Below are 41,396 nucleotides of genomic sequence, written 5' to 3' on the forward strand. Positions count from 1 at the left end.
AGGGGTTCTATTTTGAAAAACAACCATTTCAAGGCGGAAACTCAATGAAATGGTCCAATTTTCTATGTTGATTTTTTATTTAGGACAGGATTGATCTTTAATATAAATAATCAGGGTTAAAGTATAAAGTACTAAAACCACACTAAAAAAATAATTTTGACTAAAAGTGATGTAACCTATTATTGAAATGAAAAAAATTGATGATAACAAATCATAATAATTCCAACTATCCAAAGGTAAAAAATACCGCTCGCCAAACTTCTTTAAAATAGGTTTCTGATTTTCGGTTTGTAGTTCTTTTGTTTTCAATTTTGTAAGATTTAATCTTAAAAATACAATTTATTCCCTATTTTTCAGTCAGTTTAATTAATTTAACAATTTTCTTAAATTGATAAATAACAGTAAAATTATTATAATAAGAAATTTTTATTACAATAATCGTCAGTTCAAATGATTTTTGTAATTTTGCACTCTTAAAATTAAGTAACAAATACAAATCAATAAAATGGCAAACATTACATTTACAATGATTAAGCCTGATGCAGTAGCAAAAGGACATATCGGAGATATCTTAAAAGACATTACTGACGCTGGTTTCAAAATCAAAGCGACTAAAATGACACAATTAGCAAAGCAAGATGCTGAAGCTTTTTACGCTGTTCACAGTGAGCGTCCTTTTTTCAACGATTTAGTTGAATTTATGACTTCTGGACCTATCGTTGCTGCAGTTTTAGAAAAAGACAATGCTGTTGCTGATTTCCGTACTTTAATTGGTGCTACAAATCCTGCTGAAGCTGCTGAAGGAACAATTCGTGCTAAATATGCTGAGTCTATCGACGCTAATGCAGTTCACGGATCTGATTCTGACGAAAATGCTGCTATCGAAGCTGCTTTCCACTTTGCTGCGAAAGAAATTTTCTAGTCAAAAAAGAGTAAAAAACTATAGAAAAAATCCTTCTGAAAATATTCGGAAGGATTTTTTTTGGCTTAAAAAATCATTATCTTTAATAAAATTCTAAAAAATGAAGAACGTAATTTTAGCCACATTTGCAGTTGCCGCATTGTTGATTACAAGTTGTAAAAGTGAAAGTGAGCAAGTTAAAAATGAAGTAGAAAATCAGGTAGATTCTGTTACAACGGAAGTAAAAACAGCTGAAAAATCAATCAAATACGAAGGAACTTACAAAGGAACTTTGCCTTGTTTTGAGAAAGATTGTAAAGAGGTTGAAATGGAAATAAAATTGCTTCCGAACAATGGTTACGTATATTCTACGAAAAGATTGGGTGTAGATAAAGATGCTATGTTGACAACAGGAACTTTTACGTTTGAGAAAGATGGTAACACGATTATTTTACCAGAAATAGCAAATGTGCCAAATGCTTTTTTGGTTGAAGAAGGAAAAATTATACAATTAGATAAAAATCAAAAAAAGATTGAAACTGCAGATTCTGCAAAGTTTGTTTTGACAAAATAATAAAAGGTTTCTGCAAAGAAACCTTTTATTATTTTGATGTGATCCTGAATCAAGTTCAGGATGACGTGTGATGAAATAAGATTATATATTTTAAAGAATTATTTCAACTCCAATTCGCAAACAAAATTAATTTGTTCGTTGTGTAAAATTTTGAACTGAATAAAATTTTCTTGTTCTAATTTCTGAATTTCGATTGTATCGTTTAAACTTAATTCTTTCAAGAAATTCATTTCAATTGCTTTGATGCGATTTTCTAAAATTAATTTCGGCTCAATAAAATCCAAACACCATTCTAAATATTTGATATTATTCGCATGTTTTACAATGTCTAAATCCGAAAATTTAACTTGATAAATTTTAGTTTCAGTTGGTTCAAAATCAACCGATAATTTCGAATTATCTTTTTCTGTTGGTTTCAAATCCGGAAATCGTTCAATATGCGAAGAATCGATTTGTAATATATCTGGTCGACGCGTTTTTGTGTTAAAAACAGCCCAAAGACTTGATGCACCAACCATTTTTTTACCATTGTGTTCTAATGTAAAATCACGAATAGATTTTGCACCTTTCAAGATTTCAATCCATGTAATAACTTCAATAAAATCTGACCAAGTTGGCAATTCTTCAATTTCAATTCGGATACGATTCATCACCCAAGATTGATCAAATTGTTGCAAATCTGGAAATCCTAAACCTCCTTTTGTCGCATGTTCTGATGCTGTTAACTGAAAAAGATTGGCTAATTCGGTTAATTTCATTTTTCCATTAGGCGAACATTGAGAAAAGTAGATTTCCCACTCTTTTGCATATTTTGATTGAAAATCTGAGGAAATTGCCATTAATTTTATTCTATTATTTCGCTAATTTATCTTTAAAATCTGCCATCATTACGGCTGCAACTCCAGCTTCTATTCCTTTGTTACCATGTTTTCCTCCAGAACGATCAATTGATTGTTGTTCGTTTTCGTCTGTTAATACACAAAAAATAATTGGCATATCGTGTTTAATGTTCAAATCTTTTATTCCTTGCGTTACGCCTTCGCAAACGTAATCAAAATGTGCTGTAGCGCCACGAATAACGCAACCAATAACAATAATTCCGTCTAAATTAGGATTTGCTTTCGCAATTTTATCTGCGCCGTAAATCAACTCAAAACTACCAGGAACGTGATATAAATTTACATCTTCTGCATTAGCTCCTAAATCAATCAAAGTGTCTTTAGCGCCATCTCGTAGATTAAATGTGATATGATTATTCCATTCTGAAGTTACAATTGCAAATTTTTTACCTGCTACATTTGGTAATTCTGCTTTGTTATAGTGTGATAAGTTTTTATTTTCTGTTGCCATTTTGTTTTATTGAATGGTAAAATTACAAAAATGATTTAGTTTATACTTTGACTTATATCAATAAAAAAAGCCGAACAAATGTTCGGCTTTTTGATTTTATTACGATTATCTTATTTCGTAGTTTCTGAAGCATATTTTAAACGCTCGATAAACTTAGAAGTTTCACCGTTGTTTGCGTTTGGATATTTATCTTCTAAAGCTTGAAAATATTTTAAGGCATCAGCATTTTTTCCTAATTCCATTGCAATTTCTCCAGCTTTTGTATAATAAGTAGACTGTAAAGTCTCTACTTCTGTAGCTTCTGCAGCTTTTGCGTAATATTGTAGACCTTCGTCCATTTTATTAGATGCAACTAAAGCATTACCCATCATACCGTATTTTTGAGCTAACATTACGTTATCATCTGTGTCAAAATCTTCTAATAATTTTACAGCAGATGCGTAATCTCCTAATTTATAGTAAGAACTAGCCGCTTTGAAACGTGCTAAATTTCCTGCATCAGTATTTCCGTATTCATCAACAATTTGTTGTAATCCTTGAAAACTACCTGCACTACCATTAAGCGCTACGTTAATAGAATCTTGATCAAATAAACGCTCGGCTTGTACCATTTCTTTAAATGCGTCTTCTGATTTTGGTTCTACGACTAATTTTAAGTAAGCAAAATAACCTAAAACAGCTACAATAATTACTCCTAAACCAATCCCAATTGCTTTAGCATATTTTTCAACAAAAAACTCTACGTTGAAAGCTGTTCTATCTAATTTTTCTACGAATTGCTCTGTAGCGAATTCTTCTTTTTTATTATTTTTTGCCATTTTAATAATTTACGAGGTTGCAAAAATACATTATAGGTTAAATATATCCAATAAAATTATTTACAAACAACTCTTTAGAATAAATATGCGACTGTTAAGTTTAACATTTGTGGACGATTTTCTGTTTTGTAATCGTAGCTATCATGAATAAATTCTGAAGCAACTTTTCCAAATCCGAACTCGTAACGTAAGTCAAATAATAATTTTGATACTTCTACACCTGCACCAATTTGCATCCCAACATTAAAGTTATCTTGTTTTGCATCTTTAATGTCTTTGTACGAAATTTTATCATCAAAATAATAAGAGAATACTGGACCAGCCTGAACATGCGCTAAACCTAAGAATTTTTTCCCTACGTTAACTGGAATATCCATACGTTTTTTTGTTACGTTAAAGTTATCTCCGTTAACATCATATTCATTTTTGTATTGAGAATATAATAATTCGGGTTGTATGTAAATTCCTGCTAAAGAAATACGAGCTAATGCACCAGCTTGGAAACCTGCTGAAGCTTTACCATCTTTTTTGAAGATATTTCCTGCGTCTTTAAAAACTTCTCCTTTATCTGTATTAAAAATTGCTCCACCTTTTAGACCAAAATTGATGTTTTGTGCTACTGCAAAATTTGATAATAAGCCTACAAAAGCAGCTAAAATTAATTTTTTCATTGTATTATTTTTTATTGTTTTTCTTTAAGTAATGCTTCTCTCAATTTCTTGAAAAGATTTGACGAATATACAAAATCTATAACATTTGGATTATCAGCCACCAAAATCTCTTCTTTTGTACCTTCCCACTCTAAAAAACCATTCTTAAGAAACACAATATGATCACCAATTTCCATCACCGAATTCATGTCGTGTGTATTTACAACCGTTGTTGTATTGTACTCTTTTGTAATATCATAGATTAACTGATCGATAACCAAAGCTGTTTTTGGATCTAGTCCAGAGTTTGGTTCATCAGCAAATAAATATTTCGGATTATTTACAATTGCTCTTGCAATGGCCACACGTTTTTGCATACCTCCTGATATTTCTGAAGGATATTTTTTTAATGCAGTTCGTGCTATTTCTACACGATCTAAAACTGCGCGCGCACGTTTTTCTATTTCTGCGTTTGATGAATCTGAGAACATTTCTAAAGGAAACTTTACATTCTCTAAAATATTCATTGTATCATACAAAGCAGAACCTTGGAAAACTACACCAATCTCAGAACGTAGACGTTGTTTTTCGGCATAATCAAACTCAACCATATTTTCGCCTTCATAAAGAATTTGACCAGATGTTGGGCTTAATAAACCGATTAAGTTTTTAAGGAAAACTGTTTTTCCTGATCCACTTTGTCCAATAATTAAACTAACTTTTCCTTTTTCGAATGTTACTGAAAAGCTTTTTAAAACTTCTACTTCATCAAAAGATTTGCGTATATCTTTAACCTCAATCATTAGCTTAAAATTGTTTGTGTTAAAATTAAGTTGATTACAATAATTGTTACAGATGTCCAAACTACAGCTGTTGTAGAAGAACGACCAACTTCTAATGATCCTCCTTTTACATTATAACCATAATAAGCTGGTATTGTTGCGATTACAAAAGCAAAAACCATTGTTTTAACAAATGTGTAAACAAATAATTTTGTTGCCATATTCATCTGTAAACCAGTTATAAAATCGGCTGCAGACCATAATTGCGTAAATACACCAATGTAATATCCTCCTAATAATCCGAATCCGATACTTACCATTACCAATAGTGGATTAAAAAATACACAGGCAATAATTTTTGGTAGAATTAAGAAGTTTGCAGAGTTAATTCCCATTACATCTAAAGCATCAATTTGCTCGGTAACCCGCATTGTTCCTATACTCGAAGCAATGTACGAACCTACTTTACCTACTAAAATTAGCGACATAATTGTAGGCGCAAACTCTAATACCAATACCACTTTTGTTGCATAACCAATGTATGCATCTGGTACGGGAATAGCTGAACCTTGAAAGTTCTGCGCCATTTGAATTGCAACTACAGCTCCCATAAATGTAGAAATGAAAGTTACAATACCTAACGAGTTAACTCCTAAATCGTATATTTCTCTTACAGTCAATTTCCAGAAAACACTCCATTTTTGAGGTTTACTAAATACTTTACCCATAAGCATAAAGTATGACCCTATATTTTCGATTAATTTCATTACGACAAAATTAATATTTTTATTGGAAAGGCTTTTTATTTATCTTGCACAATGTGAATTTAGAACATTTAATTTCTTATCTGCCCATAAATGCCGACTTGTTTGTAAGAAATTGGTTAGAAAATCATTTCGTAACCCTTAAAATTACACAAAGACGTGAAACAAAGTTAGGTGATTATCGTAAACTTTTGGCGTCAAATCGTCATCAAATTACAGTAAATGGTGATTTAAATCCTTATGCTTTCTTTTTTGTTTTTACACACGAAGTGGCACATCTCAAAACTTTTGTACAATTTGATTCGAGAACAATCAATCCACATGGCAAAGAATGGAAAACTATTTTTGGTCATTTACTTATAGAATCGATCAATATTTATCCAGAAGAATTAAAACCTTACATTTTATATCATGCAAAACATCCGAAAGCTAGTTTGGGTGCAGATATTAATGTGTCTAAATTTATAATTGCTGATAAAAATCCTACTCAAACCTACCTCGAAGATTTAGAAGATGGCACGGTCTTTTCTATCGGAAAAAGAGTTTTTCAAAAAGAATCCAAACGCAAATTAAGATATCTTTGTTTAGAACTTAAATCCAAAAAAAAATATTTGATTAGTGCAACTGCTACAGTTAATAAACTTTAAAAAAATATCATGAATAATAAAGATAACTATGCTGTTATTCTTGCAAGTGGTACAGGAGTGAGATTATGGCCATTGAGTACAATAAAAAAACCAAAACAATTTCATGATTTACTTGGAATTGGAAAAACATTTATCCAATTAACTTACGAAAGATTAAAAAAAATAATTCCGGTAGAAAACATATTTATTGTTACAGTAACCGATTATAAGGAAATTGTAAAAGAACAAATTCCCGAATTTTTAGACGCTAATTTTATTTTTGAGCCGCGTGTTATGAATACCGCTGCATGTAATTTATTAGCTGCAATGACAATTCAACAAATTAATCCGAATGCAAAATTAATTATTTCGCCATCCGATCATTTTGTTTTACATGAAGACGAATTTATAGAAAAAGCGACAATTGCTTTTGAAAATGCGGACGATGATAAACTAATTACTTTAGGCGTTGCGCCAACTAGACCAGATGTAAATTACAGTTACATCCAGTTTATAGAGCAGCCAAAAGCCATAAAAAAAGTAAAATCGTATGTTGATAAACCTGATTTAGAATTTGCAGAATCGTTTATTTTAAGTGGCGAATTTATTTGGAATACAGGTATCTTAATATGGTCGGTAAAAAGTGTAATAACTGCTTTTAAAGCGCATTTACCGGTTATGTTTGAAACGTTAGAAAAATATTTTGTACTACCACAAGAAATTCAGAACATAAAAACGCTAAAACCAATTTACACAACATTAGATGTAACGTCTATAAATAAAGGTATTTTAGAAAAAGCAGACAATGTATATGTTATTCCGACAACGTTTGGTTGGAGTGATATTGGAACGTGGTCGGCGATTTACGAAAAATATAAATACACAGGCGAAGATCAAGACGAAAATCAAAATACATTGTTGTGTAATCACTTTTCGGGCTATAATGCAACCAATAATTTTATTTATTCGACAGAAGACAAAGCCATTATTTTAGACGGTTTAGAGAATTATGTTGTGATTAATTCCGACAAAGGTTTATTAATTTGTCCGCGCAGTAATGTGCAACAAATAAAATCGTATGTAAGCGATTTAAAATTACAGAAAAAAGGAGAAAAATATTGCTAAGCATATCTTTTAAACAAAAAAAATCTACTCAAATTTGAGTAGATTTTTTTGTTTTATATAAGTCTGATTATTTTAAAGTAATCACATTTTGACCAACTTTATAACCATTTTGATAAATATCTATTCGATATTCTCCTTTCGGAAAATCATAATCAACCCAATCAAATGAAACACGAGAACCAGACATGTTGTTGTAATTTACATTTACACGATCCGAATATTCAATTGTTGCACCCGAACGTAAATTTGTTTGCCCAGAATTAGCGCCTTTAAACTTTCCTATTTCGCCATTTGGTTTAAAAATAGTTACAAATAATTCTTTGTTTTCAGATTCTGCATTCAAGTTTTTATCCAAATCAAACGAAACACGAACTTTATCAATTCTTCTTGCTCTAGTCGTTTCTACTTCTTTTCCACTCGATTTTACACGTAAACCTGTAATTTTATAATTAGAAATAGATAAAGTAGAATTTGTTTCTTTTATTAAGTTTTGACGATTCTCTTTTTCTTCGCTCAAATTTGACTCAACATTTTTCTTTTGTTCAGATAAATTTGAATTTTCAGAAGTAAGCACCGTATTTTTATTCGTCAATTTTACGTTTTCTTCTTTCAAACGATCAATCTCTTTTTTGTATTGTTTGATATCAGTTTGTAACGAAACAATCAAACGTTTTGCGCGTTGCAATTCGTCACTTGTAATTCCTTCTTTATTTAAAATAGATTGAATTTCTTTTTGCTTGTCTAATATTAAACGATCTTGGTAACTTAACGAAGAATCTTTTTTAACAACACGCGTTTTTGCATCTTCAAAATCTGCACGTACAATACGCAATTCTTGTTTCAAAATCTCTCTTGATCGTTCCAAATCATTAATATTCCCCTGCATTTGCGAAGAATTTTTGTTATTTGTCTCTTTCTGATAAACAATATAACCAACAGCAAATAACAATAAAATTGCTAATGCGGCGATTGTAATGTTTTTGACAAAATCTTTGTTGTGTTTAGAATTTTTAGAAGGTTCTAAATCTTTGTATTCGGTCATTGTTTTATTGAATTTCGGAGAGAGTATCTTTTTATAACAAAAACTAAACCATTTACATTTTTTATACAGAAAAGTTAAAAATTTAACATTTATATGCTTTCTAAAAGAAAAGTCTTGCATAAATATGCAAGACTTTATTTAATTTTCTTCTTTTTTTATTGTTGTAGCAGCATCATCTAATTTATCTTCTGCTTCTTGTTTCAGATCAGCTGCTTTTTCCTCAAGCTCCGATTTTTCATCTTTCAAAGCATCTTGTATATCCGACACTTTTTCTTTTACATACGTACTCGTTTCGTGCATTTGCTTTTCTGCAACATCTTTTACATCATTATACTCTTCTTTTGTACGCTCTTTAAAATCTTGTGCCGCTTCTTTGGTTTTTTCTTTTAATTCGCCTGTAGCTTCTTTTAGATTATCGAATGTTTTTTTAGCAAATTCAGACGCATCGTCAGCAATCAATGTTCCTGTTTTTTTTACTGTAGACGAAACGTCGTCAAATCTATCACCTGCAACGTCAATTGCAGTTTCAGTTTTTCCTAATAAACTCTTCAAAAAAGTTCTAAGTCCCATAATAATTATTTTTAGTTGATTATTTCAGTTTAAATTTACATCTCTTTAAATTTAAAGACACTATTTTTTATATTTATTTTAGACAAGTTTATGAACATCAAATACATTAAACGATTATTATTTGGATTAACACTTCTAAATTTTACGCTTTTTTACAGTTGTAATCCTCAAAATAATCAAACAAAAGATGCATCAATTAATTCATCTGACGAAATAACCTTCAAATATTCGACCAAAAATAAAAATTACGTTAGTGCGCATCGTGGCGGAAGTGGAATTAAAAATTATCCTGAAAATTGTATCGAAACATTTGATTATTTACACCAAAAAGGAATACAAATTTTTGAAATAGATGTTGCGGTAACCAAAGATCAAAATTTAATTTTGATGCACGATAATTCGTTACAACGAACAAGTACGGGGCGACAAGATGTCAATCAAATTAACCTAAATCAGATTAAGGAATACTTTTTGGTAGATGATTTTGGACAACAAACGTCATACAAAATTCCGACTTTTGCAGAAGCACTAAATTGGGGAAAAGACAAGCCAATTTACTTTATGGTTGACATAAAAAAAGGTGTTGATTATGCCGCAATTGTTTCGACAATTAACCAAGCAAATATGCAAAACAAAGTGGTTTTAGTAACGTATAGCGTTGGACAAGCGAAGAAATTAAACCGAATTGCACCAAATATGCTTTTATCAGTTTCGATGAGAAATGAGCGCGAATTTAATGAAATGATGAACAGTGGTATTCCGACTGACAAAATGGTTGCTTTTACAGGAACACGACGTAATGACAAATCATTGTTTGATAAAATTCATCAAAAAGATATTTTAGTCATTTTTGGCACATTAGGTAACTTGGATAAAAGTGCTGCGGCAAAAGGAAATCAGCTTTACAAAGATTTAGAAAAAGATGGAGTTGATATTTTTGCAACCGATCGCGCACTTGATGTTCAACAAACAATAAATAAAAATTAAATGGAAAAAATATCATTAAAGGATTCAAATTATTTTTCAAAATTGATGTTGAATTATATCAATCAAGATGAAAGTTTATCCGAATTCTACAATCTATTTCCAACCAAAGAAAACTATATAAAACAAGCGCAAACTAAGCTTGAAAATTATAAAAATAGAGAAATTCTTGTTGAACAAATTAAGCAACAATTAAGCGGTTTAGATTTATCTAAAAAGCAACAAAAGAATTTAAAAAAGCTTGCCGAAAAAAATACAGTAACTATAACAACTGGGCATCAATTAAATTTATTTACGGGTCCGATTTTCTTTTTCTATAAAATTCTTCAGGTCATCAAAGCATGTAAAGAATTGAATAATGAGCAAGACGAAATAAATTATGTTCCTGTTTTTTGGATGGCAACGGAAGATCATGATTTTGATGAAATAAACCATTTTAAGCATGGTGACAGAATTATACATTGGTCAAAAAAACACGGTGGTCCAGTTGGTCGTTTATCAACCGAAGGTTTAAAAGAAGTTTTTGAATCTTTTTTATTGATTTTACCAAACGGAAAAAAGAAAACTCAACTACAAGAATTAATCAACCAATCTTATTTATCGCACGATAAATTAACAGATGCTACTAGAAAATTAGTTCATCTATTATTTAAAGATTATGGTTTATTATTTGTTGATGGAGATGATAAAGAATTAAAAAAATTAATGATTTCTACTTTTGAGAAAGAATTAATTCAGCAAAAATCTTATCAACATGTTATTCCACAAAACGCTAAATTAGAAGCTTTAGGCTATCCAATTCAAGTTAATCCACGCGAAATAAACTTGTTTTATATGAAGGACGATAATTCGCGCGAACGAATTATTGAAGAAAATGGAACGTATTTTGTCAATAACACTTCTATCACGTTTACACAAGAAGAAATTTTAAACGATTTACGTCAAAATCCAGCTAAATTTAGTCCAAATGTAATTTTACGTCCGCTTTATCAAGAAACAATTTTACCAAATGTCGCGTACATTGGCGGCGGTGGCGAAATGGCGTATTGGTTACAATTAAAGGAAATGTTTGCTCAATTTGAGGTAGATTTTCCGCTTTTAGTTTTAAGAAATTCAATGTTAATTCGTACACAAAAACAGCACGAAAAACAATTGAAATTAGAATTGAGTAACGAAGATTTATTTTCGAATAGTTTAACTATTACAAAAGAACGCGTTATAAATTCGTCTAAAATTGCACCAAAAATTCCTGCTTTGGAAGACGAATTGAAAAGCATTTTTGACCGATTAGAAAATTTAAGCGATTTAACTGATTCTTCTTTTGCAGACATGATACAAGCGCAGCGTACAAAACAATTGAAAGGTTTTGAGCGAATCAAAAAAAGATTAATACATGCAGAAGTTAAACAAAACGAAGCAATTTTGAATAGAATTGAACAACTTTTGAAAGAGCTTTCTCAACAAAATAGTTTACAAGAACGTGTCAAAAACTTTGCAGATTTTGACTATTTAGATGTTCACTATTTTATTGATTTTATTGCAGATAGTCTTCAACCTTTCGAGTTTGAGTTTATAATAAATACGCTTGACGAAGAATTTTAAACGAAACATAATTCGTATATTTGACAACGAAAATTCATCTAAATGAAAAAAATATTAGCTTTATTGTTATTTGTTGGTGCAACAGCACTTTATGCTCAACAAAAAACGCATACAGTTCAACCAAAAGAGACCGTTTACGGAATTTCTAAACAGTACGGAATTTCGCAGGAAGAATTATATAAAGCAAATCCTAAAATTGAGAAAAATGGTATACATCCTGGTGATTTAATCATTCTTCCAACAAAAGGAACTACGGCTGTAACGCCTACAGATACAAAACCAACAACCGAAGATTCGACAACATCAGACGTTTTTTCGGACCCAAATTATATGTACATAACTGTTCAACCAAAAGAAACAGTTTATAATTTAACGAAAAAATACAATGTTAGCGAAGCAACATTAACATCGTTAAATCCGCAAATAAAAGAAAGAGGTTTAGAAATTGGTGATGTGATAAAATTACCAAAAGCAATTACAAATAAAGATAATTTTGCGGTGCCAAAAGGTTCTCATTTAATCAAAAAAGGAGAAACACTTTACACGCTTTCTAAAGATTACAAAGTAAGTGTTGATGATATTTATGCAGAAAATCCGACTTTGCAAACTTCAGGTTTAAAAGAAGGAATGGTAATTTCTATTCCTAAAAAATCTGGCGCTGTTGTTATCGAGGAAAACACCATTAATTATACCGTACAAAATGGTGATACTGCGTATAATATTTTAGAACGTTATAATACCAATTTAGATGAATTATTACGTTTAAATCCAGAAGTTATCAATGGTTTAAAAGCTGGAATGATACTGAAATTACCTTTGCAAAAAAATGCTAAAATCATAAAATACGGAAAAGCTGGAAAGCTGAAACGTGCAAATGATAACGAAATAAATATTGCAATTATGTTGCCTTTTGATGTGGCAAATAATCCGCAATTAAAAAATTCGCAAGCAACACAATTTTTTATGGGTGCTAAATTGGCGTTAACACGTTTAGCAAAAAAAGGTAAAAATGTAAATGTAAAAGTTATCGATACCAAAAATGGATCGATTCAAGATATTTTATCGACAACAGATTTTAGTAAAACAGATGCTGTTATCGGACCTTTAAATACTTCGGATGTAACAGAAGTTGCTCACTTTTTTGACAATTCTGGTATCGCGGTAATTTCGCCTTATGCAAATGATGATTCGTTAAATTCTTTCAATGATTTATTAATTTCTAATCCAAAAGATGAAGTAATTGCAGATCAAATTATCGAAGAAATAACGAAAAATTTTGCTGGAGAACAAGTTTATTTATTGACAAATAGAGATGACCAAGAATTAGCAAATTACACAAAAAAGGAATTAGAAAAACAACTAAAAGCCAATGTTGTAATTGTTGATAATGCTTCAAAAATTGTGCAACCACATGATAAAGTGGATGGTGTAGATTATTACACGCCAATTATTACGGTGATGGTTGGAGATGATGATAATCTTGGAAAACAATATTTAGAGAAATTAAAGACATTTAACAAAGATAATATCAAGGCTTACGGAATAAAATCTGTTTCGGTTTATGATGTTTATAGTCCCGAAAATGCGAAGAATATTGATGCTTTCCGCGAATTTGGTTTTGTGTATAGTACAGCTCGTTTAATCAATACACGTGATACAGAAGTGCAAAGTGTTCTGAAAGATTTTAAAGAAATTTATTGTGAATTTCCTACTCGTTACGAGCAATTAGGCTACGATGTAACCTACGATATTGTAGATCGTATGAATAACAAAGGCGATGTAACAAACAATATTACAACAGAAAACACAAGAGTTTCTTCAAAATTTGCATACAAAAAAGTAAGTGGAAGTAAAGCTTATACAAACGATGCAAGTCGTGTGGTAAGATTACCAAAAAAATAATTTAATTAAAATAATATATAAAAGCGATGTCAAAATTTGGTGTCGCTTTTTTTGATTTTTAATATCTTGTTAATAAAGAAAAAAGAGAGCAAAGCAAGTTTAAAAAATTGTTATTAAATTCGCTTATGCACAAACTCAAAGACAATTTACTCGTAAAAGTCATTCTCGCCATTGTATTAGGAATTGCATTGGGCGGAATAATACCAGAAATTATTGGTCGTATTTTTATCACGTTCAATGATTTTTTTAGCGAATTATTAAACTTCTTAATTCCATTAATTATTGTTGGATTAATTGTTCCATCAATCGGACGATTAGGACAAACCGCCGGAAAATTACTATTAACAACCGTTTTAATTGCTTACGGATCTACCATTTTTGCAGGATTATTAGGTTATTCGGCAAGTATGTCAATTTTTCCTAGTTTATTAGAAAGTCAAGCAGGACAAATTAATTTGGCTGAAAAAGCGAAAGAATTTACACCTTATTTTTCGATAGAATTTCCACCATTATTTGGAGTAATGCCAGGATTGGTTTTTTCTTTTTTATTCGGTATTGGATTATCTCGTTTAAAAGATTCTACTTTCGGAAAATTTGCAGATAATTTTGAAGAAATAATTACTTATTTAATTCAAAATCTGATTATTCCATTATTACCAATCTTCATTTTCGGAATATTCTTAAACATGTCTTATTCAGGACAAGTTGTAACTATTTTACATGTTTTTCTAAAAATAATTGGTGTTATTTTCGTTTTGCATGTTTTCTTATTGCTTCTTCAATTTACAATTGCAGGAATCGTTGCAAAGAAAAATCCAATCAAAATGTTGAAACTAATGTTACCTGCATATTTCACAGCTTTAGGAACACAATCTTCTGCGGCTACAATTCCAGTAACTTTAGCACAAGTTAAAAAAATTGGTGTACGAGATGAAATCGCAAGTTTTGCAGTGCCTTTATGTGCGACAATTCATTTATCTGGAAGCATGTTAAAAATTGTATGTTGTTGTATTGCCTTGATGTTAATACAAGGTATTCCAATTGATTTTGTACAGTTTTTAGGCTTTATGTTGATGTTAGGAATTGCGATGGTTGCAGCGCCTGGAGTTCCTGGTGGAGCAATTATGGCTGCAATTGGTATTATAGCTTCTATGTTAGGCTTTAGTCCAGAAAATCAAGCATTGATGATTGCGTTATACATTGCTATGGATAGTTTTGGTACTGCTGGAAATGTAACTGGAGATGGCGCAATTGCTGTTACGGTTGATAAAATTTTTCAGAAAAAGATAGCTTAGTTTTTTTTTAAAAATATCTTATAAATAAGAAAGAGTTCCAAAATTATTTGGAACTCTTTTTAGTTTTAAAAATATGTAAATAGTAGAATGTACTTTTTTAGAAACCTACTCCACCACCATTGCTTTCAGTTTTGTTTTGCTGAGCATCTGCACGGTTACGAACTTTTCCTCCGAAATTATATGTAAATCCGATGTTCATTGTTTGTGCTTCCCAACGGAATTTTCCTGAACCTCTATCTGGTGTGTACATTTCTAAACGTCCATAAAATGTTCTGAAAATATCACTTACACGAGCGCTTAAACTTGCTTTTCCACCCATAAATGTATAACGAGCGCCTAAATCCATTCGCCACATGTCCTGCATTTCTCCTTGGATAAATCTATATTTACCTTGGTACATAAAGAAATGTTGTAAACTAATTACTTTCGTTAATTTGAATGTATTGTTCATACGTGCAGTTAATCGATTAGCATCCATTTCTATTAATTCTGTTTCTTGTTGCACAACCATTGTGTTGTGTGTGTAATCTCCACTAATATTAGTTGACCACCATTTTGTAGGCACAAGGTTAAAACTTAATTCAAATCCGTATGCATTTACTTTATCGTAGTTTTCATAATTCTGAATGTATGCACCGATTACTTCTTCATTTCTTAAAACATTTCTGAAGATATTATCTTTTATTTGTCTGTAAAATACATTAGCTGAGATAGAGTTCTTGTCAAAACGCTGTAAATAACCTACTTCGTAATTATCTGTATATTCAGGTTTTAAATTAGGATTACCTACACTCGACATCAATGGAGTTGACCATTCTGGCACAGGAGATAATTGATTAATTCCTGGACGATCAATTCGGCGGCTATAGTTTAACGAGACTTGTCCTTTCTCTGTTACATCATACGTCAAGAAAGCAGATGGGAAGAAATCTAATTTTTCATTATCTAATTTTCTTTTTACAGTTACATTGACAGTATAATCTCCCGAATCTTTAAATTGTTCTGCACGTAAACCTAATTGCATTCCAAATTTTCCGAATTTTTGACCATAGTTTACATACGCTGAAAAGAAATCTCGTGTGAAATTAAAATCTGTACTCGGATCATATAATTGCCCTTCTACAGTAATTCTTCTGTCTGTTAACATATCACTGTCCGAATTCTCTCTTCTAAATTGCAAACCAGCTTCTATTTTTCCACCATCCTTTATTTGATTCGTATAATCTAAATTTACACGTGTATTATCAGTTATTGGCAATCTATCCTCATAATATTTTTCCTTCTTAGGATAAAAGTTTAACATATCTCTATCATCAGGATCTTTAGATTTTGAGAAAAAAACATCTAAAACTAAATTATGATCGGCATGATCAAATTCTCGTTTTAAGTTTAAACTATAATCTTGACTTTTCCAATCTCCAGAAAATTCAGAACTATTTGGATATAATATATTCGTATTATTATCTCTCACATCAGAATTAATACTTCCTGATCCTTTTCCAAACCATTGATTCGTATAAAGGGTTAATGCGGTTTTATCATCAATAAACCAATCAAAACCAAGTTTAGCTGATTGGTTTTCATTTTTGTTTAAAATATCAATTCCTGACCAAAGATTTGTATTGTAATTGTCTAAACCTCCATGAAATTCATTTGGACGTTTATTATAACTATATGTCCCAAAAATATTAAAAGAACCTGTGTTAACGTTTGCCGTTAATGAATTATTGAAACGACTTCTTTTTCCTTGTTCGTAACCTGTACTTAATGCAATATTATAACCTTTCTTTTGACCTTTTACCATTACAATATTGATAATACCAGATTTACCGTCTGCTTCGTATTTTGCAGATGGATTCGTTATAATTTCAACACTTTTTATTTGGTTAGATGGAATTTGTTTTAACACTTGCGAAGCTGATAAAGAAGATGGCTTACCATCAATATAAATCTTTACATTTTCGTTTCCTCTCAACGATAATTCCCCTGTTTGTTGATCTACGTTTACAGACGGAATATTATTTAGTACCGCAGCTGCATCAGCACCAGCACTTACCAAATCATTTCCGATTTCTACAACACGTTTATCAATTTCATTACGATATTGTGAAACTTCTGCACGCACAAAAGCACCTTTTAATTCGACAACATCAGTTGGTGCAACTTCTAAAACAATATTTCCAAGGTCTAATTCGCCTCCTTTTACTTCTGCAACTGTTTCCGATTGTTTGTACCCAAATTCTGTAATTACCAAACGATATTTACCGTCTTCTAAATCTAGAATTTCAAACGTTCCGTTTTCATTTGCATAAATTTCATCAAATAATTCTTTTGAATCTGCTTTATAAATTTGAATTGCAGCCATACCAACTGCTTCATTTTTTGCATTCTCAATCTTTCCTTTCACAGGATGATGTTCCTGTGCAAATCCGTAAATAGAGCAAACGGAGAAAAGAATAGCTAGTGTAATTTTGTTCAATTTCATGTTTTATATTTTTAAAAGGTACTATGCTTTACATAATACACATTCACAATAATCTTTATTTTACCTATAAGACGACAAAAAATATATTTTGTTACAAGAAATTTAAAAAAAGTTTAAAATTTTATTTACTCGACTGAAAAACCTATTTTTATGACTCAAAAATTATTAACAATAAAACCTCTAAAATTTGAATTCAATTGTCATATTAGGAGCGGGAAATGTTGCATTTCATTTAACTCGTGCATTGATTGAAAACACATTAAATGTTCGACAAATATTCAATAGAACATTAGAAAAAGCTAGGGAAATTGGAGAAGCAAATCGTATATCTTATACCGATAAAATCTCTGAAATAGAGAAAGCCGATCTTTATATTATTGCTTGCGCGGATAGTGGTATCGAAGAATTTTCACATTACATTCCTTTTGATGATGTTTTGGTTGTACACACTTCGGGTTCGTCGCCAATGTCTGTTTTAAAAGGAGATTATCGCAAAGGAGTTTTGTATCCGTTACAAACTTTTTCAAAAGAAAGAACGCTTCGTTACGATAATATTCCGTTTTTTCTCGAAGCAGAAGATCCAAATGATTTAAAAAGATTAAATGATCTTGCAAATCGTATTTCAAACGAAGTACATCAATTAGATTTTGCGGGTCGTATGCAAGTTCACATGACGGGTGTTTGGGCAAATAATTTTGTCAATCATTTATATTATATCGCAGGAGATATTTGCGAAAAAAATAATCTTCCGTTTGATGTTTTATTGCCTTTGATACAAGAAACAGCAAATAAAGTGATTGAAATGAGTCCTAAAGACGCACAAACAGGACCAGCAAAACGCGGAGATCAAGTAATTATAAATCGTCATTTAGAGGCATTAGAAGACGATTCGAGATTATTACAGATTTACCAAATTTTGACCGATTCAATAAAAAGAGTTTACGAAAAATGATGAGTTATAAAGAAAAACTGAATAACATAAAAACGGTTATTCTTGATGTAGATGGAGTTTTAACAGACGGAAATTTAATTTTATTACCGACTGGAGAAATGGTGAGAACTATGAATACGCGCGATGGTTATGCAATGCAATTAGCCATTAAGCAAGGAATTAAAATTGCAGTAATTACGGGCGGACGAGACGAAGCAGTTGTTAATCGTCTAAAATATTTGGGATTAACAGATATCTATGTTAATAAAAGTGATAAAGTAGATGCTTTTCAAGATTTACTTTTTTCGTACGGATTAGATCCCGACGAAATTGCTTATATGGGCGATGATTATCCTGATTTAGCGGTAATGAGCTTGGTTGGTTTGGCATGTTGTCCAAATGATGCTTGCATGGATGTTCGTAAAGCGTCCGAATATATTTCGCCAGAAAATGGTGGAAAAGGTTGCGTTCGCGATTTATTAGAACAAATCTTAAAAGTGCAAAATAAATGGTATAATACAGAAGAAGAAATTGCTTCTGTTTAAAAAGAATTGAAATGTTATTAACAGAAAAATTTAGAGATACCAATATTATTTTGGCGTCACAATCGCCTCGTAGAAAAGAATTATTAGCTGGTTTAGGATTATCATTTTCGACAATTTCATTAGATATTGATGAAACTTTTGACCGTGATATTTATAAAGCAGAAAAAATTACCGAATTACTTTCTGCCAAAAAAGCACAAGCTTATACTGCAATTCAACCAAATGATTTAATCATCACATCAGATACAACAGTTTGGGTTGATGGCGAATCGTTAGAAAAAGCAGAAAATAGAGAAGAAGCGTACGAAATGATTAAAAAATTGAGTGGAAAAACGCATTCAGTTTATACTTCTGTAACAATTAGAACAATTGATAAAGAGAAAACATTTTCGGATGAAACTTTGGTTACTTTTTCTGATTTAAGCGACGAAGAAATTTATTTTTATATCGATAATTATAAACCTTATGACAAAGCTGGCGCTTATGGCGTACAAGAATGGATTGGTTACATTGGTGTCGAAAATATGAATGGTAGCTATTTTAACGTGATGGGATTACCAACGCATAAGCTTTACCAAGAATTAAAAAATTTATAATATTTAATCCAGCTTCGGCTGGATTTTTTGTTTTTATTAAACTTTAGAGATAATGCGATTCTGAAACAAGTTCTGAATGATGTACGAATTGTCAAGCTGAATTTAGTTCAGCTTCTCATAAAGTTTTAAGATTCCTTGATAAACTCCGAATGACATTTAACTTATTGTCATTCTGAATGAAATGAAGAATCTAAAAGCAATAAATAATTCCGATTGATAAAACTTTATTAATTATTGTATTTTTGTTGTTCATAAAAATCAATTCTATGAAGATCGGTTTATATTTTGGATCTTTTAATCCTATTCATGTCGGGCATTTAATTATTGCAAATCATTTTCAACAATTCACAGATTTGGACCAAGTTTGGTTGGTCGTTTCGCCTCAAAATCCGTTAAAGAAAAAGAGTTCTTTGGCTAATGAATATGATCGATTAGAAATGGTTGAATTAGCGATAAAAGATTACCCAAATCTTAGAGTTTCTAATATAGAATTTACGCTTCCAAAACCGTCTTATACCATTGATACCTTAGTTTATTTGAAAGAAAAATATACCGAACACAATTTTTCTTTGATAATGGGTTCTGATAATTTAGATGGAATTTCGAAATGGAAAAATGCTGATATTTTGATGCGCGATTATAAATTATATGTTTATCCGCGACCTGGTTATTCTCAAAATGAAAACTTGGATAATGTAGAAATGGTAGAAGCACCTTTGATGGAAATTTCTTCAACTTTTATCAGAAATTCAATCAAAGAAGGTAAAAATATCAAACCAATGTTGCCTCCTAAAGTTTGGGAATATTTGGACGGAAGTAATTTGTATAAATAAGCTAAAATCTATAAAATGATAAAACAAGCAACTTTACACGATATCGATAAATTGACACCTCTTTTTGATGCATATCGTCAATTTTATCATAAACAATCTGACCTTGATGCAGCGAAAGATTTTTTAGAAGCACGAATAGAAAATAATGAATCGGTTATTTATATTGCAACAAATGAGCTGGATCATTTTGTAGGATTTGTACAATTGTTTCCTTCATTTTCATCAACGCGATTAAAACGTTTTTGGGTTCTGAATGATTTATTTGTTTGCAAAGAATTTAGAGGAAATGGCTATTCGAGAGAGTTAATTGAGCATGCAAAACAATTGTGTTATGCAACAGATGCGTGCGGAATGTTATTAGAAACTAGCGTGATGAACGAAATTGGAAATAATTTATATCCTTCTTCTGGTTTTCAATTACGTGATGATGCTAATTTTTATGAATGGGAAACTCAACCAAATTGACGTTTTAATTCATAAATAATTTCCTCTAAACCGTTTAATTTTATTTCATAAACAGTAGAAAGTTGTACGCCTAATTTACCTGTCGGAAATCCACCTTTTCCTACAAACCATTCAAGATAAGAAACAGGTAAATCGCACAACAAACGCCCTTCGTATTTTCCGAAAGGCATTTTTGTTGTGACAATTTCTTTTAATATTTCGGGACGAAATCCTTCCATTATTTTGTTACAGTTCCTTTGTAAGTCGACATTCCGTCTTTAAAATTCTTCGCATTTTTGAAGCCTTTTTCTTGCATTTTTTCTGTTGCAAGTTTTGCTCTAACGCCAGATTTACAATAGATATAATAATTTTTCTTCGTATCTAATTTAGAAATCTCCTCAGTAAAATTAGGATTCTTAACATCTATATTTGTTGCTCCAGCCACGTGTCCTTCCGCAAATTCTTCTGGTGTGCGAACGTCTAACAAAACGTTTTTCTTGTTCTTAAAATTTATTTCAGATACATTATCCAAAGTAGACATTGTTTCTTCTACACGTGCGTGTTTACCTTCAGTATTTGCAACTTGTTGCGCACAAGAACCTAAAAATAAAGTTCCTGTTAACATGATGATACCTGCTATTTTATTTCCCATTATATTGATTCATTGTATTAATTAATCCCTGAAAAACAAACGATAAAGCTGCATCTGCTGCTAAATTTAATCGTTCATTCATAGTTGCCATTTCATTTTCTGACCATTCGCCTAAAACATAATCCACTTGTTTTCCTTCAGAAAACTCATTTCCTACACCAAAACGAAGACGCGCATAATTTTGACCACCAACTTTATTCTGTATATCCTTTAAACCATTATGTCCGCCATCACTTCCTTTTCCTCGCATACGAATTGTTCCGAATGGTAGATTTAAATCATCTGTAATGACAAAAATATTTTCTAGTGCAATATTTTCTTTTTTCATCCAAAAACGTACTGCATCACCACTCAAATTCATGTAAGTATTCGGTTTTAAAAGTGTTACCGGACGTGCTTTGTATTTAAATTGTGCAATTTCACCAAAATTTGAAGGTCCAAATTTTGCATCAACTTTTTTAGCGATTTCTTCAACCACTTTAAAACCAATATTATGACGTGTATTTTCGTATTGAGTACCTATATTTCCTAGCCCAATAATAAGATATTTTTGCATGTAACAAAATTACATTTTTTTGTAATGATTAGAAATAAATCTTTAAATTCGTTTTAAAATCTACTAAATTGGTATAGATTTTGAAAAGTAAGAATTCGATAGATTAAAAATGAAAAGAATAATTAGCGTTTTAATATTATTTTTAGGATTAAATGTTTTTGCACAAAATATTCCTAAAATAATGAAGACTGAATTTCCTGAAGTTGCTTTGCAAGATACTTTAATTACTTCGGATGGAGATTCGGTTACAATAAAAGAAGTTTTTTCTAACTATAAAGGAAAAATTGTTTTGGTTGATTTGTGGGCAACATGGTGTGGAGATTGTATAAAAAATATACCTGCTCTGAAAACTTTACACGAAAAAAACCCAGATGTAGAATTTGTTTATCTTTCGATGGATAAAACACCCGAAGCGTGGAAAAACGGGATTGAAAAATATAACATTGTAGGTCAACACTTTTACATGGGAAATAACTGGAAAGGCGCTTTTGGCACAAGTATTGATTTAAATTGGATACCAAGATATCTCGTGCTTAACCAAGAAGGAAAAATTGCAGATTATTATAGTGTAAAGGCTGATGATCCGAAAGTGCAAGAGACAATTAATAGTTTAAGAAAGAAATAGTTTATAGTTTACCAACTAAAAGGTGATTGAAATTGAAAAATCAATCACCTTTTTATTTTTTTATTCATTATAAATCAATACTTTTAATAGAATCAATACAAATATTTTATAATTTAATGTAGACCATTTTTTGTATTAAACTTTTAATTATTATTGCAAAGATTTTAATACCCTTTTTATATTTATGAAAATATGCTTCGTTATGTACCCTTGGGACAAAGTAGAACCAGTTAAAGATTCTACTTTACGTATGATTAAAGAATGTGTTAACCGTGGATTTGAAGTGTCCTATTTAACAAAAAACGATATCTCTATTGCCAAAGGTAAAGTTTTAGGAAAGTGCAAAAAATTAATCACTAAAGACACTGAAGATTGTGTAGATTTTTATCACTCAATGCAATTTGAAAGTTCTATAAAAGATTTTACCGAATTTGATATGGTTTTTATGAGAGCTGATCCACCAATTGATCCGCTTTTATTAAACATGTTAGAGTTGATTGAAGACAAAGTATTTTTTGTCAATAAAATTTCGGGATTACGTAAGGCAAACAATAAAATATATGCTGCATCTTTTGATGATGGCCAAGAAACTATTGTTCCACAAACGTTAATCACAAAAGATATTGACTTGATTAGATCATTTGTAGAAGAAAATAATTTTGATAAATTTATTGTAAAACCATTAGATGGTATGGGCGGAAAAGGTGTTATCCTTTTTGAACGTAACAACATGGGTAATTTATCATCTATTTGCGATTTTTACATCAATCATACAGGTGCTTCACAACCTATTATTTGTCAAAATTATATAGAAGGTGCAGAAAAAGGTGATGTAAGAGCAATGGTTGTAAATGGCGAGCCAATTGGTGCTATTATGCGCGTACCGGCAGCTGGCGATCATCGTTCTAATATTTCGGCAGGTGGTTCTGCAATCAAACATGAAATGTCTGAATATGAGTTAGAACTTTGTCGTAAGATTGGGAAAAAACTAAATGAAGACGGTATTTATTTTTGCGGTGTAGACTTGATTAATGGTAAAATGGTCGAACTAAATGTAGTAAGTCCTGGAGGAATCGTTCCTCACAATGAAGTAAATAATAACAAAGAAATGCAAGTTCAAGTAATTGACATGTTATTAGAAAAATATAAAGAATTTAGAGCATGAAATCATTAAGTATTCAACAAATCCTTGATAATATTGAAAATGAAGTTGTATTTGAAGCATACTCAGAAGACGAATCTTTTAAAATAAAAATTGACGAGTACATTCCTTACGTTTGTGCTGCAATACACGATGGTAGCCACATGCGCGATGATGTTCGCGACAAATGTCTATTGTCTAATTATGAACGTTGGTACGAAGAAGATCCACATACAGCTGAGTTTGTAGAGACATTTCCTGTCTTGATACAAGGTTGTGATTCGCGTTTTGAGTACGATTTAAATCGTGCTCCAGCAACTGCAGTTTACGAAGAAGCTTGGGGAAAACAAGTTTGGAAAGACCCATTAACATCTTCTCAAAAACAAGTAAGTTTAGCAAAACACACGGCATTTTATGAGGTGGTTGAAGCCTTAATCAAAAAATTAGAAACAAAATTTAAATCGTGTTTAGTTTACGATATACATTCGTATAACTGGAAACGTTGGGATCGTCCTGTGCCTGTTTTTAACATTGGTGCAGAAAAAGTAGACAAAGAACGTTATGGAAGTTATGTTGAATCTTGGCGTGATGAATTAGCGCAGATTGAACTAGAAAATATTCATAATTATTCGGCGATAAATGATGTTTTTTACGGACGTGGTTATTTGTTAGAATTTGTAACAAATCGTTTCAAAAATACATTGGTTTTAGCGACAGAAGTTTCTAAAATTTATTGTGATGAGTTAACGGGCGAATCTTTCCCAGAAATTATCAACCAAATAAAAGAAGGTTTTAAAACAGCGATTTTAAACCATGCTTTTCAATTTGTAAAAACTGAAACGACATACAAAGTAGGTTCTAAACAAGTTAATATTTTACACAACGAGTTAGAATCTGATTTAATAAAAATTGATAAACAATTGTTTCAATTAGTAAACGATTTTGAGTTATTAAGTGTTATTAATCCAATCAATTTAGAGTTCGAAAAAAAGAAATTTTTAGCGTCTAAATATACTTACGAACCGCAGTTTAAATACAATCCGCTTAATATAAATCCGTTCGAATTTAAACGAAAGTTATCTAATATTAAAGTCGAAAAGATAAACGATATCTCAATACAAAATATGTATGTTGATACGATAAATTCTTACTTTGATAAAGTTGATTTATTGGCAAATTTAGGTACAAATAAGTTTTTGTATAATTCGCTTCGTTATTTTGGAGAACCATCTAAAAAAGACATCGAAAACGCCAACTTTATTTTGTATTGCCCTGAATTTAGAATAGATAATCATGGTGATTATACCGAAGAAGAAGTAATCAATTTATTTCAAAAAGCAACCGATGATTATGGTTTTCAGTTTGATATAGAGGTTTCTGACGATATTGCATCAAAAGCACTTGTTATTAATAGCAAGCGTAAAGTTGTGATAAAGAAAGGTGTAAAGTTTGATAAACGTTTTACAAATGGATTAATTGAGCACGAAATTGGTGTACACATGGTGACAACAATGAATGCTTTGGATCAACCCTTAAAAATATTTAGCGTTGGTTTACCAGTTAATACTTTAACGCAAGAAGGTTTAGCGATTTTAAGCGAATATTACACTGATTCTATTAATCATAACCGTTTAAGAGAATTAGGTTTACGAGTAATGGCTGTGCATATGCTTACAAGTGGAAAATCATTTAATGAAACATTTATGCTCTTGATGGAAGAATATAAAATGTTGCCAGAAGATGCTTTTTATCTAACAACACGTGTTTATCGTGGAGGTGGATTTACAAAAGATGCATTGTATCTAAAAGGATTCAAAACAATTCTGAATTATGTAGATCAAGGTCGTTCATTAGATAATTTATTGATTGGAAAAACATCAGTAGAATACATTGATACAATTGATGAATTGGTTGAGCGTAAAATGATTAACAAACCAAAATATTACACAAAAATTTTCAAGAAACATCTTGAAAATCCAGAAATAAATCCAATTTTACATTATATATTTAATGGAATAAAAGATTAAAGAAAAAGCTCCATTTTGGAGCTTTTATTTTTTTATATCGATTCGTTTATCAAAGTAAAACAGAATAATTCCTAATCCAATAATAGATAAACCAATCAAACTTTCTTTTGGTTTCTGCGTTAAAACAAAGTAACAGATATATAAACTAAAGGCTAAAAATATAGTTGGAAGTAAATAAAAAAGTCTACTTTTTATAATGGTTAATTCATCGCGTTTTATAAAAAATGCCGTACAAATTGCCAACGTTGCCAATACTTGTAAAACAAAAGATGTGTAAGTAAAAATTACTTCAAAATCTCCCGAAAAAATCAATAGAATACTAATTGTTGTATGCACCCAAATGGCACGAACTGGAATTCTATTTTTGTTTTCTTTCGCCATAAAACTCCATAACTTATTTTCTCGCGCTGTGGCTTGTGTTAAGCGAGAACCAATCCACAAATAACCACTAATTGTAGCAATTAATTGCAAGGCGATAAAACAACTTACCCATTTTACATTAGTGCCTAATAAATTTCGAAAAGAAATATTTGCAACATCCTCTTTTCCTACCAAAGATGGTGCTGAAGCGTGTTTAAGAAAAACATAATTAAGAAACACATAGGCTATTGTCACAAAAATAACTCCTATAAAAAGAGCTTTTGGTAAGTTTTTCTTTGGTTGATCAATTTCCTCAATTATATACGATGCAGAATTCCAACCCGTATATGCAAACGTCACATAAACCAACGAAGTTGCAAAAGCAGGCAACAACAATTCTTGCTTCCAAGTATCGTCTAAAACTATTGCATTTGGTTCTACAGCTGGTATAAAGTAAAATCCGATAGCAATTAAAACCAAAATAAAAACAACTTTTAGAATTGTAAATACATTCTGAAATTTACTACTCAAGCTTAAGCTAAAAGATTGAAAAACGGCAACAATTAAAATCATTACAATCGCAAACTCTTTTCCAAAATTGAATCCGAGAATATTCAAATATTTACTCATTGCCAATGCCGCAAGCGAAATGGGTGCGGAAAAACCAACAAACAAAGAAATCCAACTCGACAAATAACCCATAACTGGATGAAATGTGCGCGATAGATAAATATAATCGCCACCAGATTGTTTAAATTTCGAGGCTAATTCCGAATAAATAAACGCACCTATCAATGCTAAAAAACCACCAATTATCCACAATGATAAAATAGCATACGTATTTTTTAGATCATAAATCTGATAACCTAAACTTGTAAAAACACCAGTTCCGATCATATTCGAAATAACTAATGCTGCTGCGGTTTTCCAACCAATTTTCAAACTTGCCATACACAAAAAAGTGTCAATTTTAGATGTTCAAATTACATCAAAACTGACACTATATTTTATTTATTTTTAATTAAAATTTAAAACTTGCTCTTGCAAAATAATAAGCTCCCGTCATTCCCATTTGTACTGGCGCATGTGGAAAAACACCGTAATACGAATTTTCGTACGCTTGGTCATCAGGAAAAACATCAAACAAATTATTTGCCCCAATTGTTAGATTAAAATTCTTTGTAATATCATATCCAATCGAAGCATCAGTAACTACTTTACCCGAATTTTCTTGCACAACTCCCCACGGATAACCATCTTTTGTTACTTTTCCGAAATAGGTATTTCTAACCATAAAATTAAAGCCAGAAATTGCATAATTCAATCCTAAAGTTGCTTTAGTTTTTGGGCTCAAAGATTCGATAATATTAACTTGATCTGGTCCAAAAAATTCTTTTTGATCAATTGTTAAAGCAGATGGAAAATGATAATCAACAATTTTTGTTTCGTTGATATTTCCAGATAAATTAACATTCAATTTTCCTCGTCCCAAACGTGTATCGTACGAAACAACTAAATCAATTCCGCGTGTTTCGGTATCAATTGCATTGGTAAAAATACGCGCCGTTGCAACATTATATTTTTCTAATGCAGGATCTGTAATGTCAGATGTTAACACAATTCTGTCATCAACACGAATAAAATAACCATCTAAAGTGATGAATAATTTTGACGTCGGACGAAATGTAAGACCTAAACTTGCATTGATTGATTTTTCTTCTTTCAACTTATCTAAACCAATTTCTCTTGATAATTCTGACTCATTTCTAATCACTCCTTTTGTGACTAAAACCTGATCGCCATTGTCATTTAAAAATAAATCGGTGTACGAATTACTAAAATATTTTTGTTGTAAAGATGGCGCTCTAAATCCTGTAGAAATTGCTCCACGAACCGAAAATCCTTTTGCATATTCGTAACGCATTGTTAATTTTCCGTTGATTGTACTTCCAAAATCTGAATAATTTTCGAAACGACCAGCTGCATTTGCAGTAAAATCACCAAATTTTAATTCTCCATCTACATAAACTGCAACAGAATTACGGTCTCCTTTTACTGCATTTAAAGGTGAAAAACCAACAAAAGATTCAGATCCAGAACCTGAATAAGATGCTTCGTCACCAGCTTCTATTTCATATTTTTCGTAACGATATTCTCCTCCAAAAGCTAAACTAAAGTTTTGATTGATACGTTTTGAAAAATCTAAATTGACTGTATTTTGTAAAAATGAATGTCTACCTGCATAAAAACTTGTTGGCGAATCTGCACCTAACGAATAATTTATAGAGTTATCAACATCGTATTTGAAAGAATTTAAACCAAATGTATTACTCAAATCAATTTTCCAACCATCATACGAATATCGCAATCCTGTTGAATTTGAATAATCATTGATATTTGATTTTAAAGTTGCTTGAAAGCCATTTGGATAAACACTTAAAGCGTCTGATGGTAATTCGCTTGGTAAACGTCTAAAACCAAAACCTTCTCCTTGACGTAAACTAACTCCTCCAAACGAATAAAAATCTAAACGATCTGTCAAAGCAGTTTCTGCATTTACAAAAAACTGTTGATTTTTGATTGCCGCATCACCAATTTGAAATCTAAAATCTTTACGTGTTAATCCTAATTCAGCTAATTTTGCATCGTCTGCAGCGCGTGCAGCATCAGGATCATCTGCAAAATCATACGCGAAATTATCTCCAAAAATATCTAAATTATTATCTTTAGAACGGTTAGTTTTTTTACGATCTGTAATCACAGCAGAAAAAACAATAGACCCCGTTTTACCTAATTTTGTACCGTAACTTCCATTAAAATTATACGTTTCACCATCATTTCTAGAAGTTTGTCCATAAGTTAAAGACGCATCGCCTCCTGGTTTAGTTTTTAGAACAATATTTACAACACCTGCAATGGCGTCAGAACCATATTGTGCCGCAGCACCATCGCGTAAAACCTCAACTTTATCAATTGCAGAAATAGGAATCGCACCCAAATCTGTACCAACAGAACCGTTACCAACCGTATTTTGATAATTTACCAAAGACGTTGTATGACGACGTTTACCGTTAATTAAAACCAAAACTTGATCTGGTCCCATTCCTCTTAAAGTTACTGGATCGATATGTTCTGTACCATCCGAAGATGATTGACGAACGGAATTGAATGAAGGAATTACGTAATTTAAAATATCGTTAACAGATAGTTGTGGTGATGATTTCTTGAATTGCTCAATATCGATGATATCAACAGGAACAGATGAATTTACAACTGTTCTTTCTGATGTACGACCACCAACCAAAATAACTTCGTTAAGACTTGTTGTTTCTTCTTCTACTTCTTGTGCAAAAAGTAATGAAGACCCGAAAATTGCGAATGATGCAAGTAAAAATTTGTTTCTTTTCATGTTATTTAATCATAAACTCGCAAGAAACCAACACGTAAAAGCAGGATAAAAGTGAAAAACTTTTACTCATCTTTACCTTTTATTAGGTTGGATTTAGCACCTTGATTATTAAGATTTCTGGTTGCTAAGGTTTCATTGGGCCATTCCCTCCGCCTTTCTTGATAAGTTATGCAAATGTAATGTTAAATGGACGAAAAAACAAATTAAACTCTATCAAAATTATAGAGTTTTAAAATAATTGAAGAATGCTAATTTCTTGACTTTCATCAAAATTCATCATTGCATTGATTCTTTTAAATGATTGATAATTGACTAAATCTGAAACTTTAATATTTTTTTCTTTAATTTTTCCATCATTCAAAAGTGATTCTCGCATTGTACCTTTTAGTAAAATAGAACGCGGAGTAAACCAATTTTCGCCGTCAAAAAATATAATATTCGAATAAATACAATCTGTGATATAATTAGATTTTACTAAAACCAAATCGTCTGTTTGGGCTTCTTTTAAATATTCATCAAAAAACCATCTATCCAAATATTTGTAAGTATATTCTATCTTATTTTCTATCGTAAAAAGCTTAATCGTAGAAATTGGTTTAATTTGATACGGCTGAAATTCTATCGATAATATTTCTCTATCATATACAATTCTTACTTTGTATTTTTCGTCGGTTAAATCGCTCGGAAATTGAATAATTTCTTGCAATAAAATCGGTGTACTATCATTAAAATTATCACTTCGTGTACGATCAAATCGGGCTTGATGATATTCTAAATTTCTAAGTTCTTTGTTAACACAACAAATCGATTCAATAAATTGGAACATATACTTTCTGAATTAATTCTTCATATTCTGCTTTCGCCTTACTTTTCGCTGTAATTCCTCCTCCACTCTTAAAATATAAGGAATCGTTATCTCTTTCAATAAAACGAATCATCACAGCACTATCTAAATCTTTGCCATCAAAAACACCAAAAACACCTGTATAAAATTTACGTTCATAACCTTCGGCTTCAGTAATAATTTGGAGCGTTTTCTTTTTTGGCGCACCACAAATAGAACCCGCAGGTAAAAGTTGATCAAAAATAGTTCCGATATTTTGATGGAAATCTGTTTTCAAATCTCCTCTAATTTCCGAACTTACTTGCAATAAAGTTGTATCATTTGTTTTCAGTTCGTCAATATAACGGTATTTTGTAACCTCAACATTTTCGGCAACTAAACTTAAATCATTTCGAATTAAATCGACAATTGTTGCGTGTTCGCTGGCTTCTTTTTCGTCATCCAAAATTAATTGTTTGGCATTAGGAATTGACGCATCAATTGTGCCTTTCATTGGATTAGAAAAAATTTGTTGATTTTCTATTTTCACAAAACGTTCGGGAGAAAAACAAACAAAATCTTCTTTGTATTTCAGCTTATATTTTGCTTCGGAAAACTGATAAATTTGACTTAAAGATAAATCGGTTTCTATTTTTGTTGGATAAGTTAAATTGGTTAGATATGAATTTCCAAACATCAAATTTTTATGAACTATTTGAAATTTAGGTAAATATTCTTGAAACGAAATAGGTTGTTTTTTGAAGGTAAATTCTTTATGAATAGACTGTTTTTTCTCCGAATTAATCTCGAAATTAATTTCGTTATTTAATTCGTGCAACGGTATAATTTCTCCATTTTCTTTTAGAAAATCAATCATAAAAAAAAAGGGAACTTTTGCAGCTCCCAATTCATTCATTTTATCAAAAATCGAATGCTTTGCTAACATTCGATAAAATTAAGCTTATTCTTGGTTTGTACCAATTCTATCTATTTCTGTATTTCCTTCGTCCGTCAATAACATCTCTTTTAGCATAAAATAAACCATCATATAACCAAGCGGATAACTAGCAATTGCACCAATATAACACGCAACCATACCCAGAGAAGAAACCAAACTAACCACAATTGCAAATAAAACAAACCACCAAAAATTATTTTTTACAATGGCGTAAGATGTTTTCATAGCATCTATTGCGCTCATATTACCGTAATGTATAAGATAAGGCACAAGAAACATGCAAGCTTGTAAAACAAACAACAATGCAATGGCAAACAACATATAAAACATACCGAAAAGCGTTGTACCTAACAATAAACCTTCGTTTAGGTGATTAGGATCATTAAAAAGTAACGGCATTAATGTGAAAATAAAATATGGTGATAACACAACAAGCGAAATAACAGTGACAATTATTGAATAAATAAAATAATTACCGATGTTTTTAAATCCTCCAAAAAAATCTTTCAGTTCTAAACTTTGGCCACTTTCTGCACGTTCTGCTCCAATCAAATAACCAATCATTAATGGATAAGCGATTAATATCATTCCAATAACAGTAAAATAAGAAACAATAAATAACACCGCAGCAACTAAAGAATAAATGACAAATGGCTGCCAATTATTTGTAAATAATTCGATTGATTGGTTAAAATATATACCAATATCAAATTTAAATTTATTGGTTTTGTAGTACTCGACTTTACTATAATCTAATGTTTTCATCTTAATGTTAGTTTAATTGAATTTAATGTAAATTTGCTATATCAGTATAATTTATAACATAATTGTTACACCATGAATGCAAACGATTTATTATCAATCATAAAAAAACGACGTTCGGTTTTTCCTCAACAATATAATCAAGAAGAAATTACAAAGGACGAGTTATCTCAAATTTTTGAAGCTGCAAATTGGGCACCTTCTCATAAAAAAACAGAACCTTGGCGTTTTATTGTTTTAGAAGGACCTTCGAAAGATCGTTTTCGCGAATATGTAAAACGTGTTTATGTGCAAGGAACGCCGCCCGACCAATTAAGTGATAGAAAAATGAATGCATTGATTGAGAAATGCGATAAATCAAACAAAATCGTTTTAATCAATTTTATTAATGCAGAAAAAAATCCTGAATGGGAAGAATTGGCTGCCGTTTCTATGGCTGTTCAAAATATGTGGTTAATGGCTACTGCGCTAAATATTGGCGGATATTGGTCGTCGCCATCAAATGTAATTGCAAATGTTGACGAATTTACACCGATGCAAGAAGGTGAAAAATGTGTTGGTGTTTTTTACATGGGAAAATATGATGGAGAATTAACCGAAGGTGTTCGCCAATCTACAGACGATAAAGTGAAGTTTTTAGATTACTAAAAATCTTAGATAAATAACAGTAAAATAGGTTGCCGAATTTGGTAACCTATTTTTTTTGTGATAAAAACTCATTTATCAACTTCATCAAAATTTGTATATTTGATAACACACGTTTAATTAAAAAACTTATGAAATCAATTTATAAATTGCTTCTAATCTTCGGATTATTTACTTGTATTGTTAGTTGTAAAAATAATCTACCAACATATAATGATCCAATTCCGAAACATGATACGTTTACCATTAACTCTAAAAATGTAAACGAAACACGAACAATTAATGTTTGGGTTCCGGATAATTATTCTACCTCAACAGATTCTTTAATGGTGATGTATATGCCTGATGGCGGAACGAAAGAAGATTTTCCGCATATTGCAAATACATTGGCCGAATTAATACAATCAAATAAAATAACACCAGTAATTTTAGTTGGAATAGAAAATACCCAACGAAGACGAGATTTAACGGGAAAAACAGAGGTAGAAGAAGATAAAAAAATTGCACCAATTGTTGGCGGTTCTACAGAGTTTAGAGCTTTTCTGAAGGATGAATTATTTCCTGAAATTAATAAACGTTATCGTACAACAAACAAAAAAGGAATTATTGGAGAATCCTTAGCGGGTTTATTTGTTATCGAAACTTTTTTGGAGCATACAGATATGTTTGATGTTTACATTGCGATGGATCCTTCGCTTTGGTGGAATAATAAATATTTAATTCGTACTGCAAAAGATGATTTGGCTAAATTTCCATCAACACCAAAAAAAATATGGTTTGCAGGTTCTCAAGCAACTGACATTTCTGCTTCTACTAATCAATTAGCAGAAATTTTAAAAACTACTCATCTTCCGAATTTAGAATGGACGTATTCTGATGAACCAAAAGAAGATCACAGTACAATTTACAGAGCTACAAAAGAAAAAGCATTGATTTGGGCGTTGAAGAAATAAGATAAAATGGAATAAAAAAATCACTTTAGCTTTTAACTAAAGTGATTTTTTTTGTGATTATTATAAATTTATTTTTCGCTTAGCTCTTTCAATTTTTTAAGACCTTTTCCGTAAGAATCCTCCATTTGATAATCCATCATCAGTTTCATTAAATTCATCGGATAATCTAATTCGCAATCCATATTCCAAACTACTTTTGTTGTATTTCCTTCTTTAGTCAAAACGACATCCGAAGTTGCATCACTTTCAAAAGGTTTTTTAAACATCATTTTTGTTGCAATTTTTTGATTCGGAACTAAAGCTGTTATCACGTGACAACCTTGTCCAACATCATCATTTCCATCCCAACAATATTCGTCTCCAACTTGACCTTGATTTCCAGAATACGTTAATTTCAAATTTGGATCAAGACTCATCCAAGGATTCCATTCATTAAATTTTTTAGATGAACTAGCTTGCTCATACACTTTTTCGATAGGAGCATTTATAACTATTGATGTTTCGAAATGATATTTTTTACCAATTGCGAACATTGCAATAACTAAAACACCAATCAATATTACAATTGACCAAAGTACTTTTTTAAGAATTTTCATATTCGTGTAATTTTATGCGTAAAAGAATGCTTAGAACGGAATATTTTTTTTCATTGAATGCATGTATCCCAAATGCATTGCTTCGTGTATATTGTTGTACAAAATTGCATCTTCTATAGATTCTAATGTAATTCCGAAACTTGTTTTATAGGATTTATAGTACGATAATTTCTCAGATCTATAATCTTTAAAAAGTTGCATTGGTGTATTTTCTAACATTTCTTTCAACTCTTTTACATCCGCTTCTGTGGCTTCTGTATTTCCAAGGGTTCCTTTTTTATACTTCTGTATAAAATCAATATCTACCAACATTCGTGTATCCGTCAAATAATAATGTATTAATTGTTGCGTTGCCAACACGTGCGCTGCATTCCAAAATAAATTATTTTTATATCCCATCGGAATGTAAAGTAATTGTTTTAAAGAATGTTGTTCAAGCTCATCAATAATCTGTTTTCTGATATTTGTTAGATAAATAATATGCTCTTCCATAGTTAGATTTAAAGTTTAAATATACATTAAATTACATCTGTTTATCAAATTATAAAGCAAAACAATTAAAATCACGTTTTTAGATTCTCTAAAGTCTTTGATTCTTTGTAATTTTGCCTAAATAAAACTATAAGATGGCTTATACAAGAGATCAAATATATCAAGTATTAGAAGAATTAGGTATTCGTAACTGGATGCGTAATGCTCAAGTGGTGGGAAATGATATTATTTTAGACATTGTTTCTCCTTCTCCAGCAATGCACGAACGCAAAAGGTTAGAAATTGCCTTGAAGAATGCATTTAAAGAAAATTTACCTGAAGCAAATTTAACATTAAATATATCTGTTGAAGTAGAGGAAAAAAATCCGAACGAAATCAAAGGTTCAGAATTACCAGGTGTTAAAAACATTATTGCTGTAGCATCAGGAAAAGGTGGTGTTGGTAAATCTACTGTTTCTGCAAACTTAGCAATAAGTTTAGCAAACATGGGATTTAAAGTTGGTGTTTTAGACGCCGATATTTACGGACCATCTATGCCAATTATGTTCGACTGTCAAGACGCTCGTCCATATTCTGTAGAAGTTAATGGTAAAACAAAAATAAAACCAGTAGAAGCTTACGGAATCAAAATTTTATCAATTGGTTTCTTTGCAGATACAGATCAAGCAATTGTTTGGCGTGGACCAATGGCTGCAAAAGCACTTAATCAAATGATTCGCGATGCACATTGGGGAGATTTAGATTTCTTATTAATCGATTTACCTCCAGGCACAGGTGACATCCATTTATCTATCGTACAACAAGTTCCAATTACGGGTGCAGTTGTGGTTTCTACACCGCAAACTATTGCCTTAGCAGATGCAAGAAAAGGAGTTGGCATGTTCCAAATGGAAGCAATTAACGTTCCTGTTTTAGGAATTGTAGAAAATATGGCGTATTTTACACCTGAAGAATTACCAAACAATAAATATTATATTTTTGGACAAAACGGTGCAAAACATTTAGCAGAACAAATTAGTGTTCCTTTCTTAGGCGAAATTCCGATTGTACAATCTATTCGCGAAGCTGCCGATGTAGGACGCCCTGCTGCTTTACAAGAAGGCACAATTGTTGCCGAAGTGTATAAAAATATTGCACGTAATACTGTACAAAGTTTAGTAGAACGTAACACAACATTACCTCCAACAGAGGCTGTTCGTATTACGACTATGGCTGGTTGTTCAGCAAAAAATTAAAAAAGAAAAAGATCATGACTCCAGAAGAAAAATATTCAGAAGTTGAAAAGGCCTTAGCTGAAATTAGACCATTCTTAAATTCAGATGGAGGCGATATCGAATTAGTATCTATAGAAGATAATATCGTAAAAGTTCGCCTTACAGGTGCATGTATTTCTTGTTCTGTCAACCAAATGACTTTAAAGTCGGGTGTAGAAATGACAATCAAAAAATATGTACCAGAAATCATTTCAGTAATCAATGTTTCGGACCTTGAAACTTCTACTGAAGCTGATCTCATCTCTTCGATTGCGAAAGAAGAACATTAAATTAGTTAAAATAACATATTAATTAAAACGTCTTTATATCAATTTATAAAGACGTTTTGTTATTTTTGGCAAACAATTTGAATTTAAACCAACCAAACAAAAAACTATAATGAGAAAATATATTTTATTCTTCACATTACTACTATTTACATTTTCTACTAAAATTAATGCGCAAGCAAATTACAAAGGAGGAGAATTTCTGAAATTTAGAATTCATTATTCTGGATTAAATGCTGGCTTTGCAACCATCGATGTAAAAGATGTTACACTTAACGGGAAAAGTCATTTTCATATTATTGGAAAAGGAAGTTCTAGCGGGGCAGTTCGTGCGTTTTTTAAAGTAGATGATTTATACGAATCTTACATTGATAAAGCAGATTTTAAACCAACAAAATTTGTACGAAACGTTGTAGAAGGAAGTTATAAACGTCATCAAATTTATTATTTTGATCATGCTGCGAAAAAAGCAAAAGTCGAAAATAAACGCGATGGCACAACAAAAACAGAGACTATACCGTCTGATGCGCAAGATTTACTTTCGGCTTTTTATAGTTTGAGAAATGCAGATCATTCAAAATTAAAAACGGGTGATTTCTTAAACGAAAATATTTTTTTAGGCGATGAAACACTAAAATTTAAACTGAAAGTTTTGGGTAGAGAAACCTTAAAAACTAAATTCGGAAAAATAAATACAATAAAAATTCGTCCGTATGTACAATCTGGACGTATTTTCGAAGAATCGGAATCTGTAACAATGTGGGTTTCTGATGACGATAATCTTGTCCCAATCAAGATAAAAGCAGGCTTATTAGTTGGTTCTTTAAATGCAGATTTATACGAATACAAGAATTTGAAATCGCCAATAAAATTTACGAAATAACTTATTTTCATATAAAATAAAATCCCGCATTATTGTGGGATTTTTTCTTCAAGTACTTTTTTTCCTTCTTTATCAAAATACGTACACGTCATTTTATCCAACAAAACAATCCATTTTTCTACGCCTGTTTCAGCACAATGTGTACAAAATGTATAATAATCTGTTTCGCCTTGTTGATGAATTTTAAGATACGCAGCAAACTTTTCGTTGTCTACATTATCAGCAATTGCTAAATCAGTATATTTCGGAAGTGATGATGTAATAAAATCATCTGCTCCAAAATAATTTGTACAACTATCTTTTACCAAAGTTTCAAAAGCTACAACGCCTAATTGTTTTATTTCTTTGATATAACTTGGAAAACCAGCGCCAGATTTTATTTTATCATGTGCTGCCTCTATCTGTGCAATTGTAAACATAGTTTTTATATTTTTTAAGATTGATTATTATCTTCAAGATACTCTAAAAATACTTCTGATGGAATTTCCACCGCACCCAAACTAGCTAAATGTTCGGTATAAACTTGGCAATCTATCACTTGATATTTGGAATGATATTTTGCAACAAATTGTATAAAACCTGCTTTTGACGCATTGCTAACTTTTGCAAACATACTTTCGCCACAAAAAATATTTCCCATTTCTATTCCATAAAATCCTCCAACAAGCTCATCACTTTGCCAAACCTCAATACTTTTAGCTACGCCAAGCTCGTGTAGTTTACAATAAGCCTCTATCATATCATTTGTAATCCAAGTGCCGTCCTGCCCTTTTCTGTAGGCTTCAGAACAGTTTATAATCACTTCTCGAAATGCTTTGTTCTCTGTAAATGTAAAAGTTTTGTCTTTAAAGACTTTTTTCATCGATTTAGAAACATATAAATCTTCTGGAAACAGAACAAAACGATCATGTGGAAACCACCAAAGAATTGGTTCGTCTTCGTTAAACCAAGGAAAAATACCCAGTTTATAAGCCATCAACAATCGTTCTGAAGAAAGATCTCCTCCAATTGCTATAATTCCTTCATCATTAACTTCCGAGTGATCTGGAAATACCAAATCTTGTCCTAACCAATACATTTTTCCTACTACATTTAAATTTTATGCAAAATAAAAAAACGTGTCCAAGTTTTTGAACACGTTTATATGATACATTTTATTGTCTACAAATTAAAATGGTAAATCATCATCATCTCCGTTAGAAAAAGTATCTACTGGAGGCGCTGGTGCAAAATTATCATATCCTTGTGGAGCTTGAGCAGCAGCATTTGCCATATTCTCTATTCTCCAAGCTTGGATTGTATTAAAGTATTTTGCTACACCTTCTGGATTAACCCATTCGCGACCACGAATGTTGATTGAAACTTTAACTTCATCACCATCTTTGTAAGCGTTTAATACATCTGTTTTATCTTGTGTTAGCTCAATTAAAATATCCTGTGGATATTGTTCTTGCGTTGTCACAACAAATTCTCTCTTTTTGAAACTTGCGGTAATATTTTGAGTTTCAAACACTTTTTTAATTCTTCCAGTAATTTCCATTTTTGTAAAAGCTTTGTGCAAATTTAAAGTGTAAAAAAAGATAAAAAAAATTTTTGTTGGAAATTTTGTTCAAACAAAAATAAATGTATATTTGCAATCCAATTCGATGAGAATTAAAGCGGGCGTGGTGGAATTGGTAGACACGCTAGACTTAGGATCTAGTGCCGCAAGGTGTGAGAGTTCGAGTCTCTCCGCCCGTACAACTTCAAAAGGTAATTACTTAATAATATAGTAGTTACCTTTTTTGTTTTATATAATTGCACAGCTATTGCACAGTAATCTATAAAAATTATAACATAGATATTGTTTATGAAATGCTCATCTTAATATAGTGAATGTTATTAATTATTAACAAACTACAAACCTATATTACTATAAAAATCTATATTAATTGAATATAATAAGCATTATTATATAGTATATAAAAGCTCAAACTCTTTATTTAAAATAATTAAAAATACTTGCCCACACCCAAAATAAAAAAGTGATTCTCTTTTCAGAAAACCACCCCTATCATCTACATAGATGATAATATGAATCTATTTATAGGTATCAATTCTTTAAAATTAAAAGAGACATAAGAGTTTATATCTCAAAAGCAAAAATATGTAATATAAATTTATATAATACGTATAATATCCCTATAAATAAAGCTAATACAATTCCAACTACTATTGGTAACAATAAGGAAAACCGAATTATTGGATAAACAAATGAAGAAAATATATTATATATCCCAAAATACCTTACAAGTAACTTATTAATAATTTCAAGCACAGGACAAACTATAAATGAAATAATAGTATTTATCATTAAAAAATTGAAGTGAAAGGCATAGCTAAGAATCCAATAATTAAATCCCCCAATAAAAAAAACAAATATACTATCTTGTAGTATCTCCTTAAATTCTTCTCGAATTGTAGTTATATTCATCTTAAAAACAACATTAAACCATTATCTTTCTATACATTTAAAACACTGTGTAAACTAAAAGAGCCAATAAAGCTCCAAATAATTGAGCAGTTCTATTATGTTCATTCTTTGATGAACTAATTGATATGATTTCCCAAAATATTAAAAAAATCATAATTATAAATTTGTTGAAATTTGTATCAAAAATCTTCAGTACTGTGAAAATAAAAACTAAACTAATCAAGTTGCAAGTAAAACTTAATCCAAATTGATAACCTTTTGAAGTATTACTAATAACTTTATTTTGATTAGCTTCAAAAGACGATATTAGAATACCAAATAACAGACTACCAATAAGAGTACTAATTAATTTTAATACATAAGTCCCTAAAAATGTAAAGAAATAATATAAATAAATCATTTTATAATGTTTTTGTAAAATTCAATTTAATTATCAATATTACATTACGGGAAACCGTAATACACAACTATGTTCTTAAATTTTATTTTTATAAAATATTTAATAATGTTATGGTTAAGATTGTTAAAATCAAACAGCAATACGATTTGAAATTTATTTTATTAATTTTACAACATGTATTAATGATTAATGGAAAAACTTTTTAAACTAATTAGGGAAGAAAATGTAGTTTTATTTGTTGGTGCTGGTTTTTCAATGTATACAGGATTACCATCAGGAAATAAACTAAAAGAAGAATTAATTAATTCTGTACCTGATCTAAGAGAGGATTTAAATTATAATGATTCTCTTAGTAAAGTTGCAGACGATATAATAAATCTTCAAAACGGTTCGAGAAACGACATTAACAATCTACTTAAAAAACTGTTCAACAAAACTAATTTTGATAATTTAGAAACTCATCAAAAATTAGCTTCAATTCCTCATATAAATTCTATTATAACCACAAATTATGATAAAACTTTAGAAATTGCTTATTCAGACAATCATCATTTAATCTACAAAGATAATGACCTTGCTTATATTGAAAAATCAAAAACTAACATCTATAAAATTCACGGAACTATAGACTCTTTAGACAGTATTATTTTAAGTAAAAAGGATTATAACGATTTGTACAAAAACAACTTTTCAAACAGCCTTATTTGGTCTCAAATAAAAAGTTTGCTTACAACAAAAACTGTCGTTTACATAGGTTACGGTCATGAAGATGATAATATTGATGTTATTACTGATTTTATACATGATTCTTTAGGCTCAAACTTTAAAGAAGCTTATCTTATTTCTCCTAATTTAAAGAAAACTAAACTTGCCGAATTAAATAGAAAGAAGATAAAATACATTGATTCTACAGGAGAAGAATTTATTAATAGTTTATTAGAAAATATAAATGAAAATATACTTGATGACCATAAAAACAAAATTGTATCAGATGAAACATTTACTAAATTTTTACATCAAGCAAACATAAAACCAACAATAAAAAAAGAAGAAGATTCAAACACTATTGTTAATTTAGAAAGTAAAGACGGTAATAATTTAGTTTCTAACTTTAGTTTATCTTTAAATAAAGAATCCGATAAAAATAAAGAGTTTTTGGATTTTGTAAATGGAGATAAAATAGGAACTGGATATACTAACTTAGTTGGGAGTAAAAGTTAAGCATAAAACCTTAATTTTAATATATGAAAAGAATCCGTAAAATTTATCCAAGCGATTTTAA

44 protein-coding genes, 1 tRNA gene and 1 riboswitch are annotated in these 41,396 nt (G+C 30.7%); of the genes, 23 read left to right on the plus strand and 22 right to left on the minus strand.

The window, feature by feature from the left end; genetic code table 11:
* The first annotated feature begins 505 nt into the window (after positions 1-505).
* Both BM072_RS14320 and BM072_RS14325 read left to right on the plus strand, forming a co-directional pair.
* On the plus strand, positions 506-922 hold the full coding sequence (locus BM072_RS14320) for a nucleoside-diphosphate kinase (RefSeq protein ID WP_092910078.1): 417 nt from the start codon (positions 506-508) through the stop codon (positions 920-922).
* A gap of 100 nt (positions 923-1,022) precedes the next feature.
* Complete coding sequence (locus BM072_RS14325) at positions 1,023-1,475, plus strand: copper resistance protein NlpE (protein ID WP_092910083.1); 453 nt, start codon at positions 1,023-1,025, stop codon at positions 1,473-1,475.
* A gap of 98 nt (positions 1,476-1,573) precedes the next feature.
* Here the strand turns inward: BM072_RS14325 and BM072_RS14330 are convergent, their stop codons facing one another.
* The 6 genes from BM072_RS14330 to BM072_RS14355 form a co-directional block, all read right to left on the minus strand.
* Positions 1,574-2,314, minus strand: coding sequence for an acyl-[acyl-carrier-protein] thioesterase (locus BM072_RS14330; protein WP_092910087.1), 741 nt, complete (start codon positions 2,312-2,314; stop codon positions 1,574-1,576).
* Positions 2,315-2,327: 13 nt separating this feature from the next.
* Positions 2,328-2,825, minus strand: a complete 498-nt coding sequence (gene ribH, locus BM072_RS14335; protein ID WP_092910092.1) for a 6,7-dimethyl-8-ribityllumazine synthase — start codon at positions 2,823-2,825, stop codon at positions 2,328-2,330.
* A gap of 110 nt (positions 2,826-2,935) precedes the next feature.
* On the minus strand, positions 2,936-3,643 hold the full coding sequence (locus BM072_RS14340; protein ID WP_092910097.1) for a tetratricopeptide repeat protein: 708 nt from the start codon (positions 3,641-3,643) through the stop codon (positions 2,936-2,938).
* A 74-nt stretch (positions 3,644-3,717) separates the two neighbouring features.
* Positions 3,718-4,314 (minus strand): porin family protein, encoded by a 597-nt coding sequence (locus BM072_RS14345; protein WP_092910101.1) that lies wholly within the window; start codon positions 4,312-4,314, stop codon positions 3,718-3,720.
* An 11-nt stretch (positions 4,315-4,325) separates the two neighbouring features.
* A complete protein-coding gene (locus BM072_RS14350) occupies positions 4,326-5,096 on the minus strand; it encodes an ABC transporter ATP-binding protein (protein ID WP_092910105.1) in 771 nt (256 codons plus the stop codon).
* A complete protein-coding gene (locus BM072_RS14355; protein WP_092910112.1) occupies positions 5,096-5,842 on the minus strand; it encodes an MlaE family ABC transporter permease in 747 nt (248 codons plus the stop codon). Before BM072_RS14355 ends, BM072_RS14350 begins: the two co-directional genes overlap by 1 nt.
* Before the next feature lie 53 nt (positions 5,843-5,895).
* Between BM072_RS14355 and BM072_RS14360 the strand changes: the two genes are divergently transcribed.
* On the plus strand, positions 5,896-6,486 hold the full coding sequence (locus tag BM072_RS14360) for a SprT family zinc-dependent metalloprotease (protein WP_125113359.1): 591 nt from the start codon (positions 5,896-5,898) through the stop codon (positions 6,484-6,486).
* 9 nt (positions 6,487-6,495) lie between these two features.
* Positions 6,496-7,590, plus strand: a complete 1,095-nt coding sequence (locus tag BM072_RS14365) for a mannose-1-phosphate guanylyltransferase (protein WP_092910122.1) — start codon at positions 6,496-6,498, stop codon at positions 7,588-7,590.
* A gap of 67 nt (positions 7,591-7,657) precedes the next feature.
* Here BM072_RS14365 and BM072_RS14370 read toward each other — a convergent pair whose 3' ends face one another.
* Together BM072_RS14370 and BM072_RS14375 are read right to left on the minus strand one after the other, a co-directional pair.
* A complete protein-coding gene (locus tag BM072_RS14370; protein WP_092910127.1) occupies positions 7,658-8,632 on the minus strand; it encodes a hypothetical protein in 975 nt (324 codons plus the stop codon).
* A gap of 138 nt (positions 8,633-8,770) precedes the next feature.
* Entirely contained in the window at positions 8,771-9,202 is a 432-nt protein-coding gene (locus tag BM072_RS14375; RefSeq protein WP_092910130.1) for a hypothetical protein, read from the minus strand.
* Positions 9,203-9,292: 90 nt separating this feature from the next.
* Between BM072_RS14375 and BM072_RS14380 the strand changes: the two genes are divergently transcribed.
* The 4 genes from BM072_RS14380 to BM072_RS14395 all read left to right on the plus strand — a co-directional run bounded on the left by BM072_RS14380 (position 9,293) and on the right by BM072_RS14395 (position 14,985).
* On the plus strand, positions 9,293-10,189 hold the full coding sequence (locus BM072_RS14380; protein WP_092910134.1) for a glycerophosphodiester phosphodiesterase family protein: 897 nt from the start codon (positions 9,293-9,295) through the stop codon (positions 10,187-10,189).
* A complete protein-coding gene (gene bshC, locus BM072_RS14385; protein ID WP_092910140.1) occupies positions 10,190-11,788 on the plus strand; it encodes a bacillithiol biosynthesis cysteine-adding enzyme BshC in 1,599 nt (532 codons plus the stop codon). It begins immediately after the preceding gene.
* A 42-nt stretch (positions 11,789-11,830) separates the two neighbouring features.
* The gene (locus tag BM072_RS14390; protein ID WP_092910145.1) at positions 11,831-13,690 is read left to right on the plus strand and encodes a LysM peptidoglycan-binding domain-containing protein; all 1,860 of its coding nucleotides are present in this window, start codon (positions 11,831-11,833) and stop codon (positions 13,688-13,690) included.
* Between the two features lie 125 nt (positions 13,691-13,815).
* Positions 13,816-14,985, plus strand: coding sequence for a dicarboxylate/amino acid:cation symporter (locus tag BM072_RS14395; RefSeq protein ID WP_092910150.1), 1,170 nt, complete (start codon positions 13,816-13,818; stop codon positions 14,983-14,985).
* 97 nt (positions 14,986-15,082) lie between these two features.
* On the opposite strand, the gene BM072_RS14400 is transcribed toward BM072_RS14395, so the two are convergent.
* Entirely contained in the window at positions 15,083-17,470 is a 2,388-nt protein-coding gene (locus BM072_RS14400; protein WP_092910154.1) for a TonB-dependent receptor, read from the minus strand.
* 187 nt (positions 17,471-17,657) lie between these two features.
* Between BM072_RS14400 and BM072_RS14405 the strand changes: the two genes are divergently transcribed.
* The 5 genes from BM072_RS14405 (at position 17,658) to BM072_RS14425 (ending at position 20,840) form a co-directional block, all read left to right on the plus strand.
* A complete protein-coding gene (locus tag BM072_RS14405; RefSeq protein ID WP_092910157.1) occupies positions 17,658-18,422 on the plus strand; it encodes a Rossmann-like and DUF2520 domain-containing protein in 765 nt (254 codons plus the stop codon).
* The gene (locus BM072_RS14410) at positions 18,419-18,946 is read left to right on the plus strand and encodes a KdsC family phosphatase (RefSeq protein ID WP_092910160.1); all 528 of its coding nucleotides are present in this window, start codon (positions 18,419-18,421) and stop codon (positions 18,944-18,946) included. Before BM072_RS14405 ends, BM072_RS14410 begins: the two co-directional genes overlap by 4 nt.
* An 11-nt stretch (positions 18,947-18,957) precedes the next feature.
* Positions 18,958-19,542: a Maf family nucleotide pyrophosphatase gene (locus tag BM072_RS14415; protein WP_092910163.1), complete on the plus strand. Its 585-nt coding sequence runs from the start codon at positions 18,958-18,960 to the stop codon at positions 19,540-19,542.
* 266 nt (positions 19,543-19,808) lie between these two features.
* Positions 19,809-20,375: a nicotinate (nicotinamide) nucleotide adenylyltransferase gene (gene nadD / locus BM072_RS14420; protein WP_092910166.1), complete on the plus strand. Its 567-nt coding sequence runs from the start codon at positions 19,809-19,811 to the stop codon at positions 20,373-20,375.
* 15 nt (positions 20,376-20,390) lie between these two features.
* On the plus strand, positions 20,391-20,840 hold the full coding sequence (locus BM072_RS14425) for a GNAT family N-acetyltransferase (RefSeq protein ID WP_092910169.1): 450 nt from the start codon (positions 20,391-20,393) through the stop codon (positions 20,838-20,840).
* On the opposite strand, the gene BM072_RS14430 is transcribed toward BM072_RS14425, so the two are convergent.
* From BM072_RS14430 to pth, 3 genes are read right to left on the minus strand one after another with little or no spacing between them, the layout of a single operon-like run.
* Positions 20,828-21,058 carry a DUF3820 family protein gene (locus BM072_RS14430; RefSeq protein WP_092910173.1) on the minus strand — a complete coding sequence of 77 codons (231 nt, stop codon included), beginning with the start codon at positions 21,056-21,058 and terminating at the stop codon, positions 20,828-20,830. The genes BM072_RS14425 and BM072_RS14430 overlap by 13 nt on opposite strands.
* Positions 21,058-21,471, minus strand: coding sequence for a rhodanese-like domain-containing protein (locus BM072_RS14435; RefSeq protein WP_092910177.1), 414 nt, complete (start codon positions 21,469-21,471; stop codon positions 21,058-21,060). Before BM072_RS14435 ends, BM072_RS14430 begins: the two co-directional genes overlap by 1 nt.
* Positions 21,461-22,027, minus strand: a complete 567-nt coding sequence (pth, locus tag BM072_RS14440) for an aminoacyl-tRNA hydrolase (protein ID WP_092910180.1) — start codon at positions 22,025-22,027, stop codon at positions 21,461-21,463. Before pth ends, BM072_RS14435 begins: the two co-directional genes overlap by 11 nt.
* A gap of 109 nt (positions 22,028-22,136) precedes the next feature.
* On the opposite strand from pth, the gene BM072_RS14445 reads away from it, so the two are divergent.
* From BM072_RS14445 to BM072_RS14455, 3 genes are all read left to right on the plus strand, one after another.
* Positions 22,137-22,652, plus strand: a complete 516-nt coding sequence (locus BM072_RS14445) for a TlpA family protein disulfide reductase (protein ID WP_092910184.1) — start codon at positions 22,137-22,139, stop codon at positions 22,650-22,652.
* Between the two features lie 184 nt (positions 22,653-22,836).
* The gene (gene gshB, locus BM072_RS14450; RefSeq protein ID WP_092910187.1) at positions 22,837-23,817 is read left to right on the plus strand and encodes a glutathione synthase; all 981 of its coding nucleotides are present in this window, start codon (positions 22,837-22,839) and stop codon (positions 23,815-23,817) included.
* Positions 23,814-25,820, plus strand: a complete 2,007-nt coding sequence (locus BM072_RS14455) for a flavohemoglobin expression-modulating QEGLA motif protein (RefSeq protein ID WP_092910191.1) — start codon at positions 23,814-23,816, stop codon at positions 25,818-25,820. Before gshB ends, BM072_RS14455 begins: the two co-directional genes overlap by 4 nt.
* Before the next feature lie 24 nt (positions 25,821-25,844).
* Here BM072_RS14455 and BM072_RS14460 read toward each other — a convergent pair whose 3' ends face one another.
* From BM072_RS14460 to BM072_RS14480, 5 genes are all read right to left on the minus strand, one after another.
* Entirely contained in the window at positions 25,845-27,131 is a 1,287-nt protein-coding gene (locus tag BM072_RS14460; RefSeq protein ID WP_092910195.1) for an APC family permease, read from the minus strand.
* Between the two features lie 70 nt (positions 27,132-27,201).
* Positions 27,202-29,589, minus strand: coding sequence for a TonB-dependent receptor plug domain-containing protein (locus BM072_RS14465; protein ID WP_092910198.1), 2,388 nt, complete (start codon positions 29,587-29,589; stop codon positions 27,202-27,204).
* Between the two features lie 63 nt (positions 29,590-29,652).
* A riboswitch (SAM riboswitch) is annotated at positions 29,653-29,757 on the minus strand.
* Positions 29,758-29,818: 61 nt separating this feature from the next.
* Positions 29,819-30,415: an aminotransferase class IV gene (locus BM072_RS14470; protein WP_092910201.1), complete on the minus strand. Its 597-nt coding sequence runs from the start codon at positions 30,413-30,415 to the stop codon at positions 29,819-29,821.
* A complete protein-coding gene (locus BM072_RS14475; RefSeq protein WP_092910202.1) occupies positions 30,399-31,358 on the minus strand; it encodes an aminodeoxychorismate synthase component I in 960 nt (319 codons plus the stop codon). The genes BM072_RS14470 and BM072_RS14475 overlap by 17 nt, the downstream gene beginning before the upstream one ends.
* 15 nt (positions 31,359-31,373) lie before the next feature.
* A complete protein-coding gene (locus BM072_RS14480; protein ID WP_092910205.1) occupies positions 31,374-32,135 on the minus strand; it encodes a DUF4013 domain-containing protein in 762 nt (253 codons plus the stop codon).
* A 72-nt stretch (positions 32,136-32,207) separates the two neighbouring features.
* Between BM072_RS14480 and BM072_RS14485 the strand changes: the two genes are divergently transcribed.
* Complete coding sequence (locus BM072_RS14485) at positions 32,208-32,780, plus strand: nitroreductase family protein (protein ID WP_092910208.1); 573 nt, start codon at positions 32,208-32,210, stop codon at positions 32,778-32,780.
* A gap of 128 nt (positions 32,781-32,908) precedes the next feature.
* Positions 32,909-33,730, plus strand: coding sequence for an alpha/beta hydrolase (locus tag BM072_RS14490; RefSeq protein ID WP_092910211.1), 822 nt, complete (start codon positions 32,909-32,911; stop codon positions 33,728-33,730).
* Positions 33,731-33,798: 68 nt separating this feature from the next.
* On the opposite strand, the gene BM072_RS14495 is transcribed toward BM072_RS14490, so the two are convergent.
* Positions 33,799-34,326 (minus strand): SRPBCC family protein, encoded by a 528-nt coding sequence (locus tag BM072_RS14495; protein ID WP_245752220.1) that lies wholly within the window; start codon positions 34,324-34,326, stop codon positions 33,799-33,801.
* A 30-nt stretch (positions 34,327-34,356) separates the two neighbouring features.
* Positions 34,357-34,818: a DinB family protein gene (locus BM072_RS14500; RefSeq protein ID WP_092910215.1), complete on the minus strand. Its 462-nt coding sequence runs from the start codon at positions 34,816-34,818 to the stop codon at positions 34,357-34,359.
* Between the two features lie 134 nt (positions 34,819-34,952).
* On the opposite strand from BM072_RS14500, the gene BM072_RS14505 reads away from it, so the two are divergent.
* From BM072_RS14505 to BM072_RS14515, 3 genes are all read left to right on the plus strand, one after another.
* Entirely contained in the window at positions 34,953-36,053 is a 1,101-nt protein-coding gene (locus BM072_RS14505; protein ID WP_092910219.1) for an Mrp/NBP35 family ATP-binding protein, read from the plus strand.
* A 14-nt stretch (positions 36,054-36,067) separates the two neighbouring features.
* Complete coding sequence (locus tag BM072_RS14510; RefSeq protein ID WP_092910247.1) at positions 36,068-36,361, plus strand: NifU family protein; 294 nt, start codon at positions 36,068-36,070, stop codon at positions 36,359-36,361.
* Between the two features lie 109 nt (positions 36,362-36,470).
* Positions 36,471-37,241, plus strand: a complete 771-nt coding sequence (locus tag BM072_RS14515; protein ID WP_092910222.1) for a DUF3108 domain-containing protein — start codon at positions 36,471-36,473, stop codon at positions 37,239-37,241.
* Positions 37,242-37,270: 29 nt separating this feature from the next.
* Here the strand turns inward: BM072_RS14515 and BM072_RS14520 are convergent, their stop codons facing one another.
* The 3 genes from BM072_RS14520 to BM072_RS14530 all read right to left on the minus strand — a co-directional run bounded on the left by BM072_RS14520 (position 37,271) and on the right by BM072_RS14530 (position 38,781).
* Positions 37,271-37,660: a DUF1398 domain-containing protein gene (locus BM072_RS14520; RefSeq protein WP_092910225.1), complete on the minus strand. Its 390-nt coding sequence runs from the start codon at positions 37,658-37,660 to the stop codon at positions 37,271-37,273.
* Between the two features lie 14 nt (positions 37,661-37,674).
* Positions 37,675-38,319, minus strand: a complete 645-nt coding sequence (gene aat, locus BM072_RS14525) for a leucyl/phenylalanyl-tRNA--protein transferase (RefSeq protein ID WP_092910228.1) — start codon at positions 38,317-38,319, stop codon at positions 37,675-37,677.
* 90 nt (positions 38,320-38,409) lie between these two features.
* A complete protein-coding gene (locus tag BM072_RS14530; RefSeq protein ID WP_092910232.1) occupies positions 38,410-38,781 on the minus strand; it encodes a DUF3127 domain-containing protein in 372 nt (123 codons plus the stop codon).
* A 118-nt stretch (positions 38,782-38,899) separates the two neighbouring features.
* On the opposite strand from BM072_RS14530, the gene BM072_RS14535 reads away from it, so the two are divergent.
* Together BM072_RS14535 and BM072_RS14550 are read left to right on the plus strand one after the other, a co-directional pair.
* Positions 38,900-38,981, plus strand: a tRNA-Leu gene (locus BM072_RS14535).
* Positions 38,982-40,303: 1,322 nt separating this feature from the next.
* A complete protein-coding gene (locus tag BM072_RS14550; RefSeq protein ID WP_092910241.1) occupies positions 40,304-41,335 on the plus strand; it encodes an SIR2 family protein in 1,032 nt (343 codons plus the stop codon).
* Positions 41,336-41,396: the final 61 nt, after the last annotated feature.

It is taken from the genome of Algoriella xinjiangensis (assembly GCF_900115015.1).
Classification (GTDB): domain Bacteria; phylum Bacteroidota; class Bacteroidia; order Flavobacteriales; family Weeksellaceae; genus Empedobacter; species Empedobacter xinjiangensis.

Bases quoted from the DNA above. Each gene is read 5' to 3' on its own strand.
- BM072_RS14320 (WP_092910078.1), top strand. From the start codon at position 506: ATGGCAAACATTACATTTACAATGATTAAGCCTGATGCAGTAGCAAAA.
- BM072_RS14325 (WP_092910083.1), top strand. From the start codon at position 1,023: ATGAAGAACGTAATTTTAGCCACATTTGCAGTTGCCGCATTGTTGATT.
- BM072_RS14330 (WP_092910087.1), bottom strand. From the start codon at position 2,314: ATGGCAATTTCCTCAGATTTTCAATCAAAATATGCAAAAGAGTGGGAA.
- ribH (WP_092910092.1), bottom strand. From the start codon at position 2,825: ATGGCAACAGAAAATAAAAACTTATCACACTATAACAAAGCAGAATTA.
- BM072_RS14340 (WP_092910097.1), bottom strand. From the start codon at position 3,643: ATGGCAAAAAATAATAAAAAAGAAGAATTCGCTACAGAGCAATTCGTA.
- BM072_RS14345 (WP_092910101.1), bottom strand. From the start codon at position 4,314: ATGAAAAAATTAATTTTAGCTGCTTTTGTAGGCTTATTATCAAATTTT.
- BM072_RS14350 (WP_092910105.1), bottom strand. From the start codon at position 5,096: ATGATTGAGGTTAAAGATATACGCAAATCTTTTGATGAAGTAGAAGTT.
- BM072_RS14355 (WP_092910112.1), bottom strand. From the start codon at position 5,842: ATGAAATTAATCGAAAATATAGGGTCATACTTTATGCTTATGGGTAAA.
- BM072_RS14365 (WP_092910122.1), top strand. From the start codon at position 6,496: ATGAATAATAAAGATAACTATGCTGTTATTCTTGCAAGTGGTACAGGA.
- BM072_RS14370 (WP_092910127.1), bottom strand. From the start codon at position 8,632: ATGACCGAATACAAAGATTTAGAACCTTCTAAAAATTCTAAACACAAC.
- BM072_RS14375 (WP_092910130.1), bottom strand. From the start codon at position 9,202: ATGGGACTTAGAACTTTTTTGAAGAGTTTATTAGGAAAAACTGAAACT.
- BM072_RS14380 (WP_092910134.1), top strand. From the start codon at position 9,293: ATGAACATCAAATACATTAAACGATTATTATTTGGATTAACACTTCTA.
- bshC (WP_092910140.1), top strand. From the start codon at position 10,190: ATGGAAAAAATATCATTAAAGGATTCAAATTATTTTTCAAAATTGATG.
- BM072_RS14390 (WP_092910145.1), top strand. From the start codon at position 11,831: ATGAAAAAAATATTAGCTTTATTGTTATTTGTTGGTGCAACAGCACTT.
- BM072_RS14395 (WP_092910150.1), top strand. From the start codon at position 13,816: ATGCACAAACTCAAAGACAATTTACTCGTAAAAGTCATTCTCGCCATT.
- BM072_RS14400 (WP_092910154.1), bottom strand. From the start codon at position 17,470: ATGAAATTGAACAAAATTACACTAGCTATTCTTTTCTCCGTTTGCTCT.
- BM072_RS14410 (WP_092910160.1), top strand. From the start codon at position 18,419: ATGATGAGTTATAAAGAAAAACTGAATAACATAAAAACGGTTATTCTT.
- BM072_RS14415 (WP_092910163.1), top strand. From the start codon at position 18,958: ATGTTATTAACAGAAAAATTTAGAGATACCAATATTATTTTGGCGTCA.
- nadD (WP_092910166.1), top strand. From the start codon at position 19,809: ATGAAGATCGGTTTATATTTTGGATCTTTTAATCCTATTCATGTCGGG.
- BM072_RS14425 (WP_092910169.1), top strand. From the start codon at position 20,391: ATGATAAAACAAGCAACTTTACACGATATCGATAAATTGACACCTCTT.
- BM072_RS14430 (WP_092910173.1), bottom strand. From the start codon at position 21,058: ATGGAAGGATTTCGTCCCGAAATATTAAAAGAAATTGTCACAACAAAA.
- BM072_RS14435 (WP_092910177.1), bottom strand. From the start codon at position 21,471: ATGGGAAATAAAATAGCAGGTATCATCATGTTAACAGGAACTTTATTT.
- pth (WP_092910180.1), bottom strand. From the start codon at position 22,027: ATGCAAAAATATCTTATTATTGGGCTAGGAAATATAGGTACTCAATAC.
- BM072_RS14445 (WP_092910184.1), top strand. From the start codon at position 22,137: ATGAAAAGAATAATTAGCGTTTTAATATTATTTTTAGGATTAAATGTT.
- gshB (WP_092910187.1), top strand. From the start codon at position 22,837: ATGAAAATATGCTTCGTTATGTACCCTTGGGACAAAGTAGAACCAGTT.
- BM072_RS14455 (WP_092910191.1), top strand. From the start codon at position 23,814: ATGAAATCATTAAGTATTCAACAAATCCTTGATAATATTGAAAATGAA.
- BM072_RS14460 (WP_092910195.1), bottom strand. From the start codon at position 27,131: ATGGCAAGTTTGAAAATTGGTTGGAAAACCGCAGCAGCATTAGTTATT.
- BM072_RS14465 (WP_092910198.1), bottom strand. From the start codon at position 29,589: ATGAAAAGAAACAAATTTTTACTTGCATCATTCGCAATTTTCGGGTCT.
- BM072_RS14470 (WP_092910201.1), bottom strand. From the start codon at position 30,415: ATGTTCCAATTTATTGAATCGATTTGTTGTGTTAACAAAGAACTTAGA.
- BM072_RS14475 (WP_092910202.1), bottom strand. From the start codon at position 31,358: ATGTTAGCAAAGCATTCGATTTTTGATAAAATGAATGAATTGGGAGCT.
- BM072_RS14480 (WP_092910205.1), bottom strand. From the start codon at position 32,135: ATGAAAACATTAGATTATAGTAAAGTCGAGTACTACAAAACCAATAAA.
- BM072_RS14485 (WP_092910208.1), top strand. From the start codon at position 32,208: ATGAATGCAAACGATTTATTATCAATCATAAAAAAACGACGTTCGGTT.
- BM072_RS14490 (WP_092910211.1), top strand. From the start codon at position 32,909: ATGAAATCAATTTATAAATTGCTTCTAATCTTCGGATTATTTACTTGT.
- BM072_RS14495 (WP_245752220.1), bottom strand. From the start codon at position 34,326: ATGAAAATTCTTAAAAAAGTACTTTGGTCAATTGTAATATTGATTGGT.
- BM072_RS14500 (WP_092910215.1), bottom strand. From the start codon at position 34,818: ATGGAAGAGCATATTATTTATCTAACAAATATCAGAAAACAGATTATT.
- BM072_RS14505 (WP_092910219.1), top strand. From the start codon at position 34,953: ATGGCTTATACAAGAGATCAAATATATCAAGTATTAGAAGAATTAGGT.
- BM072_RS14510 (WP_092910247.1), top strand. From the start codon at position 36,068: ATGACTCCAGAAGAAAAATATTCAGAAGTTGAAAAGGCCTTAGCTGAA.
- BM072_RS14515 (WP_092910222.1), top strand. From the start codon at position 36,471: ATGAGAAAATATATTTTATTCTTCACATTACTACTATTTACATTTTCT.
- BM072_RS14520 (WP_092910225.1), bottom strand. From the start codon at position 37,660: ATGTTTACAATTGCACAGATAGAGGCAGCACATGATAAAATAAAATCT.
- aat (WP_092910228.1), bottom strand. From the start codon at position 38,319: ATGTATTGGTTAGGACAAGATTTGGTATTTCCAGATCACTCGGAAGTT.
- BM072_RS14530 (WP_092910232.1), bottom strand. From the start codon at position 38,781: ATGGAAATTACTGGAAGAATTAAAAAAGTGTTTGAAACTCAAAATATT.
- BM072_RS14550 (WP_092910241.1), top strand. From the start codon at position 40,304: ATGGAAAAACTTTTTAAACTAATTAGGGAAGAAAATGTAGTTTTATTT.